The organism is Nonomuraea sp. NPDC049649 (assembly GCF_040675175.1).
GTDB lineage: Bacteria > Actinomycetota > Actinomycetes > Streptosporangiales > Streptosporangiaceae > Nonomuraea.
In genome coordinates this window covers 166401-222064 of sequence record NZ_JBFAOH010000008.1, presented here as the reverse complement: position 1 = coordinate 222064, position 55664 = coordinate 166401, and the positions used below count along the sequence as shown (strand labels likewise).

Genomic DNA, 55664 nt, shown 5'->3' with positions numbered 1-55664 from the left:
TGCCGGCCAGCAGCCGCTCCTTGGGCGGGTCGCCGGCGTGGCGGACCAGCGGCGGGTAGGTGACGCGCAGCCAGAGCCGGGTGATGACCAGCTCGGCGGCGGTCTCCTGGTCGGCGCCTGGCTCGCCGGTGAGCTGCTCCAGGACGTCCCGCGCGTCCTCGAAGCGGCCGTGCCAGAGCAGGGCCCGCGCCAGCACGACGGCGTCGCCGCCGCGCAGGCTGCCCCGGTTCATCGCCTCGGCGAGCTGGTCGAGGCGTTCGGCGGAGGCGGCCGGGTTGATCCGCCACTCGGCCCGTACCAGCGTTGTCATGATCCTGGCGCGGCGCGCCTCGTCGGTGCATTCGCGCCAGGCGAGCTTCAGGTACGACACCGCGGCGTCCACCTGGCCCCGGCGCAGCGCGATCATCGCGGCCTCCTCCAGCGTGGGCACCACCCAGCCGGCGTCCACCTTCGACGCCTGGAGCAGACGGTCGGCGACCACGCACGGCGTCACGCCCCTGGTGTAGGCCAGCTCGGCGGCGCGGCGGAACAGCTCCCTGCGCTCGGTGAGGTCCATGGCGGCCAGCACCGCCTGCCGGATGGCCTCGTGCCGGTACCGCCCGGCCTTGAGCAGGCCGGCCGCGCCCAGCGCGAGCAGTTCCCTGCCCACGTCGACGGCCGGCAGGTCGAGCAGCTCGGCCACCCCGTCGGCCTCGCCCAGCGTGGCCAGGCCGTGCGCCACCCGGCGGGTCAGCGGATGCCCGCGCCGCAGGCACGACGCCACCGCCTGGATGAACCGGTCGCCGGTCACGACCTCGCCCGGCGGGTCCTCGCCGACGCGCAGCTCCTGCCGGTAGTCCGCGGCCAGCTCGCCGGCCAATAGCGGGTTGCCGCCGCTGATCGCGTACCAGTCCTCGGCGAACCGCTCGGTCGCGCCGAGACCGACCTGCGCCGCCACCAGCGCCGCCACGCCGCGCCTCGACAGCGGCGACAGGAGCAGCCGCCTGCAGTGCGGCAGGCGCAGCAGGTCGGTCTCGAAGTGCGCGCCCGGGCCCTGCCGGTCGTTGTGCGCGAACACGGTGACGATCCGGGCGTTCCGCACCCGCCGCGCCAGGTAGGCCAGGCAGAGCAGGGAGGTGCGGTCGGCGTGGTGCACGTCGTCGACCACGATCACCAGCGGGTAGCTCTCGGACAGGTCCAGCAGCACGGTGATCAGGGCGTGCACGACCTGGGGGTCGATCAGCCGGCCCGCCTCGGCGTGCGCCGCCGTCACCGCCCGCTGGCCCTCCGCCAGCAGCGTCTCCGACCGCTCGCGCTCCTCCTGGACCAGGGGGGCGTCGTGGATGAGCTGGCGCAGCACGCCGAGCTGCAGGTCCTGCTCCATCGGCGACCCGGTGGCGGTGACGGCCAGCGCGCCCAGCTCGACGGCCTGCTCGGACAGGGCGCGCAGCAGCGCGCTCTTGCCCGTCCCCACCGGGCCGCTGACGAGGGCGACCCGGCCCCTTCCCAGGATGGCGTTGGCGACGAGCGATTGGAGGCAGGACATCTCCTCTTGGCGTTCGATGAGAGCCATGACCATCTCCTGGGTCTTCCGACGCTGCCGCCCACGCTAGGCGTGGGCGGCTTCGGGGATCTATCGCCCCGTTATCGCCCGGCGGTTTCTGGGGGGAGCGGGCCGCCGGCAGGGGTCCACGGGCAGGCCCCTGCGCCGGGCCCTGGTGACGGCCGCGCAGACCGCGGCGTAGGCGGCGCCGGTGAGGCCGCCGTCGAGCCCCGCACCCCATACCGAGGCGCCGTCCATGGTGACCTCGGCGTAGACCGCCAGCCGGCCGCCGCGTTCCCGGGCCGCGCTGTCGGGGTGGTGCACCACCCGGATCTGCACCTCGTCCCGGCCCAGCGCCACCCCGAGCGCGGCCACGGCCCGCGCCAGGTCGGGGGCGGTCCCGTACCCGCCGCCGACGTGCAGCGTCACGACCGCCGAGGACAGCACCGGCGGCGGCCCGGCCGCGTCCAGGTATTCGGCGTCGAACAGCTCCTTGATCTGCTCCGGCGGGATCTCTCCCCCGCCGGACTCCGCCAGCGCCTGCACCGCCCGGCCCAGCTCGATCTGCAGGTCTCTCGGCAGGTCGAGCCCGTAGCGGGTGCTCAGCAGGTAGGCGGGCCCGGCCTTGCCCGACTGGCTGGTGACGCGCACCACCGCCTCGTACGTCCGGCCCACGTCGTGCGGGTCCACCGGCAGGTACGGCACCGTCCACGGCAGCCCCGCGTGGCCGCCCGCCGCGTCAGCCTCGCGGGCCAGCGCGTCGAGCCCCTTCTTGATCGCGTCCTGGTGCCCGCCGGAGAACGCGGTGAAGACCAGGTCACCCCCGTACGGATGACGCGCCGGGACGGAGATGCCGGTGCACTCCTCGACCACGCGGCGCACCCGGTCCAGGTCGGTGAAGTCGACGCCCGGGTCGATCCCCTGGGTGGCCAGGTTCAGCCCGAGCGTGACCAGGCAGACGTTGCCCGCCCGCTCGCCCCCGCCGAACAGGCAGCCCTCGACGCGCTCGGCCCCGGCGAGCACGGCCAGCTCGGCGGCGGCCACCGCGGTGCCGCGGTCGTTGTGCGGGTGCACCGACAGGCACACGTGCTCGCGGCGTGACAGGTTGCGGTGCATCCACTCGATCTGGTCGGCGAAGACGTTGGGGGTCGAACGCTCGACCGTGGTGGGGAAGTTGAGGATGGCCGGCCGTCCGGGCCCCGGTTGCCAGACGTCCATGACGGCCTCGCACACCTCCAGGGCGAAGTCCGGCTCGGTGTCGCAGAAGTGCTCGGGTGAGTACTGGAAGCGCACGTCACAGCCGTCCAACGCCTTGTCCGCATATTTCATGACCAGGCGCGTGCCCTGGACGGCGAGGTCCTTGCACTCGTCCCGGCTCATCCCGAACACCAGCCGGCGCATGACCGGCGAGGTCGCGTTGTAGAGGTGGAGGGTGGCCCGGCGCGCGCCGCGCAGGCTCTCCGTGGTCCGCTCGATCAGCTCGTCGCGGGCCTGGACCAGCACCGTGACCCACACGTCGTCCGGGATCCGGTCCTCCTCGACGAGGAGCCGGACGAAGTCGTACTCGTCCTGGCTGGCGGCCGGGAACCCGATCTCGATCTCCTTGTAGCCCAGCTCGATCAGCAACTCGAACAGCGCCAGCTTGCGGTCGGGGCTCATCGGCACGGGCAGCGCCTGGTTGCCGTCGCGCAGGTCCGTGGAGAGCCAGCGCGGCGGCGCCGTGACGGCGGCCCCGGGCCATGTGCGGTCGTCGAGCGGCACCTGGGGAAAACCCGAATAGCGGCTGATCTTCATGGAGGACCCTCACTGTCTGCGCGGCACCCTTACCGGAGCGACCCCAGAAAGGTGGAGAACGAATGCGGCGAGAGCAGCACGTGCACGTTGCTCACGGCGGTCTCGTCGACGGTCCGGAACGCGACCACGATCTCGGGGTAGGCGGCTCTCAGGCCGAGCCCGCCGAAGTACGAATCGCTGCCGAGGACGATCCGGTGCGGCCCGCGCCCCAGGCGACGGTCGAGCCATTCGCGCACGGCGCCGTCGTTGTCGGTCAGCGCCTGGGCGTCGGTCACCCAGCGACCGTCCTCGACGTGCTCTAGCCGCACGACCAGGCCCACGGCTCCTCGGCCGTAGACGGCGTCCTGCGCCTGTATCGCGATACCCATCTCACCTCACCGCGCGGTCCTACCGGAGGGGTCTGGCCGCCCGGATGACCACGACCATCGCTCGCGCCACCCGGGCTCGAAGCCTAATCTCCTCTCTTTTCCTATTGTCTCGGCTTCGGCCCGCTATCGTCTCGCTATCGTCTGCCGATAGCGGCTATGAATTCGCTATCGGCGGCTATTCTCCGGGCCCATGTATTAACCTCTTCCGAGACGGCGTACCGCCGCCCACGTGCTCTGATGCCGGGTGGAAAGTCACGGAATATCGGGCGAATTGCGGGCCGTGTGAGCGTTTCCGGCAGCGGCAAGAAGCGCCGCGAAAAAGCCACTCGGAGGTAGATGAAGATGAGCACCGCCGCCAAGAGCCCGGCCCGCGTCCGCACCGCGATCGCCATCGCCATCAGCACCGCCGCCGGCGCCGCCCTCATCGCCGCGACGCCCGCCCCCGCTCATGCCGCGCCGGACGCCCAGCCGGCCCCCGCCGCCACCGCGCTCGACTGGCCGTGGGGCGTCCTGAACGACTGGCCGTGGGGCTGACTCCCTCCGATGAACCGCGCCGACCTGGTCGTTCACCGGACACGCGAGAATGGGCCGCCGCTGTAATCCGTCACATGTCACGGGACAGCGGTGGCCGCCGGAACTGCCGGGAGCGCACGTTACTATCCCGTATCAGTAACTCCCCTTGATCGTATCTATTAGTAGCTGGTCACCTCTCGTGGGTCGTTGTAGTATCCACAACGACCACAGCACGAATAACCGGGCAGCCGGCGCATATAGGGTGCCTAGAACAGCAACTGCGCCCGAGCTCACCGCATCAGAAGAATGATCCTTGACAAAGGGCGGAGCTTTCTTCAGGGGAGATATGCGTGGAGTTCCGGGTGTTGGGCACTCTCGAGGTCACCGCTAACGGCCGGCAACTCGATCTGGGCGGTTCACGCCAGCAGATCGTGCTGGCCGTGCTCGTCCTCAACGCCAACCACTCGGTCTCGCTGGACCGCCTCATGGAGGCGATCTACGACGACGCGCCGCCGCCCACCTCGCGGGCCCAGGTGCAGATCTGCATCTCCGCGCTGAGGCGCCTTTTCAGCGCGCACGGCGGCCACGAGATGATCGTCACCACCCGGCAGGGGTACGCCCTGCGCACGCCAGCCGACTCGATCGACGCCCGGCGTTTCGAAGCCCTCGTCAGCCAGGCGCGCAAGGCCCGCGACGGCCACTGCTACCAGGAGGCCATCCAGCACTACCGCGACGCGCTCGCGCTCTGGCGCGGCCCGGCCCTCGACGGCATCGAGAGCCGGGTCGTCCAGTCGCTCGCCGGCTGGGCCGCCGAGCAGCGGATCACCGCGAACGAGGACTGCATTCAGCTGGAGCTCGACCTCGGCCGCCACCACGAGCTGGTCGGCGAGCTGGCCAGGCTGGTCGAGGAGCATCCGCTGCGGGAAGGGCTCGTCGCCCAGCTCATGACCGCGCTGTACCGCTCCGGACGGCAGGCGGAGTCGCTCCAGGTCTACCGCAACGCCCGCACCACCATGATCGAGGAGCTGGGCATCGAGCCCAGCGACCGGCTCCAGCAGCTCGAATCGGCCATCCTGACCGCCGACGAGAGCCTGGACCCGCCGGTCCCCACCGAAGAGGCCCCGCTCGAACCGCGCGCCCGCGCCCCGTCGGTGCCGAGCATGCTCCCCGCCGACATCGCCGACTTCGTGGGCCGCCAGGCCGAGGTCGACGCCATCACCCGGCGGCTGACCGTGCCCCTCGACGGCCCGGCCCGCTTCGCGGTGCCCATCGTCGCCGTCGCCGGCCGGGCTGGCGTGGGCAAGACCACCACCGCGGTGCACGCCGCGCACAGCGTCGCCGCCCACTTCCCCGACGGGCGGCTCTTCGCCGACCTGCACGGCAGCGTCTCCCGGCCGGTCAGCCCGATGCGGGTGCTCGACCGCTTCCTGCGCGCCTTCGGCGTGTCCGGGACCGACCTGCCGGAGTCGCTGGCCGAGCGGGCCGAGATGTACCGGATGCTGCTGGCCGACCGCAGGATGCTGATCGTGCTCGACGACGTGGCGTCGGAGAGCCAGGTCCTGCCGCTGCTGCCGGGCAGCCCTTCGTCCGCCGTCATCGCCACCAGCCGGATCCGGCTCGCCGGGCTGGCCGGCGCCGCCCAGGTCGACATCAACCTGTTCGACTCCTGCGAGTCGGTCGAACTGCTCTCCCGCATCGCCGGCGCCGAACGGGTGCGGAGCGAGCCCGAGTCCGCGCAGGCCCTGGCCGAGCTCTGCTGCCACCTCCCCCTGGCGCTGCGCATCGCGGGCGCGCGCCTCGCCTCACGCCCGCACTGGGCGGTGGAGCAACTGGTCGACCGGCTCGCCGACGAGGCCCGCCGGCTCGACGAGCTCAAGCACGGCGACATGGGCATCAGAGCCAGCCTGTCGCTCACGTACGAAGGCATCGGCGAGCGGACCCGCTGCCTCTTCAGGCGGCTGGCGATCCTCCACTCCCACATCTTCTCCGCCTGGGCCAGCGCCGCCCTGATGGACGCGCCGCTGGCCGACGCCCAGGACCTGCTGGACGACCTGGTCGACGCCCAGCTCATCGAGGTCGTGGGCACCGGCCGGAGCGTGAACGTCCAGTACCGCTTCCACGACCTGGTGCGCGTGTACGCGCGCGAGCGGCTGGCCGCCGAGGAACCCCCCGAAGAGCGGACCGCCGCGCTCACCCGCGTGCTGAGCTCCCTGCAGTGCCTGACGCAGGCGGCGCGCGACCGCGAGTACGGCGCGCCCGCCCGGCGGAACCCGCTGCCCGAGATCGCGTCCCCGCTCCCGGCCGAGCTGGTCGAGCGGCTGGTCGCCGACCCGATCGCATGGTTCGAACGCGAGCGCCTCGTCGTGCTGGCCGGGATCCGCCAGGCCGCCCAGGCCGGGTTCGCGGAGCTGTGCTGGCGGACCGTCATGAACGCCGAGGCCTTCTTCGAACTCCGCGTCTACCTGGACGACTGGCGCGAGGCCCAGGAGATCGCGCTGGAGGCCGCGCGCAAGGCCGGCGACGAGCGCGGCCAGGCGGAGATGCTGTGCGTGCGCGGCGCGCTGGCGCAGACCGAGCAGCGCTTCGCCGACGCGCGGCGCGACTTCGAGGACGCGGCCGCCCTGTTCAGGAAGACCGACGATGTGCTCCAGGTGGCGCGCTCGATGCGCAACCTCGCCTACCTCGAACGCATGAACGGCCAGCTTGAGAAGGCGATGTCCCATCTGGAGCAGGCGCTGGCCATCTTCGTCGACATCGGCGACCAGATCTCCGCCGCGCACACCCTCGACAACCTCGCGGCCATCCGGTCGGAGTGCGGCGACATCGACAACGCCAAGATCATGCTGGCCGAGGCGCTGGTCCGCGGCAAGAGCGGCGGCAGCAGGCGGGTCATCTCCCAGGTGCTGCACCGGATGGGCCGGGTCCACCTGCAAGCGGGCGAGTTCGCGATGGCGTCCGGCGCCTTCGAGGAGTCGCTCACCATCGTCGAGCAGATCGGCGACACCATCGGCGAGTCGTTCGCCCTGCACGGCCTCGGCATCGCCCAGCTGCGGCGCGGCAAGCACGACGAGGCCGCCACCCTGCTGGAGCGGTCGCTCACCGCGGCCGACACCTCCCGCAACCGGCTCGCCGAGGCCCACGCCCTGGCCGGGCTCGGCGAGCTGTCCATCGCCCGCGGCCAGCCGGGCGACGCCATCGGCCGGCTGCGCCGCGCGGTCACGCTCTACCGGCAGATGCGCGTCCCCCTCTTCGAGGCGCACACGCTCATCATGATGAGCGAGGTGCTGCGGCAGCTCGGCGACGTGGACGGCTCGGACGCCGCGCTCGGCCGCGTGCAGGAACTCGTCGAGCTGGTCGACGGCCCGGCGCGGCGGTCGCTGCGCGACCATCTCGACGGGGTCGCCCACCGCACGATCTTCACCGCCCATCCCACCGGCGGCCTCGGCTGATCGTACGAGCCGCGCGTCCTGCACGGCTTTATGGGCATAACCGCTGCACGGCTGTACGGGCATTACCGGCCGGAAGCAGGCGCGCCCGCAACACCTCGGCGTCCGCGGCATCGCGCGCGGCCACCCGCGTGTGTTCACCGGCCGGAAGCAGGTACGCCCGCGACAGCCTCGGAGGATGACCGAGGACCGCGTGCACGATGCGGGATTCCTCGCCGGCTCCGAGCGACAGCCGTGTTTACGCAGGTGGGCGCGGATATCCTCATCAGGGCAGGTGAGGTCGGGCTACGAGCGTTCGGCGACAGCGGCGGCGAAGAGAGAATCACGACATGGCTGACAAGGACGGCGACGGCTGGACGGAGTGCGCGCGAGGACACCGCCACTGGGGGCTGCACGGCGCCTCCGGGCTGCTCGTCGTGCACCACGACGACCACGGGGTGCCGCACGTGCTGATGCAGAAGCGCTCGGTGTGGAGCCACCACGGCGGCACGTGGGGGCTGCCCGGCGGGGCGCGCGACAGCCATGAGGACGCCGTCACCAGCGCGCTGCGGGAGGCCCGCGAGGAGGCGGCGCTGGCCGGCGACCGGCTCCGGGTGCAGGGCGTCTACCGCGACGACCACGGCGGGTGGGCGTTCGACACGGTGATCGCCGAGTCGGCCGAGCGGCTGGCGGCGGTCTGCGCCAACGGCGAGAGCGACGAGGTGCGCTGGCTGCCGCTGGGCGAGGTGGCGGCCCGGCGGCTGCACCCCGGCTTCGCCGAGACGTGGGGCACGGTCAGCGGCGCGATCCGCCCCGAGACGCTGGTGCTCGACGTGGCCAACATCGTCGGCGCGCAGGCCGAGCGGGGCTGGTGGAACGACCGGCTGGGCGCCGCCACCCGCCTGCTGGAGTCGGTGGCGGGGCTGCGGCTGGCGCACCCGGTGCTCGCGCAGTGGTATCCGCGGATGGTGGCCGTGGTCGAGGGCGCCGCCCGAGGGGTCCGCGACATCGAGGGCATCCAGGTGGTCGCGGCCGCGGGCAGCGGCGACGACGCGATCGTCGACGTGGTGGGCCGGGCCAAGCCGTGGGAGCGCGTGCTCGTCGTCACCGCCGACCGCAAGCTGAAGGAACGCGTCGCCGAACTGGGGGCCGAGACGGCCGGGCCGAAATGGCTGCTGTCACAGCTGCGCGGGTAACGCCCACCTTTCACGGATCCGCGGGTAACACCCGTCTGTCACAGCTGCGCGAGTAACACTCCGCCTGTCAGAGCTGCGCGGGTAACACGCCGTCGAAGACGGCCTTGAGCCCCGTCACGTCGAGCACCCGTTCCAGGACGCCGTGCACGCCGGTGAGCCGGAGCGTGCCGCCGCGCGCGGCGACCGTGCGCTGATGCTCCACCAGCACCCACAGCCCGCTGGAGTCGCAGAACTCCAGCCCCGTCGCGTCGATCACCACCTCGACCCGGCCCTCCGCGGCCAGCGCGTCGAGGCGCGCCTTCAGCCCGGAGGCCGTCATCTTGTCCAGGTCACCCCGCAGGCGCACAGCGGCGGCGCCCTCAGTCTCCGCTACCTCGATCTTGAGATCCGCCACCTCCTGAACGTACACCGGCGTCACGGCAGCCGCTATCGTGGTGTCGGCACTGGAGGGTTCGCATAGTGGACGAGTGCAGCCGCCTTGAAAGCGGCCAGGTCAGCGATGGCCTCGTGGGTTCGAATCCCACACCCTCCGCTCACCGGCGAAGCCGTCCCCGACGCTCGCCGCCAGCTGCAGGTAGGCGTCCCTGGTCGCCTCCTGCAGCCGGTCCAGGTCGATCTCGGCGCCTTCCTCCAGGTGCGGGTCGTACGGCACACGGATCACGGCCCGGCACCGCGCGGCGAAGTGGCCTTCCAGCTTGTTGATGTCGACCGCCGACTTCGACCTGGGCCGGACGCTGCAGAGCACCACCGTGGCCTCCCGTACGAGGCTTTCGTAGTCGTGCGCCTCCAGCCAGTCGAGCGTCGCCGAGGCGGCCCGGGCGCCGTCGACCGACGGTGAGCTGACCAGCACGATCTGGTCGGCCAGGCCCAGCACCCCGCCCATCGCGGAGTGGAGCAGGCCGGTGCCGCAGTCGGTGATGCAGATCGAGTAGAAGTTCTCCAGCACCTGGGAGACGGCTTCGTAGTCGGCGCCGCCGAACGCCTCCGACACCGACGGGTCGCGATCGGAGGCCAGCACCTCCAGCCTGGACGGCGCCTGTGACGTGAAAGCCCTGATGTCCACGTACCTCTTGACCTGGTCACGCTCGTTGAGCAGGTCGCGGACGGTGGCCGAGGTCTCCAGGCGCAGCTTGTCGGAGAGCGTTCCACGGTCGGGGTTGGCGTCCACGGCGATCACCCGGTCGCCGCGGATCTGCGCCAGCGTGGCGCCCAGGCCGACCGTGGTGGTGGTCTTGCCCACTCCGCCCTTCAGGCTCAGCACGGCGACCCGGTGGTGGCCGGTGGCGACCGGCGTGCGCGCCCGCTCCATCAGCGCGCGGCGCCGCTTGACCTCCGGCGGCTCGCCCGGCTTGATCCATCCGCCGGACGCCTTGTAGACCAGGCGCCGCCACCCCTTCGACGGGGCGTTGCGCCTGCCCCGCAGCAGCGTGTCGGGGTCCAGGCTCTCGGCGCTCGGCCGACCGCTCGACGGGGGTCGCGGCGCGACGGTGAAGGCGGGACGCGGCCTCGGCGCCTCCGGCGGACGCGGCTCACTGACGGGCTCCTGGGCAGCGCGCGGTTCGCCGGAAGTACGGGGTTCCTCGGACGTGCGGGGCTGGCCGAACACCCGCGGCTCGTCGGACGTACGCGCCTCGCCGAACACACGCGATTCATCGAACGGACGCGCTTCACCGAACACCTGTGGCTCGTCGGACGTGCGCGGCTCTCCGAACGTGCGCGACTCGTCGAACCGGAGGTGTTCGTCGAACGTACGAGCTTCGGCGAAGTCCCGCTGCGACGGCTCCACAAACGGCGGGCTCGGCTGATCGAAGGTACGCTGCGGCGGCTCAGGGAAGGCCGGACGCGACTCGTCCAGCCCAAGCTCCCCCAAGGACGAGCGCAACCCGCCCTCGGAGAAGGGCGAACGCGGCTCCTCAGCGACACGGTCCGGGGAGGCGGGCTCGGAGCCCGGCGTCTCTGATTGGTCGGAGGCACGCTCTGAAGAAAGCGATCGTTCCTCGAAGGCCGGGCGCGTTTCGTCCGCGCCAGCCGCCCCCGAGGTCGAGCGTGGTCCGTCCGAGCCTCCCTCCCCCGCAGTCGGGCGTGGTCCGTCCGGATCACCACCGGAGAGACGTGAATCGTCCGCATCTTCCGGGCGCGGGCTGTCAGGGGTGCTTTCCCCCTGGGTTCCGGCGCGGTCGTCGCTGGTCCAGGCGGGCGGGGTGGGCCAGGCCAGGTTCTCGACGGTCTGGTCGTCCGGCGGCTCGGGGTCGCGGAAGGACGACAGGGAGTAGCTGTCGGTGTCGTCCGGGCGGGGCAGCGGGCGGAGCGGGGCCAGGAACGTGTCGTCGATGGCCGGTTTGGTGTCGGCGCTGTCGTCGGCGGGCGGCTCGGGGGCGCGCCGCTCGGCCGGCTCCGGTCCGGCTTCGGTCCCGTACACCGAGTCGATCGCCGCGCGGAACAGCGGCGGGGTGGGCGGGTCGTGCTGCGGCACCTCGGCCCACGGGTCCTGGGGGTAGGGCGAGACGACCGCGGTCTCGTCGGAAGGCACGCCCGGGCCGGTCTTGGCGCTCACCCTGACGGGCGCCTCCTCGGACTCCTTGATGGCGTCCAGCCAGGCGAGCTGTTCCTCGAGAGATTCCTCTCGATCCTGTCTTGCCACCGTCGTTCCCCCTCGGGTGGGTATAAAGGGGTAGCAAATACCTTGCAGATTAACGCCAAGCGCTTCGGGGAACGCCGGCAACCCGGAAGTTGTCTGCCCCGTTACCGTGGTTCGTATGCGAGCCATCGAGATCACCCGCGGCGGCGGGCCAGAGGTCCTGGAGTGGCGGGAGGTCCCCGACCCGAAGCCCGGGCGCGGCGACGTGCTCATCGACGTGACCGCCTCGGCGGTCAACAGGGCGGACGTCCTGCAGCGCAAGGGCTTCTACGATCCGCCGCCCGGCGCCCCGCCGTACCCGGGGCTGGAGGTCTCTGGCGTGGTGGCGGAGGTCGGCGCCGACGTCGAGCAGTTCGCGGTGGGCGACGAGGTCTGCGCGCTGCTGGCCGGGGGCGGTTACGCCGAGCGGGTGGCGGTGCCGTGGCAGCAGGTGATGCCGGTGCCGGAGGGCGTGCCGCTGGTGGAGGCCGCCGGGCTGCCGGAGGTGGCGTGCACGGTCTGGTCGAACGTGTTCATGCTCGGCCGGCTGCGCAAGGGCGAGACGCTGCTGGTGCACGGCGGAGCGAGCGGGATCGGCACGTTCGCGGTGCAGCTCGCCAAGGCGTTCGGGGCGAACGTGGTGGTCACGGTCGGTTCGACCGAGAAGGGCGAGCGGGTCAAGGAGCTGGGCGCCGACGCGTACGTGAACTACCGCGAGGAGGACTTCGCCGAGCAGGTCAAGGCGGACGTGATCCTCGACATCATCGGCGCGAAGTACCTGGCGGGGAATCTGCGGGCGCTGCGGACCGGCGGCCGGCTGGTGGTCATCGGGCTGCAGGGCGGCGTCCGGGGCGAGATCGACCTGGGCGCGCTGATGGCCAAGCGGGCCTCGGTGCACGGCACCACGCTGCGGGCGCGGCCGGTGGACGAGAAGGGCGCGATCGTCCGGAGTGTGGTGGAGAACGTCTGGCCGCTGATCGGCGCGGGCGCGGTGCGGCCGGTGATCTACGCGGAAGTTCCGATGTCCGATGCGGCCGAGGCTCACCGTATGTTGGATTCTGGCAACCACGTCGGGAAGATCCTCCTAGTACGGTGAGACATATGAATGCTGAGGACAACAACTCGCCTCACATCGTGGTGGTGGGGCCGGACTTCCAGGGCCAGCAGGATCAGGGCGACCAGAACGACGACGAGCGTTCGGTGGCCAACCTGGTCGAGCAGCCGGCCAAGGTGATGCGGATCGGCAGCATGATCCGGCAGCTCCTCGAGGAGGTGCGCGCGGCGCCGCTCGACGAGGCCAGCCGCAAGCGGCTGAAGGACATCCACCAGTCCTCGATCAAGGAGCTGGAAGACGGCCTGGCGCCCGAGCTGGTCGAGGAGCTGGAGCGGCTGTCGCTGCCCTTCACCGAAGACACCGGTGTGCCGCCCAGCGACGCCGAGCTGCGGGTGGCCCACGCCCAGCTGGTGGGCTGGCTGGAGGGGCTGTTCCACGGCATCCAGACGACGCTGTTCGCCCAGCAGATGGCGGCCCGCGCCCAGCTGGAGCAGATGCGCAGGGCGCTTCCTGGCGCCCGCCAGCACGAGGAGCAGCACCGCCCGCCGGGCGGCTCCGGCCCCTACTTGTAGAGCTTCTCCAGCACCACCGCGACGCCGTCGTCGTCGTTGGCCGCGGTCACGTGATCTGCCGCGGCCAGCACGCCGGGGTGCGCGTTGGCGACCGCGTAGGAGGTGCCTGCCCAGGTCAGCATGGGCAGGTCGTTCGGCATGTCGCCGAACGCCACCACGTCGGACGGCCCGATGCCGTGCCGCTCGGCCAGCGTGGCCAGGGCCGTGGCCTTGGTGACGCCGTGCGCGCTCATCTCGATGAGGGCGCGCCCGCTGGAGTGGGTGGCGGTCACCAGGTGGCCGACCAGCTCGTGCACGGCGCTGTGGAGTTCGTCGGCGCCCATCTCGGGGTGCTGGGCCAGCAGCTTGACGCAGGCCCGCGCGGTGAGCGAGTCGCCGTACACCTGGACCCGGCCGTGGGCCCGGGTGTCCCAGGAGCCCACGGGGAAGTCGGACTCGTGGGCGAATCCCCCCTCGTACTCCACCGAAAAGGACAGATCGGGCACGTTCGCTCGAAGCTGAGCGACCACTTCTTCCAGAACGTCCGGGTCGATGAGGTGAGACTTCACTACCCGTTCGGTGTGCATGTCGTAGATCAGTGCGCCATTGGCGCAGACGGCGATGCCGTGGTGCTTGACCGCGTCCGCCACCGGACGCATCCACCGAGGCGGGCGGCCGGTCACGAAGACCAGCATGGCGCCGGCCTCCTCGACTCGGGCGAACGCGGCGGCGGTGCGGGGAGACACGGTTCCGTCCGTACGCAGGGCAGTGCCGTCCAGGTCGGTGGCCACCAGACGGGGCGAGCGAAGGTTGTGCATAACACGTTCCAGTTTGCCCGCTGATGCGCCGGACCAGAAATCTTCGTTCGACGGGAACACCAACGCGCCAGAATGGTGTTAGATGTGGAGGCGTTGTATTAGCTATCCCGTAGTGAAAACCAGCATGACTTTGTCTGAGCCACCCCGGGTGCTTGCTGTACGACACACCGGGATCCACGAGGTGTGGGTCCCATAGATTCACATCCTGAGGGAGAGCTTTTATGGCTCAGGGAACCGTCAAGTGGTTCAACGCCGAGAAGGGCTTCGGCTTCATCGCCCCGGACGGCGGCGCGCCGGACGTGTTCGTGCACTTCTCCGAGATCGTCGGCAACGGCTACCGCAGCCTTGAAGACGGCCAGCGGGTCGAGTTCGAGATCACGCAGGGCCAGAAGGGGCCGCAGGCCTCCCAGGTCCGCTCCATCTGACCTGTAGCAGCGAGACAGGCCGGGGTTCGCTTCCAGCGGACCCCGGCCTTTCGCGTTTAAGGCTTGACCCGCCGTTGTCACGAGTGTGACTCGATTCACATGCCCGGCGAACCTCGGAACTTTTCTTCACATCAAGCGATATATGAGGTACGCCTGGTTATGCCACCCCGTAACAGTGGCCTCCGTGATCGTCCTGTTACTCAACGATCACGTACTCAAGCAGGCCTGGCCCGGGTTCGTCACCGGCAAGCTCAGTGACGTCGCCGGACTCGTCGTCGCGCCCCCTCTGGTGGCCCTGCTCCTGCTGCGCCGCGCCGATCTCGCGGCCACCATCCTGACCGGCGGGCTCTTCGCGGTCATCAAAACGACGGAGACGGGCGCTGAGGTCGCCTCCCTGGCCTGGTCCACCCTCGCGGGCCCATCGCGCGTCCTGGCCGATCCTGGGGGCCTCCTGGCCCTTCCGGCGCTCGCCCTGGCCTGGTGGGTGCGGCAGCGCAGCCGCGAACAGGCGCCCACACGCCGGCGCGTGCTCACCGCCGTGCCCCGCGAACAGGCGCCCACGCGCTGGCGTGTGCTCACCGCCGTGCCCCTTGCCGTCCTCGCCGTCACCGCCACTGCGGCCGAGACCGACCCTCCCCTGCCGCTCGGCTCGCGGGCCGTGCTCGTGGACGACGCCATCGTCGTGGACGGCCTGTACGCGTCAGAAGACGGCGGACGAACCTGGCGCGACGCGCTGCCGCAGGAACTCGACCAGCGGGCCGGGCAGCGCGCCGCCTGCCTGCGCGAACACTGCTACCGCCTGGCCGAGGACCGGGTGCGGGTGCTGCACTCGGCCGACGGCGGCCGCACCTGGTCGGTCGACTGGGAGATCACTCCCCGCGACGTGGAAAAGCTCGAAGACCTGCGGCGCGACGGATCGGACCTGCCCATCGCCGCCACCTCGCTCGTCGTCCAGGAACGGCCAGGCGGGCACGTCGTGGTCGTCACGAACCGGCACGACGGCATCGCGGTGCGGGACACCGACGGCACCTGGCGGCGGCTCGGCCTCACCCGGGGCGCCCCGCCGGCGGAACCGGCCACGATCCCGCTCGACCAGCCCGCCGACGACAGCGGCGAGATGCGGGTGGCGGGCCTGCTCGCCGCCTGGACGACCGTGGCCGCCCTCGCCGCCCAGGCAGGCAGACCCCGCACCAGATCGCGACCGGCCTCACCGGCGCCCGGCAGGCGGCCGCGTGGCTCCTGGCCCTGGCTCGTGGGGATGGCCGGACTCGCCGCACTGCTGCTGGCGCCGATCCCGTACGAGCGATTCCTCGACGACTGGCTGCTCCTGATGGCGTTCTCACTGTTGACCAAGCCCGCCGGGATCGTCCTCGCCCTGTGCGTGGTCATCCTGGCCACCGGGGTCGTGCGGGACGGCCGGATCACCTCACGCGATGTCGGATACGCCCTCGGCCTGGGCGTCGCAGCAGGGCTGTGCGTGGCGACGCCCTTCCGCGCGTGGAGCGCCGGCTGGCTGGACTACGGCGTGGCGCTGACGCTGGCCGCGACCGCCGCGCCGGTCACCGTGGCCGCCGGCCTGGCGGCGATCCGCTACTTGACCGGCTCCAGCACGTCGAGCCCCACGTAGGGCCGGAGCGCCTCGGGAACCACCACCGAGCCGTCGGCCTGCTGGTGGTTCTCCAGGATGGCCACGATCCACCGCGTGGTGGCCAGCGTGCCGTTGAGCGTCGCCGCGTATCGGGGCTTGCCGTCCTTGTCGCGGAAGCGCACGCCCAGCCGGCGCGACTGGAACTCGGTGCAGTTGGAGGTCGAGGTCAGCTCGCGGTAGCGGCCCTGGGTCGGGATCCAGCCCTCGCAGTCGAACTTGCGGGCCGCCGACATGCCGAGGTCGCCCGCCGCCGTGTCGATGATGCGGTACGGGACCTCGATCTTCGCCAGCATCTCCCGCTCGTACTGCAGCAGACGCTGATGCTCGGCCACCGCGTCCTCAGGCCGGACGTAGGAGAACATCTCCACCTTGTCGAACTGGTGGACCCGGATGATGCCCCGGGTGTCCTTTCCGTAGGAGCCCGCCTCGCGGCGGAAGCACGACGACCAGCCCGCGTAGCGCAGCGGCAGCTGGTCGGCCGGCAGGATCTCCTGCGCGTGGTAGCCGGCCAGCGACACCTCGGAGGTGCCGACCAGGTAGAGGTCGTCCTCCGGCAGGCGGTAGATCTCCGCGTCGTGCGCCACCGTGAAACCGGTGCCCTGCATGGTCTCCGGCTTCACCAGGACCGGGGTGATCATCGGCACGAACCCGGCCTCGATCGCGTGCTGCATGCCCATGTTGAGCAGGCCGAGCTGCAGGCGGGCGCCCACGCCCTTGAGGAAGAAGAACCGCGCGCCGGACACCTTGGCGCCGCGCTCCATGTCGATCGCGTCGAGCCGCTCGCCCAGCTCCAGGTGGTCCTTCGGCTCGAAGTCGAACGTGCGCGGCTCGCCGTGGGTCTCGAGCACGACGTAGTCGTCCTCGCCGCCGGCGGGCGCGCCCGGCTCGACGAGGTTGGGCACGGTCTGGAGCAGCGAGTCGAACTCGGCGCCCAGCTTCTCCGCCTCCGCCTCGGCCGACTTCACCTGCGCCGCGAGATCCTTGGCCCGCTGGAGCAGCGCGGCCTTCTCCTCGCCCTGCGCCCTGGAGACCTGCTTGCCGAGACTCTTCTGCTCGGCACGCGTGGACTCGAACGAGGTCAGCGCGGCGCGACGGCGCCCATCGAGGTCGAGCAGCGTGTCGACGATCGAGTCGTCCTCGCCGCGGGCACGCTGCGACGCCCGCAGCCGGTCGGGGTCCTCACGAAGGATACGCAGGTCAATCACAGGGAAAGGCTACCGGCGCGCGGTGAGCGCCCGCTCCCCAATTCAGACCTGCCCGGCGCGGATCTTGCTGAGCCACTCTCTCGCCTGCGCGAACTCGGCGTCGTTCGTGCCGCGCTTGATCTTCGGGGCCACCCCGTCGGCGCGCGGATAGCTGCCCAGGAAACGCACCTCGCCGCAGATCCGGTGGAGGCCCGCGATCGCCTCGCCCACCCGCGCGTCGGCCACGTGACCCTCGAAGTCGAAGTGGAAGAAGTAACGCCCTATGCCCTGACCGGTGGGCCGCGACTCGATGCGGCTCAGGTTGACGCCGCGCACCGAGAACTCGGTCAGCATCTCCAGCAGCGCGCCCGGATGGTCGTCGGCCAGGAACACGACCAGGGTCGTGCGGTCTCTCCCGGTCGGCTCGGGCAGCGGACCCGGCCTGCTCACCCGTACGAACCTCGTCACCGTGTCGGACCGGTCGCCGATGTCGCCCAGCAGCTCCACCAGGCCGTAGTGCTCGCCCGCGATGCGGGCGGCGATCGCCGCGTCGTACGGCGAGCCCGGCAGCGACACCTCCTGGGCCGCCGCCGCCGTCGACGGCGCGGACACCACGACCGCGTCGGCCAGCTCGCGGTTGATGAACCCGCGGCACTGCGTGATCGCGGCCGGGTGCGAGTAGATGCGCTTGATGTGCCCGATCTCCGTGTCGGGCCGGGCCAGCAGCGAGAACCGCACGGGCAGCAGCAGCTCGGCGGTGATCAGCAGCGGCTCGCCCCAGGCGAACTCGTCCAGCGTCGTCGTGATGCCGCCCTCAAGCGAGTTCTCCAGCGGGACGACCGCGCCGTCGGCCTCACCCGCGCGGACGGCGTTGAGCGCGGCCGACACAGTGCTGCAGGGCAGCCGCTCGGCACCGGGCTCCAGGAGCCGCAGGGCCTCCTCGGTGAAGGTGCCCTCGGGGCCGAGATACGCGATTCTGGACATGCTTACAGGTTATCCGCAGGTTGACGTGCTAGGTGGGGCGTTTGCGACGGCACGGCGCGGCGCGCCGGCAGCCAGTGCGCCAGCAGCCAGACCAGGGCGAGCGCGCCGAGCCCGAAGCCGTTCTGCACGGTCTTGCCCACCACCGGGCTGATCACCGGGATCTCCGCCGCCTTGATCGTCACACCCCACCAGGGCACCGGCACCACGTAGTACAGCCACACCCCGGCGGCCACCCGCAGCCGCACCGGGTCGCGCCCGTCCCCCGCGATCGCCCCCAGCACCACGACCACCCAGGCCAGGTGGTGGATCCAGGCCACCGGCGACAGCAGCACCGCCATCAGGCCCACCAGCGCCACCGCCGTGAGCCGGTCGCCGTCCCGGTACGCGTCGCGCGCGCCGCGGAACCCGTACCAGCCCACCACCGCCACGGCCGCCAGCCAGATCGCGCTCGTCAGCGCGTCGGGCAGGTAGAGGCGGATGAGCATGCCGCGCATCGACTGGTTGGTGGTCGCGGCGTTCGCGCCCAGCCGCTCGGAGTCCAGCAGCGCCCCGAACCAGAAGTCCACCGCGTCCTGCGGCACCACCGCGAACGGCAGCACCGTCAGCAGCCCCGCCACCAGCGAGGCCATGAACAGCGTCCGCCACTGCCGCGTCACCAGCAGATAGATCAGGAACACGCCCGGCGTCAGCTTCACCGCCGTCGCCAGCCCGATCAGGAACCCGCGCGGCCACCACGGCCGCCGCGCCACGCAGTCGGCCAGGCAGAGCGCCACCAGCAGGATGTCCACCTGCCCGAACCGCACCTGGTCGCGGATCGGCATCAGGAACGTGCAGGCCACCATCAGGAACGCGAACACCCACGGCGCGTGCCGCCCCAGCGCCTCCCGGAACGCGAACCCGACCGCCACCCCCAGGGCCGCGAAGATCCCCGCCGTCCACACCCACTGGGCCGTCACCCACGACATCGCCGCCAGCCCCGTCGCGAACAGCGCCGCCACCGGCGGGTACGTGAACGGCAGCAGCTGCGGCGCCGGCGTGAAGAACCCGTACACCGGACGGCCCTCAAGCACCATCTGACCGCCGGTACGGTAGACGTCGAGATCGACGAGGCGCTGATCGTCCGGGTTGGTCAGCCAGTGCTCGACCAGCGGCCACACCCCGACGGCCACGATGACCGCCGCCAGGGCCCACGCCCACCATTGCCGCCGCATCGGCGCCTCGACACCCGTCACGCTGTGGCAGGCTACCGTGACGTTTGTCCAGAGGGCGCGCCAACTCAGGGGGTTCACCACGATGCCGCACCGGCGCATCCATGCGACGGCACGTCCCTCCCCCTCCACACCGCCTGCCCCCGCGGACGCACCGCCCCGGCACCTCCCCGCCCACCCGCTCCGAGAGCGACCGCCCGTGCACCGACCCCCTCACACCACAGCCGGGGACAGGCCAGTTCCCGCCCCGCACAGCCAGTCAGGGGGACGACCGGCCGCGCACCCACACCTCGACTCTGGAGACGGACCGGACCCGCACATCCCGTTGACCGAGCACCTCACCCTCCAGGAACGACGCGCCGCGTTCCCCCGCCTCGCGCGGGTGTGGCGGCTGGTCGTCGTGGGGTTGGTCGCGGTGCTGGGGGCCGCGCTGGTGCCCGTTCCGGCTTTCGCCGCCGTAGAGGGACGGGTGGCGGTCGTCGGGGTGCCCGGGCTGGAGTGGAGCGACATCGACGAGTCGCGTACGCCCAACCTGTGGAAACTCGCCGGGCAGGGCGCAACGGCCTCGCTATCCACCCGTGCCGTGCCTCCCCCGGGCCGCGGCATCACCTGCCCCGTGGCCGGTTGGCTGACCGTGTCGGCGGGCCAGCGCGCGGGCACGCCCGGCCCCGGCTGCCCTGAGACCCCCAGCCCCCTCAGGGACGGCCGTGGCGCGACCGTCCCCGGCTGGGCGGACCTCGTGGCTCACCAGGCCGGCACCGGCTACGACGCCCGGCTCGGCACGCTGGCCCAGACCGTCGTGGACGGCGGGGGCGAGGTCGCGGCCGTCGGCCCCGGCGCCGCCCTGGCCGCCGCCGACAGCGCCGGCCGCGTCGCCGCGTACGGAGACACCCCGGCGGAGCTGGGCGGCCTCTCCTCGTACACGCTGATCGTGATGGACGTGCCGGACCTGGCCACCGCCTGGGCGGCCCAGCCTGTGGACGGGTACGGCGTCCCCACCGCCATGCCGCCGGAGGCCCGCCAGCAGGCCGCGGCCGACGCCGACCGCCGGATCGGCGCGTTCCTGGCCGCCCTCCCGCCCGGCACCACCGTGCTGGTGGCCGGGATCTCCGACGTATCCCCCGGCGCCCACCTGCACGTCGCCATCGCCACCGGCGACCGGTACCCGGCGGGCCACCTCACGGCCGGCTCGACCCGCCAGGAAGCCCTCGTGGCGATTCAGGACGTCGCGGCCACCGCCCTCCACCTGACCGGCCTCGAACCTCCCAGGCAGGTCGTGGGCCGTCCCTGGCAGCCGGGCGGCCCGGGCGCCCTCACCGCTGGGGATCGGGTGGCCGACCTGGCGGACGCCGACCTGGCCAGCCAGGTCCTCATGCAGGTCCGCGGCCCCTTCTTCAGCGTCTTCGTCGCGGTCCAGCTCCTCTTCTACGCCTTCGCCGCCCTGGCCCTGCGCCGCCGCAGATCAGCCACCCCCACGGGCACGACCGGAGCGCAAGCCCCCGCAACCGACCCGGACCGCAGAACGCCATCAGCGGGAGCGGACGCGTCGCTACCGGCCAACACCGCGAGGCCGAGCACCACCGACGGCACCTCAGAGCACACCACCGGCGGCGGTCTCTCGGGGGCGCACTTCCCCAGGGACCTGGCTGAGTCGCGGTTGATGGTCACCGTGCAGGTCGTGTCCGTGATGAGCGGCGCCATCGCCGTCGCCACCTTCCTGGCGCAGCTGGTGCCGTGGTGGAGTCTGCCCGCGCCGATGGCCGCGCTCATCGTCACGATCGTCGGCATGGCCGGCCTGATCACCGGCCTCGCCTTCGCGGGGCCGTGGCGCGCGCACGTGCTGGGCCCGCTGACCGTGGTCGCCCTGGTGACCTCGGTCGCGATGCTGGTGGACGTCATGACCGGCTCCCACCTCCAGGTGAACGCCGTCTCCGGCTACGAGCCCGTGACCGGCGGCCGGTTCTACGGTTTCAGCAACATCGCCTTCGCCATCTACGCCACGGGCACGATCCTCGGCCTGGCGGGTGTCGCCCAGTGGCTGCGGGAGAAGGGCGCGCCGCGGCCGGCGTGGCTGGGGGTGTGTGTGCTGTACGGCGGGCTGGCGGTGTTCGCGGACGGGTCGCCCGCGTGGGGGGCGGACTTCGGCGGCGTGCCGGCGTTCGTCGCGGGGCTGTCGGTGTTCCTCATCCTGCTGGCCGGGGGCCGTGTGTCGTTCGGGAAGCTGGTGGTCATCGGCCTGGCCGGGACCCTGCTCATCGGCGGCATGTCGGTCGCCGACTGGCTGCGCCCGGCCGGGGAGCGCACGCATCTCGGCACGTTCGTGCAGCAGGTCATCGACGGTCAGGCGTGGACGGTCATCGGCCGTAAGTTCGGCGCGATGGTCGGGGTGACGGTGGGGAACTGGTCGCTGACGCTGCTCTCGCTGGTGGCGCTGGCGTTCCTGTTCCTCGTGCTGGCCCGGCCGTCGCGCTGGGGGGCGTCGGCGCTCTGGCAGGCGTACGCGCTCGCGCCCGCGCTCCGGGCCGGTCTCTTCGGGGCGCTGACCTGCGCGTTCATCGGGTTCCTGATGAACGACTCGGGCATCGCCATCCCGGCGATGGCGCTCACGGTGGCGGTGCCCCTGACGCTGGCGTCGTGCGTACGCGCCCTGCAGCTCGCCAGGCCCACCACAGCAGCGCCGCCGTCAGCGCCAGGAGCAGCCACGGGACGACCTGGGCCCGCACGACGGTCCTGAGCAGCCATTCCAGCTCGGCGGGCTGGGCGACGACCCGCGCGGGCAGGTAGGCCAGCGACAGCACCAGCAGGTGCACGACCAGGAACCGGTCCACGGCGGAGGCGGCGGTCAGCGCGAGCACCCCGAAGGCCAGCCCGTGGTACCAGGGCAGCACGTACGGCGAGGCGAACAGGTAGGCGACCACCAGCACCCCGGCCACGACCACGGCCGCCTGCCCCCCTTCGCCCGACACTGCGAACAGCCCCCGCGAAGCACGTCCAGGAGCGGCGAGAACCGACCGCGGGACCAGGCGGAAGAGCGACCAGGCCAGCAGGCAGAACAGCAGCAGGAAACCGGCCTGGATCTCGCCCCGGTAGGCGCTGCCGGTGCCGACGGTCGACTGGAGCCAGCCCTGGCCGAGCTTCCAGAACGAGGCGTGCGAGATCGACCTGCTGGTGCGGGTCACCGGGCCCAGCGCGTCGAAGCCCACCACGGCGTAACCGGCGGCCGCCACGGCCAGCGCGACCCCGGCCATCAGCACCAGCCGGCGGGGGTCTCGGCGCAGCTCCCAGGCGGGGCCGAGGGCGACCAGCCCGGCGTTGAGCTTGATGGCGACCCCCAGCCCGAGCAGGGCGCCCCCGATCACGGGCCGGGACCGGGCCAGGAGGGCGGCGACCATGCAGGCGATGGCCAGGGTGTCGACGTGCATGCCGGCGACGAGCTGGTAGAGCAGCAGGGGGTTGACCGTCCACAGCAGGGCGGCCCGCGGGCGGGCGACCGGGTCGTCGCGGACGAAGCGGTCGATCAGCAGGCCGGTGGCGATGAAGGCGGCGGCGTTGACCAGGGCCAGCAGGAAGATCGTGAGCCGGACGGAGTCGCCGGCCAGCCAGCTCGCGGCGAAGTGCACGGCGGTGGCCACCGGCCCGTAGACGGAGGGCTCCTCACGCCACGGGTCCTCCACGGCGTCGGCGACGGGATCGCCGGGGAGGTCGCCGGCGCCGTGGGTGTAGGGGTCGATGCCGAGCGCCGCCAGCCGCCCGTATCCGGCGTAGTTGAGATGATCGCCGGACCCCGACGGCGGCAGGAAGGCGAGCAGCCCGGCGGCCAGGCAGCCGAGCAGCACCAGCGAGCGCGACAGACCGGCGGGGAAGGACGCGGGCGGCACCGCCAGCGCGGCCAGGAGACCGAGCCCGCCGAGCACCAGCGCGGCCGCGCCCAGGGAGACCACCAGGTAGGGGTGGGGGTCGGCGCCCAGCGACCAGGGCGGCTGCCAGCCGGGCCCGGGCAGGGCCGGGACCATGGCGGACGTGCCGAGCACACCGATGAGGGCCGTCAGCAGGATCGAGGCGGCGATGCAGGCCAGGGCAGGCCGCATGAGCCGGTGAGAGGCGCCGGCCCGCGTCTCCGAAGTCACCCGTGAATTCCAGCACACCCGCCGCGGAACTCCATCCGCCCGTCCCCAGCCTGTGGATAAGTCAGCGCCGGGGGCGCAGCTTGGCGAGGTTCTCGGCCACCACGGGCTCGCGGGTGGCCAGGGCCAGGGCGACGTCGCGGAGCTGCCTGGCCCGGTGGAGCTGGGAGCGCCAGTCGGACCCGGTCGCCCGGTGGGCCATGTCGACCTCGACCTCGACGACGCGGAACCCCTTGCGGAGCAGGTCGATGGTCAGGGCCGTCTCCACGCCGAAGCCGTGCGCCAGCGGCCGGGCGGCCTCGAACGCCTCCCTGGTGAGGCAGCGCTGGCCGTTCAGCGGCTGGGTCGCCTCGAAACCGGTCGCGCGGCGGATGCCGTCGCGGGACAGCCGGACGACGATGCCGTGCCCGGCGAGCTTGACCCGGTTGGCGAAGACGGCGATGGTCATGTCGGCCTCGCCGGCGCGGACGGGCTCGGCTAACGCGGCCGCGGCCTCGGCGGTCCCGGCGAGGTCGGCGTCGAGGAAGAGCAGATGACGAGGGGCGCCGTCGCCGTCGAGGAGGCGCACCGCCTCGGCGCCCGTCTCCATCGCGGCCGCCTTGCCGCGGTTGCGGCTGTGGCGGACGACCTTCGCCCCCGCCGCCCTGGCGACCCGGCCCGTCTGGTCGGTCGAGCCGTCGTCGACCACCACGACGAGGTCCACGCCGGGCAGGTCCAGGGCCGAGCCGACCGTGAGGCCGATGCGCTCGGCCTCGTTCTTGGCCGGGATGACGACCGCGGTGTCTCCTGCCGTCATGACTTCTCGGCGCTCAGGAACTCCTGCGGCACCTCGTCGTGCACGGTGAAGACCGAGTCGAGCCCGGTGACCTGCAGGATCTTCTGCACGGCGGGACGGGGCGCGGCCACCTCCAGGGTGCCGCCCCGCTCCTTCATCCGCTTGAGCGCGGACAGCAGGACGTTCATCCCCGTGGAGTCGCAGAAATCCACGGCGGACATGTCGATGACCACGCGGCCGGGCCCCTCCTGGAGCAGCCGGGTGAACTCCGACTGCAGGTGGGGTGCCGTATAGAGGTCGATTTCACCGGCGATCACGACGAGTGCGTGGCCGGCATGTGATCGAGTCGAGACCTTGAGCTCCACAAAGGCAGGCTAGCGGCGCCGAGGCGCCGGGTCACGTTGTCACGCCGATACGTGAACGAAGGCATGAATCACGAGGTCGGTTCCGGCTGCGCACGAGAGTGGCCGTTTGGGCTCCACGAAGACGGAGAGTAGGCGAAACTTGACGGTACGCCACCACGGCGGCAGGAGACACAGGAGGAGGCTGGGCGAGCTCACGGGCCCGACGACCTATGAACACAGACCAACCTGAAGATCCCCAGCGCCGCAAGCTCCGCGAACAGCTGGAGACGATTCTCATCCGCAGCGGTAAGGCGACCTCCTGGCACGACGAGGCGGTCCGCCTGCGCGGGCTGGTCAACCATGAGGGGTACGTCCCCGTACGCACGAAACTGGCCGGTGAGGACCTCGACTTCCTCGCCGGCGCCCGCGACGAGCTGCTCAGGTTCGCCGAGCTGGGGCTGCGCCTGCTCGACCTGCACCAGCCGCGCGACGCGGGCGGCATCACCAGCGACGCGGCGCATCCGATCCTGCGGTGCCGGAGCTGCATGTGGAGATGGCCCTGCCCGACATTTCGTGCGATGTCGGAGTCGTTCGGCGCCAGCCCCGAATCCCTCCTCCCGGAGCCCGCCTGACCCGCGTCACCCCGCGTCCTCCAGCGGTTGATACCGATAGCCGACCCCCCACACCGTGACGATCCTGCGCGGCTGGGCCGGGTCGGCTTCGACCTTCTCGCGCAGGCGCCTGACGTGCACCGTCACCGTGGACGAGTCGCCGAACGACCAGCCCCACACCTGGTGGAGCAGCGCCGCCCGGCCGAACGCCTGCCCGGGGTTGCGCATCAGGTAGGCCAGCAGGTCGAACTCGCGGCCGGTCAGCATCACCTCCACGCCGCCCAGCCGCACCTCGCGGGCGTCCACGTCCACCACCAGGTCGGCGTCGCGCAGCACGCCGGTGCCGCCCACGACGGCGCCACCCCGGGCGCGGTCCAGCACCGACCGCACGCGCAGCGCCAGCTCACGCGGGCTGAACGGCTTGACCACGTAGTCGTCGGCGCCCGTCTCCAGCCCGGCCACCCGGTCGATCTCCTCGCCGAGCGAGGTCAGCATGATCACCGGCACCGGCGGGCGCTCCCCGCACACCCGCAGCGCGTCGAGCCCGGCCGGGGTCACGTCGAGCACCATCAGGTCGGGCGGCCTGGTCAGCGCCCGGCGCAGCTCCTCCGCGCCGTCGCCCACGCACTCGACGTCGTGACCGTCGCGTTCCAGGTAGCGCGCGACCACTTCGGACACGGCCGGGTCGCCGTCGACCACCAGGATGCGGGTTTTCACCTCTTTACGGTACGGCGTCAGCCTCGCACGGGGCAGTGTCACGACGTACGGTGGCTTCATGGGTCGAGTCATCATGCTCGTGGCGGGCGCGCTTCTGGCGCTTTTCGTGCTGTTCACCTTCATCATCCCGGCGCTGTTCGGGCTGCTGAAGGTCGCGCTGATCATCGGAGTGATCGCTCTGCTGGTCTTCATCGCCGTCACCGTGGTCGGTAAGTCGTCGTCGCAGTGACGGTCTTCCTGTTCGATCCCTGGCTCATCGCCGTCACGACGGTGGCGGTCCTGCTGCTCGTCGCGTGGGCGGCCAGGCTGCTGCCGGTGGCCGGCGGTGAGCCGTCCGGGTTCCCCCTGGTGTACGCGCGACGCACCGCCTTCCAGCGTCAGCGCGATCCCGGCGCGGCCGGGAGACCGAGGCCGCGAGCTCCCGCACCGCACCCCGCTTCCGGTTAGCGGGGTTCGACCCGAGCCCCGAAGGTCTCCGCGGGAGAAGGGCTCATGATCGATTCATTGGTCTCGTTCGTCATCGGCATGTCCGGGGGCCACGCCGCCCTCGGCATCGTGCTGTTCACCCTGGCCGTGCGGCTTCTGCTGCTGCCGCTGGGCATCCGGCAGGCCCGCAGCGCCCGGGTCAGGGAACGGCTCGCGCCCCGGATGCGCGAGCTGCGCAAGCGGTTCGGCCGCGATCCGGAGCGGCTGGCCAGGGAGACGTCCGCGCTGTACGCCAAGGAGGGCAGCTCGCCGTTCGCGGGGATCCTGCCGGGGCTGGCGCAGCTGCCGTTCGTGTGGCTGATGTTCCGGGTGGCCACGCACCCGACCGCGCTGGCGGGCCATGACCTGTTCGGGGCGCCGCTCGGGCAGCAGGTCGCGGCCGTGGCGGCGCATTACGGTCTGGTCAGCGTCCCATTTTCGGTCTTCGCTCTGGTGCTGGTGCTGATGGCCGTCGTGGCGTGGCTGTCGTCCCGTACGGTCAGAGCGTCGCTCACAGAAGATCAGCCGGAGTTCATGCGGAAGGCGGCACCGCTGCTGCCGTTCGGCTCACTGCTGGCCGCGGCGGTGCTCCCCCTGGCCGCCGGGCTCTACCTGCTGGTCTCCACCGCGTGGACCGCGGGAGAGCGCGCCGCGCTCGCTACCCGGCCTCTTTGAGCGCGGGCACCTGCCCGTTCAGCTTCTCTTTGGGCGCGGGCAGGATCGCCCACACCGTCGTCGTGTCGCCGTCGTGCCGCACGCCCCAGCTCTCCGCCACGTACTCGACAATGCCCAGGCCACGCCCGCCGAGCGAGGACAGGGCCGGCCGGCCCGCCCTGGGCTCGGTGGCCGCACCCCCGTCGCTGACCGACACCTCGATGTGATCACCGCTGCGCAGCCAGGACACCCTCACCATCCCCGATGGCAGCGGGTGCGCGTGCCGCAGCGCGTTGCTGAGCAGCTCGCTCACCACCAGCACGGCGTCGTCGATCGCGTGGTGAAAAACCCCGCAGTCGTGGAGATCGGAGCTGAGACGCTGGCGGGCGACGGCGACGCTGGACGGCGCGTACGGCAGCAGCACCACGCTTGACACACCCACCTCCCCGTCTCCCAGTGCCCCCCGCGGAAGCACCCCCGGTACGACCGAAATGCCCCGTTACTCAATCCCAGAAACCGCATCTCGATCACAGCTTGTACACATCGGACGATAGATCAGGGCATCCGTGACCACCTCGTTACCGCACCGGTGTGTCGGATCCGATAGTAGAAGCACACCTGAGCTGGAGCTTCATCCGGGTCCCTCCTGTGGGACGGGGATGCGCGCTCACGTCGCCGCCCTGCGCCCTGGCCAGGCTCCGCACGATGTAGAGCCCGAGCCCGACGCCGCCGAACCTCCGGCGGTCGCCGGCGTCGACTTGGACGAACCGTTCGAAGATCCGCTCCCGGTCGGCCGGCGCGATCCCCACGCCCTCGTCGTCGACCACCACGACCACCCGGCCGTCCTCGCACCAGGCGCCGACGCGGATCAGGCCGCCCTGCGGCGAGTACTTGAAGGCGTTCTCCAGAAGCTGATCGAGCACGATGTCGGTGGCCAGCGGATCGCCCATCACCTTCGGCAGGCCGGGCGCGATCTCCACCTCTAGCCGGTGCTTGTCGGACAGCACCGGCAGCCCGAGCGTGGCCGCGTCGAGCCGCTCGGCCAGGTCGAACGGCTCATCCCTCACCACCTGCTCCTCCGCCCCGGCGCGGGCGCCCAGGAGCAGGTGGTCCATGAGGCTGCCGAGCGACTTGGCCCGCTCGGCGATCGTGTGCACGGCCGAGCGCCGCTCGGCGTCGGTCAGCTTGTCCCAGCGGGCGTCGAGCGTGCCGGCGAAACCCCGCACGACCGTGATCGGAGTGCGCAGCTCGTGGCTGGTGGTCGCCAGGAACAGGTCCTTGGCCTCCTCCAGCTCCTTGGCGGCGGTCACGTCGCGGAAGTCGACGACCAGCTCGCCCGTCTCCTCGATGCGCGCGCACACCACGTCCAGCCACCGCCCGCTGGGCAGCTGGTAGGTGACCTTCTCGCCGGGCGCGGGCAGCGGGAACGGCGGCGGCGCGCCGGCCGCCTCCTCGGCGGGGACGGCGGTGAGCCGGGCCGCGGCCGGGTTCCACCGCAGTACCCTCCCCTCGCCGTCGAGCACCGCTATGCCGTCGGCGCTGGCGTCGAAGACGGCCCGCTCGTGCGCCCGCTGCCGCACCGCCTCCTGGTAGGCGACCGCGTTGCCGACCGCGATCCCGGCGTGCCCGGCCAGCAGCTCCAGCAGCTCCAGCTCGACGTGGCCGGGCTTGCGCCGGGCGAAGAGCGCGTACAGAGCGCCGTACGGACGACCGCCGACGGCGGCGAGGCCGAGCGCGATCGTGTGCAGGCCGGGCAGCCGCGCCCACATCAGCCCGTCCAGCCCGGCGGACTCCAGCAGCACGGTCTTGCCGGTGCGCAACAGGGTGCCGACCAGGCTGGAGTGCAGGTCGGTGGTCGCGTCCTTCAGCGACGGCGGCAGCCGGTAGGTGCTGACCAGGCGCAGCCGGTCGCCCTCGATGAGCACGAACCCGCCCGCGTCCGCCCCGGTCAGCTCGGTGAGGCTGGCCGAGATCCGGTCGAGCACGGCGGGCAGCTCCAGCTCGGCGTTGATGTCGCCGACCACGTCGGTGAGCCTGCGCACCAGCCTGGCCCGGCGCGCCATCCGGTTCTTGGCGGCGTGCTCGGCCTGCACCAGGTGGTACACGCAGACGTATCCGGCCGTCGCCGCGCCCACGCGCAGCGCGCTGATGTCGGCCCGCACCTCCAGCACGGTGCCGTCGGCCCGCGCCCGCTTGGTGCGCAGCGACACCTGCTCGCCGGTGCGGACCCGCTCCAGGGCCGCGTGGTGCTCGGCCGCCAGCTCCTCCGGCACGATCGGCGCCCGGCGCCCGAGCACGTCGGCGGCGGGCCAGCCGAACAGCGCCTCGGCGGCGGCGTTCCACACCAGCACCGTCTGGTCCCGGTCGATCGCGACCACGGCGTTGGGCGAGCTGTCGAGCACCGCGCGGGCCATCTCGTCGTCACTGGCAGCCCTTGCGTCCCCCACGAGTCCATAGTGCCCCCGGCGTGGCGCTCGCGTCGGGCGATCCGTCCGATACGCTGCGGTCACGGCTTTTCGTGACGGGGTGGAGGTGAGGGAGTGTCGGGCGATCTCGAAGCCCTGTTGCGGGTGACGTCCGACACCTATCGCGGCGACGGCCAGCTCGACGTCGCGTTCGGCACGTACGACGGCGCGGTCGGCCAGTTGGTGCTCGCGGTCACCGCGCGCGGCATCGTCGCCTGCAGCTACGAAGAGGAGCACGTGGTCTTCGAGCGGGTGTCCGAGCGGGTGGGCAGGCGCATCGGCGCCGACGCGCGGCGGCTCGACCCGGTCCGGCGCGAGCTCGACGCCTACTTCTCCGGCCGGCTCCGCGCCTTCTCCACCCGGGTCGACCTGACCCTGGCCACGCCGTTCGCCCGTACGGTGCTGCAGAAGACGATGGCGGTCCCGTACGGCACGACCACCACGGTGGGGCAGATCGGCGAGCTCATCGGCAGGCCGCGCGCGCTGCGCGCGGTCGGCAACGCGCTCAGCGCCAACCCCGTCCGCGTGGTCGTGCCGTGTCACCGGGTGGTCCGCGACGACGGCGAGCCCGGCGACTACGCGGGCGGCGCCGACGCCGCGCGCCGCCTGCTCACGATCGAGCGGCGCGGCGCCTGACCAGCCCGATCAGCAGCGTCATCAGGGCCGCGACGATGGCCGCGCCGAGCGCGCCGTTCATCCACGGCTCCCTGGTGAAGCCGATGACGTCGCGCACCCCGGCCCAGAAGCCGTCCCACGCGGCGACGGTCGGGGTCGAGGTGGTCAGCCAGTACGCGGCGAACCCGAACGCCCACGGCACCAGCATCGACCAGCGGGCGGGGGCGTCCTCAGAGGTGTTCCACCCGTCCGCGCGGCTGAACAGGAAGTAGTCGACGGCGAGCACCGCGAACATCGGCACGAACACCGCGCCGATCACGCCCAGGAACGCACCGTACGACGTTACGTCCACCACCAGGGCGATGGCGACGGTGAGCACGCCGATCACGACGCTGATCACCCGGCGGTCGGCGCGCGGCATGAGGTTCTGCAGCGAGACGGTCGTCGAGTAGACGTTGGCGAACGACTGGTCGGCCTCGCGCAGCACCAGGACCGCGAAGAACATCGCGCCCAGCGGGGCCATCACGAACGGCGTGAACACCGCCGTGCTGTCGGCCGCCACCGCCTGCGCGCCGGCGATCGCGACCGCGTACACGCCCAGCCCCAGGCAGGCGACCTGGGCGAGCGTGTACCCGCCGACCACGCCGGTGAAGGCGGCCCGGCTGGACCTGGAGTGGCGGGCGAAGTCGGCGGCCAGCGGCACCCACGACACCGACAGCGCGATCACGTAGTCGACGGCCGGGGCGAACGCCTCCCACGATCCCCCGGTCTGCGGCTGGGCGTCGCCCAGGAACCGCACGCTGAACCAGATCATCGCGATGATCACCAGGACGGTGATGTAACGCCGGATCAGCCGGATCGCGCCGAGCGGCCAGATGCTCAGCACGGTGGTGATCACCCCGGCGACGAGCACCCAGACCGCGTACGGGACCGTGTCGCCGAAGATGGCCAGGGCTCCCTGGGCGATCACCCAGAGCTCGAACGCGCCCCAGCCGACCATCTGGATGATGTTGAGCACGGTGGGGAAGTAGGACAGCCGCGCCCCGAACAGCCCGCGCAGCAGCACCATCGCCGGCTTGCCGGTCTGCGTGCCGGGGATCGCGGCCAGGCCCACCATGGTGGTGCCGATCAGGCTGCCGACGACGGTGGCGACCAGGGCCGCCGTCACGGTCAGCGGTGCTCCCCCGAGCGGGTCGATCAGGAACAGCGCCCCGGAGAAACCGAGGAGGCTGACGGCGAGGTTGGCCCAGAGCGCGCCCTGGTCGAGCACCCCGAGCGTCTTGGGCGCCTCGCCCTCAAGGGTCAACGGAACTTCGTCGCCGTGGACGGCATGCGACATCGCGCACTCCCTACGCCGGCATTACCCGGACAGGTTCGTGCGGTCGGCAGCGGCGTCAGCTGCCCTCTCAGCCCGGTTGCCCCGAGCTCCCGCGGTGGACGATCGGCCGGAGATCACCTCCGGCGCGCGCCCCCATGATGCATGATTCGTCTGATTTGGGCCAGTCGGGGGTCGATCTCGGGCGTCAGGCCACCATCGGGGGCAGGCCCGTCTCGCTGACCATCGGGCGCTTGGCGTACTCCCAGGCCTGCATGCCGCCGCCCACGTTGACCGCCTCGTGGCCGAGGTGGTTGAGCCAGGCCGCCACCTGCAGCGAACGGCCGCCGACGCGGCACACGACGTAGATCGGGCGGTCCGTGGCGATCTCGCCGACGCGCGCCTGGATCTCCGTCATCGGGATGTGGACCGCCCCGGGCGCGTGGCCCGCCACCCACTCGTCCTGCTCGCGCACGTCGAGCAGGTAGGCGTCCTCGGGCACGTCGCGGACCTCGACCTCGGGAACCCTCATGCGCCCATTCTCCCCTGTCACCGGACCACGGGAGCCCAGCCACGCACCACCACCGGGTTACGGCGCCGCGCGGAGAGCCTGGACACGCGGCGGTCGGTGAGGGGTGTGCCGCCGGTCCGGCAGGGTCACCGCTACTTGAGCAGCCGGGACATCCTGCGGTCGGCGAGCGGCTTGCCGCCGGTCTGGCAGGTGGGGCAGTACTGCAGCGAGGAGTCGGCGAAGGACACCTCGCGGATCGTGTCGCCGCAGACCTCGCACGGCTGGCCGGTGCGGTTGTGGACGCGCAGCCCGGACTTCTTCTCCGCCTTGAGCTCCCCCGCCGCCAGGCCGCGGGCCCGTTCGACGGCCTCGCGCAGCGTGGTCACGATGGCCTCGTGCAGGTCGGCGATCTGCGCGTCGGTCAGCGTCGCGGCGATCTTGAAGGGGGACATCTTCGCGGCGTGCAGCACCTCGTCGGAGTAGGCGTTGCCGATGCCGGCGATGACCTTCTGGTCGCGCAGCAGGCCCTTGATCTGGGTGCGGTTGCCGCCGATGATCCGCTTGAGCGCGGCGACGTCGAAGGAGGGGTCGAGGGGGTCGGGGCCGAGCGCCGCGACACCCGGCACTTCGTCCGGATTTTTCACCACATAGACGGCCAGCCGCTTCTGCGTCCCCGCCTCCGTCAGCTCGAACCCCGGCGCCCGCCCGTCATCGCCCGCCGCCAGCCTCACCCGTACAGCCAGCGGCCCCTTGCCCGGGCGGACCGGCCTGGCGCCCGACAGATCGTCGCGCCAGCGGAGCCAGCCCGCCCTGGCCAGGTGGATGACGAGGTGGAGGCCGTCGCAGTCGAGGTCGAGGAACTTGCCGTGTCTCGCCACGCCGGTGACGGTCAGCCCGCCCAGCGCCGTCACCGGCGGGTCGAACGTCTTCAGCGCCTGGAAGGCGACCACGTCCACGCCGGCGATCGTGCGCCCCACCGCCCGCTCGTTCAGGAACGCGGCGAGCGACTCCACCTCGGGAAGTTCCGGCATGCTCCCAGACTACGCGGCGTCACGGCACGTCCCAGAACGCCAGCTCGTGCGCCATCGCCTCCCTGAACATCGCCTCGGCCCGGTCCGGGTCGGGGTCGATCTCGTCCAGCATCTCCCCGATCCGCACGGCCAGCGCCGCGAACGCCGGGTCCGCGTACGTGTCGACCCAGGCCCGGTAGCGCGGCTCCGACGGCGGGTTCTCCGCCAGGATCCGCCCCAGCGTCGAGTACCCCCACGTGCACGGGTACAGCGCCGCCATCCCGTCCTCGTACGAGTCCGCCGCGTCCAGCAGGAACCGCGTGTACGCCTCGCAGGCCGGTCCCTTCACGGCCCCTTCCAGATCGGCGCCGAACTCCGCCGAAAGCGAACGGTGTAACTTCAGCTCGTCGTGATAGGTCGAGTGGGCCAGGTCCACCAGGTAACCCACGTGCGAGTCCGGGGCCTTCGAGGCCAGCTTCGAGAAGACCCGCACGTAATCCAGCAGGTAGAGGTAGTCCTGCTCCAGCCAGGACCGGAACACCGGCTCGGGCAGATCGCCCCGGCCGATGCCCACGACCGTGGGGTGGGCGAGCTGATCCTCCAGCAAGGTACGCCCGACAGCGTGCAGCTTTTCCGAGATGGTCATGTACGCACGTTACTGTCGGGGGATGAGTGTGACGATCGCGGAGGAGATCCTCCTTCTCGCTTTCGGCGAGGACGACGGCAGGCAGTTGCTCTCCGCCATCCAGCTCGACCCCGCGGTGGCCGGGGCCGTCCTGGCCGAGCTGGCGCTCCACGAGCGCATCGCGCTGCGGGACAAGAAAGTACGGGTGCTGAACCCGGCCCCGGTGGGCGACGAGGAGCTCGACGCCGCGCTGGCCCGCATCGCGGCCAGCCCCAAGGCGCACCGCCCCGCCTGGTGGGTGCAGCAGCTCCAGTCGGACAAGCTCCGCGTCCGCCTGCTGACGCGGCTCGTCGGCGCGGGCGTGCTCGCCGAGGAGCGCGGCCGGGTGTTCGGCATCTTCCGCACCACCCGCTGGCCCGAGCTCGACGGCCGCGTGGAGTCGCGCGTACGGGAGCGGATCGCCGGCGCGCTGGCCGGGACCGAGCCCGACCCGCGCACCGCCGTGCTCATCGCGGTCATGCACGCCGCCAAGCTCGACCGCAAGGCGTTCCCCGGCGCCGACAAGCAGCGGATCAAGCAGATCGCGTCCGGCGCGTGGGAGGCCGAGGCCGTGGCGCAGACGATCGCCGCCATCAACGCGGGCGTCTCGATCGCCGTCACCACGGCCGCCATAACCGCCGCGACCTAAATCACCGTCACCGCCGTGACCTAGTTGCCGGCGTCGATGATCTCCTTCGGGACCGGCTTGTCCGCGGCCAGCGCGTCGAACAGCTCCAGGGCCTTGGCCCGGTCCCACTTGACGGCCTGGCCGCCGGCGACGATCTCGGTGCCGCCGAAGGGCACCACCGTGGTCACCGGGCTGTCGCCCATCGCCAGGCCCAGCGAGAGCATGTCGAACACGCCGGTGTCCTCGTCGACCGCGACCGCCTCGGTGGCGCTCATCGCCAGCGGGATCGAGGTGAACGGGTTGATCAGGGTGCCGGGGCTGGCCGCCTTCTTCACCACCGCGCTGAGGAACTGGCGCTGCCGCTTGGTGCGCTCGTAGTCGGGCAGCGCGCCGCCCTTGCGGGTGCGGACGTAGCCGAGCGCCTGGGCGCCGTTGAGCGTCTGGGTGCCCTTCTTGAGCTTCAGGCCCGCCTTGGGGTCGTTCACCGCCGCGCGGACGTTGATCTCGACGCCGCCGACGGCGTCCACGATGTCGACGAACCCGGCGAAGCCGATCTCCATGTAGTTGTCGACGCGGAGCCCGGTGACGGTCTCGACGGTCTGGACCAGGAGCCTGGGCCCGCCGATCGCGTAGGCGGCGTTGAGCTTGTTGCGGCCGTGGCCGGGGATGGAGACCGCGGAGTCGCGGGGCAGGCTGACCAGCGTCGGCTTGTCTCCGCCCTCTGGCAGGTGGAGCAGCATCATCGAGTCGGTGCGCCGGCCCTCGCTGTTGCCGGTGGCCAGCTTTCTGCGCTGGCGCTTCGTCAGGCCCTCACGACTGTCGGAGCCGACCAGGAGCCAGTTGGTGCCCGGCGTGTCGTCCGGGCGGCCCTTGTAGTCGTCCAGGACCCCGCCCGGCAGCCCGCCGAGCCGCCCGTCGATCCAGAAGAGCAGCCCCGCCGCGGACAGCACCAGCACCACCAGCAGCGCGGCGATGATCTTGAAGATGGTGCCGCCGCGGATCCGCCGGCGCGGCCCCCGCGGCTCCCGCGGCCCTCTCGGCCCCGGCGGCTCCGAAGCCCGTCCTGAGCCCCCGCTCAGCGGCCTGACCGGGCTGCTGCCCGAGCGGCGCCTGCCGTACACCCGCGAACTCGACCGAGGCGCGTCGTCGGCGCCCTGCGGGAACTGGTGCGCCGGCGCCCCCGCCGCGCGCAGCCGGTCGTTCCGGGGCGGCAGCGGGCGGCGCTCACCTGGCGAGCGCATGGCCCGCGTCCGGTCGTCCTCAGACACTTGGCTCCTTCTTCCCATCGCTTTGCATAAACGCTACGCCCGACACCCGCACAGTGCAGTGCCTCAGCGGATGCCGCGCCAGGGAAAACTACGCAGAACCCGGGAGAGATGACCACCGGAAACACAGAGGCCGCCCACATCGTTAGTTTTAGCAACCAGACCTAGAGAAGGGATGATCGTGTCCACTGCGGACCCATGGAGTAGCCGCCCGTGCCGATGCACGGGTTCCCCTGAGAGCTCGCAGCGGTGAGCGCTTATCTGGGCCTCCTGGCCCTCTTCCTGCTCACCGCCGCGACGGGCTACTTCGTCGCCCAGGAGTTCGCCTTCGTCGCCGCCGACCGGGCCGTCCTGCGCGAGCAGGCCGCAGCCGGTGACCAGGCCGCGGAGAAGGCGCTGCGGGTGACCTCTCGCCTCTCGTTCATGCTGTCGGGCGCCCAGCTCGGCATCACCGTCACCGCCCTGCTGGTCGGTTTCCTTGCCGAGCCCGCCATAGCCGCGATCGTCCGGCCCTGGCTGACGGAGGCCGGGCTCCCCGACACCCTCATCACCGGCCTGTCCGTCGCCATCGGCGTGGGCGTGGCCACCGCGGTGCAGATGGTGCTCGGCGAGCTGGCCCCGAAGAACCTCGGCATCGCCAGGCCGGAGCCCGTGGCCAAGGCCCTGGCGACCTCCACCCTCGCTTACCTGGCCGTGGTCGGCCCGGTGATCCGCCTGTTCGACTCGGCCGCCACCGGGCTGCTCAGGAAGCTCGGCATCGACCCCGTCGAGGAGGTCGCCCACGGCGCCACCCCCGAGGAGCTCTCCCGCATCATCGAGGAGTCCAGGCAGGCCGGCGAGCTGCCGCCCCGGCTCTCCGAACTGCTGGAACGCGCCCTGGAGTTCGGCGACCACACGGCCGAGGAGATCATGGTCCCGCGGCCCCGCGTGGTCGCGCTCCGCACCGCCCAGCCGATCTCCGAGCTGGTGGAGACCATGCGCGGCTGCGGCCACACCCGCTACCCGGTGCTCGGCGACGACGGCGACGTGGCCGGCGTGGCCGGGGTGCGCGAGCTGCTCGCGTTCGGCACGGAGCAGGGCACGGTCGGCGACATCACCCGCCCGGCGCTGCTCATGCCCGACTCGCTGCCGCTGCCCGCGGTGCTCGACCGGATGCGCGTCGCGGGCGACGACATCGCCTGCGTCATCGACGAGTACGGCGACCTGGCCGGCGTCATCACCGTCGAGGACCTGGCGGAGGAGCTGGTCGGCGAGCTCGTCGACGAGAACGACCCCGACCCGCTGGGCGCCGTGCGCCGGCCGGGCGGCGTCTGGGAGGTGCCGGGCAGGCTGCGCCTCGACGAGGTCGAGCGGGCCACCGGCATCGCGCTGCCGGAGAGCGACGACTACGACACGCTCGCCGGCCTGATCCTGGCGGAGCTGGGCCGGATGCCCGAGCCCGGCGACACCGTGACGGTCCCGACCGTGGTCGAGCCCGACCTGTTCGCCGACGAGGACGACGGCGAGCACCTGGCCGAGCTGACCGTGATCTCGCTCGACCGGCGCGTGCCCGAATGGGTGCGCCTGACCCCCGCCCAGCAGCCCGCGGAGGCGACCCGATGACGATGATCCTGGTCAGCGTGGCCCTGCTGGTGTTCAACGCGCTGTTCGTGGCCGCCGAGTTCGCCTTCGTGTCCTCGCGGCGGCACCGCCTGGAGGAGATCGCGGCGGGCGGCAACCGGCTCGTCAGGATCGCGGCCAGGTCGGCCGCGGGCGGCAGCCGCCAGCTCTCGCTGATGCTGGCGGGCGCCCAGCTCGGCATCACGCTCTGCACGCTGGGTCTCGGGTACGTGACCGAACCGGCCATCGAGCACTACCTCGAACCGGTGTTCGCGGCCCTCGGCGTGTCCGAGGCGCTGCGCATGCCGATCGCGCTGACGATCGCGCTGGCGCTGGTGACGTTCCTGCACATGGTGGTGGGCGAGATGGCGCCCAAGTCGTGGGCGCTGACCCATCCCGAGCAGGCGGCGCTGCTGCTCACGCTGCCGTTCCGGGCCTTCACGTGGTCGATGCGGCCGCTGCTGTCGGCGCTCAACGGCCTGTCCAACCTGGGCCTGCGGCTCTTCGGCGTGCAGCCGCGCAACGAGCTGGCCACCACCCGGACGCCGGGCCAGCTCGCCCTGCTGGTCGGCGAGTCCGGCCGGATGGGCCTGCTCGACCGGGAGGAGCACGACCTGCTCACCCGGGCGCTGCGGTTCGAGGCCGAGGGCATCGAGCGGCTCATGGTGCCCATCGGCCGGGTCGTCACCGTACCTCCCCAGGCCGGCACGGCCGAGATCCGCCGTGTGGCGGCCCGCAGCGGCCACCTCAGGCTGCTCGTCAGCGACGGCGGCGAGGTGGCGGGCGTCCTGCACGCCCGCGACGCCCTGCTGGAGCCGGACCGTACGGCGGGCGAGCTCGCCAGGCCGGTGCCGAGGCTGCCCAGCCTCAAGCAGGTCCCCGAGGCCGTGGCGGCCCTCCAGGAGGCGCGGGCGCACCTGGCGCTGGTCGTCGGGGCCGACGGCACGGTCATCGGCATGGTGAGCCTGACGGACCTGCTGGGCCAGCTCCTGGACACCCGCACCCGGGCCGCCTGACCCCGTGCAGCAGGCCGGCGAGCGACTGACTCGCCGGCCTGCTCAGGTCATCCCCCGATCACCCTCTGGCCTCGCCACAGTCACCCTCTGGCGTCACCAGTCCCCCCGCGGCGCCGCCGAGGTCACCCTCTGGCGAGTACGGTCGCGAGCGGCAGCCGTCCGGCCAGGGTGGCGGGCACCGCCGAGGCCAGCACGGCCAGCAGCACGGCGACCCCGGCCGCGCCCAGCGCCCCCTCGACCGCGACCCGGGGCAGCTCGCTGGCGAGCACCGCGGCCGCCGCCAGCCCGGCCCCCGCCCCGGCCAGCCCGCCGAGCAGGCCGATCACCGCGCCTTCCGACAGCACCAGCCGGGCGACGGTCCGGCCCGACCACCCGGTGGCGCGCAGGGTGGCCAGTTCCGCGTCGCGCTCACGTACACCCAGGTAGAGCACGTCCGCCACGGCCAGCGCGCCGAGCGCGAACATGACGGCGATCGCCGCGTAGTCCGCCGGCCTGGCCTGCACCACGATGGCGTCCCCCAGCAGGGAGCCGACGACCCGGCCGCGGAAACCGTACGTGACCGCGAGCAGCACCGTCAGCGCGAAGACGCACACCGTCAGCGTGGCGGCCCCGAGCAGCGTGCGGCCCGGCATCCTGGCCAGCCCCGCGAGCGCCAGCCCGGTGACCCCGCGCGGCGAGCGGGCGCGGCGGGCGGCCCGCACCCCGGCCCGGACGGCGGCGATCGGCGGCACGGCCGAGGCCCGCCAGGCCGGGACCGCCCCCGCGGCCAGCGCCAGCAGCACCGCGGCGGGCACCGCGAGCAGCGCACGCGGCACCGAGACCTGCAGCCCGAACCAGGACGACAGCGGCACCGCGAGCGCAGCCGACAGCAGCCCGGCGACCAGCCCGACCACGCCCACCTCCCCCAGCACCGCGCCGAACAGCTTCCGCCGCGACCAGCCCAGGCAGGACAGCACGAGCGCCGAGCGGCGCCTGGCCGGACTCGCCGAGCAGGCCACGGGGCTGACGACCGTGGAGAGCGAGCAGGAACAGACCGGGTGAGATTCTGAACATCGGCTTCGCTACGAGCGGAACACGAGCCCGGCCCGGGAAGCGGTTTGAAAGCGAGCTGCAACCGGCCGGGCGTACTTTCTGCCGCGACAGGCCGACAGGTCGATGAAATGAGGAAGCCCCGGCTCTTGCGGACCGGGGCTCTCTTTCGCCAATGTTGGTCTGCCGATTTCATCAGCTTGACCGAGTGGGCGAGGAGGGATTTGAACCCTCACGTCCTTGCGGACACACGGACCTGAACCGTGCGCGTCTGCCGTTCCGCCACCCGCCCTTGTGGGTGCGCAGAAACATTAGCACGGAACAGCCACTGGTACTGAACCCGGATACGATCGCATAAGACACGTGAGCGGAGGAGCTGGGCGCCAGTGCCTGAGGAGCGCCGGGGGTCGCCGCCTCGTGGTTCGAGCGGAGACCGGGCGCCATGCGCGCTTGGGGGCCGCGATCATATGCACGGAGGAAGGGAGGTACCCGGTGGGAGTCCTTCAGCGCTTCGAGCGACGGCTCGAAGGCTTGGTTGAGGGGGCCTTTGCGCGGGCGTTCAAATCTGACCTTCAGCCGGTCGAGGTCGCCAGCGCAGTTCAGCGGGAGATGGACGAGCGGGCGGCGATCGTCGCCCAGGGCCGCACCCTCGTCCCGAACGACTTCGTGGTCGAGCTGTCCACGACCGACGCCGAGCGTCTCGAGGTCTACGCCGACAGCATCAGCCATGAGCTGGCCAACCTCGCCAGGGAGTACGCCAAGGAGCAGGGCTACTCCTTCGTGGGACCGGTCCGGGTCCGATTCGAGACGGCGGGCGACCTGGCGGTCGGCCTCTTCCGCATCAGGTCCGGCGTCATCCGCGGCGCGACGGTCGAGCAGGACGAGATCCGCCAGCCGGCGAGCGACCTGCCCCCGTCCCGCCCCAACGCGTTCAACGGGCGGCCCAGGCTGCTCGTCAGCACACAGGACGATCCGCAGGGCGACCGCTCCTACGAGCTCACCACGCCGGTGACCTTGCTCGGGCGCGGCACCGACTGTGATCTTCGCCTCGTCGACCCCGGCGTGTCCCGCCACCACGCGGAGCTGCGCGTCGAGGGTCAGCAAGTCGTCCTGGTCGACCTCGGGTCGACCAACGGCACCTTCGTCAACGGCCAGCCGGTACGCAGGATCGAGCTCCAGAACGGCACGCGAGTGACGCTGGGGCGCACGACTCTGGTGTTCCGGCGCGATTAGAGGTAGACAAACGGTCCATGTCCGAGCTCACGCTGCTGCTGATCCGGCTCGCGTTCCTGGCGGTGCTCTGGTTCTTCGTCATCGCCGCAGTCGGCGTGATCCGGACTGACCTGTTCGGGTCAGGTGCGGCTCCCGCCGGCCCGGGCAAGGGCGTCAAGCCCGCCAGGCCCACGGCCAAGCCCAAGAGCAGGAAGGGGGAGCCGCGCCAGCTCATCGTGACAGGTGGCCCGCTCCAGGGCACCACCATTAATCTCACGGAGACGCCCATCACCATTGGCCGGGCGAACGATGCCACGCTGGTAGTCACCGACGACTACGCATCCAGCCGGCACGCCCGGCTCTTTCCCCAGGACGGTCAGTGGATCGTGGAAGATCTCGGCTCTACCAACGGCACGTATCTCGACCGCTCGAAAGTCACCCGCCCGACCCCGGTGCCGCTCGGTGTTCCGATCCGGGTCGGCAAGACAGTCATTGAATTGCGCAAATGACCATCGCACTCCGCTACGCCGCCCGCTCGGACGTCGGCCTCCTCCGCGAAGGGAACGAGGACTCGGCGTACGCTAGCGGCCGCCTGCTCGCCGTCGCCGACGGCATGGGCGGGCACGCACACGGCGAGGTGGCGAGCTCCGTCGCCATCGCCGCGATGGCCTCTCTCGAAGAGGCCCAGCAGGGGGGTGACCTGCTCAACGCCATCGAGGCAGCGGTACGCGACGCCAATCGCAAGCTGCACGAGATGGTGGGACGGGATCCCAGCCTCAAAGGCATGGGCACCACGCTCACCGCCATGCTCTGGAACGGCACCCAGGTCGCGCTGGTGCACGTCGGCGACTCGCGCGCCTACCTGCTCAGACGCGGGGAGCTCTACCAGATCACCCATGACCACACGCTGGTGCAGCAGCTGGTCGACGACGGGCGGATCACTCCCGAGGAGGCCGCGACCCACCCGCAGCGCTCGATCCTGCTGCGGGCGCTCGACGGCAGCGGCGAGGTCGACCCCGACCTGACGCTCCGCGAGGCCCAGGTGGGCGACCGCTACCTGCTCTGCTCCGACGGGCTGTCGGGCGTGGTGAGCGCGGAGACGCTGCACGCCACGCTGACCCACCTCGACGACCCCGAAGAGGTCGTGCGCCAGCTCATCGACCTGGCCAACCGGGGCGGCGGGCCCGACAACATCACCTGCGTGATCGCCGACGTGCTGGAGGTCGCCGACGGCCAGCAGCCGCCCCCGGCGGAGGCCGCCATCGTCGGGGCCGCGGGGATGACGCGGCTGGCCGACGGCGAGGAGCCGGAGCCGGGGCGAGCGAGCGCGGTGACCGCTCCCCAGCCGGTCCTCAGCGACGACGACTTCGACGAGCCGGGCGCGAAGGCGTCCCGCAAGCCGGGCAGACGTCGCCGGGTGTGGCCCGTGCTGGTCACCGTGCTGTCCGTGGCCGTGGCCGCCTCGGGCATCGGCGGCTATCTCACCTGGAGATGGACGCAGGACCAGTTCTTCGTCGGGGCCTGGGCCGACGAAGTGGTCGTCTTCCAGGGCATCCAGCAGGAGGTGGGCCCCGTCCAGTTCTTCAAGGTGGCCCGCCACACCGGCAAGGCCGTGTCCCAGCTCTCGCCACCCGACCAGGCTTTGGTCAAGGACGGCATCGAAGTCGGCGATGTCGACGAGGGCCTCACTAAGATCAACACGCTGAAGTTCGCGGAGCCGACGCCGACCGCGAGCTCGTCGCCGTCTCCCACCCCCACAAGGACGAAACCTCAATAGATGAGTGAAGTGGCCGTAGCCCCCGTGCCGATGCCCGCCAAGCGGCGCATGGCCCAGCTCGCCATGCTCGCGTTCGCGGTCGCCATCACCCTCGGCGCCTACGCCAACGTCGGGCTGGCGATGGACGGGGAGATCCCCTCGGGCATGCTGACCTACGGCTTGAGCCTGGGCGGTCTGATGCTGGCCGCCTACCTCGTGCTCGCCAAGTTCGCCCCGTGGGCCGACCCGCTGATCCTGCCGCTGGTGACGCTGGTCAACGGTCTCGGCCTGGTGATGATCTTCCGGCTGTCCGAGACAAAATCCAAGCTGCCGTCCGCCACGCTGGCCTCGCCCAACACCCAGCTGCTGTGGTCGTTCATCGGCGTCGTGCTGTTCAGCCTCACCCTGATCTTCCTGCGTGACCATCGCGCACTGCAGCGGCTCACTTACACCGCCGGCGCGGCGGGGCTCTTCCTGCTGGTCTCGCCGCTGATCCCGTTCCTCGGCCAGGAGATCAACGGCGCGCGGATCTGGATCGGCCTCGGCGGGTTCCAGCTGCAGCCGGCCGAGTTCGCCAAGCTCGCGCTGGTCGTCTTCTTCGCGGGCTATCTGGTGGCCAAGCGCGACGTGCTCGCCCTGGCCGGCCGGCGGCTGCTCTTCATCGACCTGCCGCGCGCCCGCGACCTCGGCCCGGTGCTCATCACCTGGGGCATCAGCCTGGGCATCCTGGTCCTGCAGAAGGACCTCGGCTCGTCGCTGCTGCTGTTCGGCACGTTCATCGCGATGCTCTACATCGCCACCCAGCGCATCTCCTGGGTGATCATCGGCATCCTGCTCTTCCTGGGCGGCGCGATCCTGGCCGGCATGGTCTTCACCCACGTCCAGCAGCGCTTCGAGGTCTACCTCGACCCCGCGAGCAAGGAGCTCTACACTGCGGTCGGCGGCAGCGAGCAGCTCATGCAGGGCCTGTTCGCGATGGGGTCCGGCGGCATCCTGGGCACCGGGCTCGGCCAGGGCCACCCCGAGCTCATCCCGCTGGCCTTCTCCGACTTCATCTTCCCCGCCACCGGCGAGGAGCTGGGCCTGACGGGCGTGATGGCGATCCTCATGATCTACGCGCTGATCGTCCAGCGCGGGCTGCGGACCTCGCTCGCCGCCCGCGACCCGTTCACCAAGCTGTTCTCCGCCGGCCTGTCGTTCCTGCTGGCCTGGCAGGTCTTCATCATCGTCGGCGGTGTCACCAACCTCATCCCCCTGACCGGCCTGGTCACCCCGTTCATGTCACAGGGTGGTTCGGCGCTGCTGGCCAACTGGATCCTCATCGCGCTGCTCGTCCGCATGTCCGACGCCGCGCGCCGGCCGCCGCCGCAGGCGATCCAGAACGAAGGAATGACGCAGGTGTTCCAGCGATGAACCGTACGATCAAGCGCACGGCCGTCGCCTGCCTGGCGATGTTCGGGCTCCTGATGATCAACGTGAACATCCTCCAGGGCGTCCGCGCGCAGAGCCTGAGCGACGACGCCCGCAACACCCGCAACTTCTACGACCGGTACGCGGTGCAGCGCGGCCGGATCACGGCGGGCGGCGAGGTCATCCTGGCCCAGTCGAAGGAGACCAAGGGCGACTTCCGGTTCGTCCGCGAGTACCCGGAGGGCCGCCTCTACGCGCACGTGACCGGGTTCTTCTCGCCGGAGAGCGAGTCCGCCATCGAGCGCAGCGAGAACTCCCTGCTCGACGGGTCCAGCGCCGACCTGCTGCTGCAGCGCGGCATCGACCTGTTCACCGGCGAGCCGACCCGGGGCGCGAACGTCGACCTGACGATCGACCCCGCCGCGCAGAAGGCGGCCTTCGACGCGCTGCGCCAGAGCGGCAAGCGCGGCGCCGTGGTGGCGCTCGACCCGAAGACCGGCGGCATCCTCGCCATGGTCTCGCTGCCCACCTACGACCCGGCCGAGCTGTCGGGCACCGACAAGTCCGAGGTGTTCGCCCGCTACGACGAGCTGGCCCAGGACAAGAGCCAGCCGCTGCTCAACCGTACGATCGAGAACACCTACCCGCCGGGCTCGACCTACAAGGTGGTCACCGCCGCCGCCTTCCTGGAGGACGACCGCAGCCGGAGCGCCGACACCACCGTCGAGGCCCCGCAGGTGCTCGACCTGCCCAACACCACCGCCGACCTGCCCAACTACGGCGGCGCGGCGTGCGGCTCCGGCCAGGTCACGCTCCGCTTCGCGCTGGAGAGGTCCTGCAACACGCCGTTCGGCAAGATCGGCATCGACCTCGGCTACGAGGCGATGCGCGAGCAGTTGCAGAAGTTCGGCGCCGGAGAGCCGCTGGCCGTCCCGATGTCGGTCGCCAAGAGCGACTTCGGCCCGAAGGAGGACGCGGCGGCGGTCGCGCAGGCCGCCATCGGCCAGCGCAGCAACCAGATGACACCCCTCCAGATGGCCATGATCGCGGCCGGCATCGCCAACGAAGGCGTGGTCATGAAGCCCCACCTGGTCAAGAAGATCACCGACCCGAACGGCGACACGATCGACGAGACCAAGCCCGAGGAGTTCGCCGAGGCCGTCAGCGAGGAGACCGCCCGCGAGCTCACCGACATGATGGTCAGCGTCGTGACCAACGGAACCGCGAACCGCGCGCAGATTCCCGGCGTCCAAGTAGCTGGCAAGACCGGCACCGCCGAGACCGCTCGGGGCCAGCAACCGCACGCCTGGTTCATCTCGTTCGCCCCCGCGGACGACCCGAAGATCGCGATCGCGGTGATGGTCGAGTCCGGCGCCGTGCGCGGCGGCGGGGAGGCGACGGGCGGCGGGACGGCCGCACCGATCGCCAAGGCGGTGATGGAGGCGGTGCTGAGGTAATGAGGGCCGAGGTCATAGACGGCAACGAGCTGGATCATGCGGCTCGGTAACCGCTATCTCCTGATCTCCCGCATCGCCGCCGGCGGCATGGGGGAGGTCTGGCGTGCCCGCGACGAGCTGCTCGGCCGTGAGGTCGCGGTCAAGGTGCTCCACCGCCACATCCAGGCCGACCCCGCCTTCCGCGGCCGGTTCCGCAACGAGGCGCGCATCACCGCGGGCCTGGCCGACCCCGGCATCGCCCAGATCTTCGACTACGGCGAGCAGGCCGACCTGGCCTACCTGGTGATGGAGCTGGTGCACGGCGAGCCGCTGTCGGCCATCCTGGTCCGCAACGGCCCGCTCGGCGCCGAGGTCGCCCTCGACGTGCTCCAGCAGACGGCCCGGGCGCTGCACGCGGCCCACTCCTCCGGCGTGATCCACCGCGACATCAAGCCGGGCAACCTGCTGGTGACGCCCACGGGCACGATCAAGGTGACCGACTTCGGCATCGCCAGGGCCCTGGAGGCGGCCCCGGTGACGCAGACCGGCACCGTGCTCGGCACCGCCCAGTACGTCAGCCCGGAGCAGGCCCAGGGCCTGCCTCTCACGCCCTCGACCGACCTCTACTCGCTGGGCGTGGTGGCCTACGAGTGCCTGTCCGGCCGGGCCCCGTTCCACGGCGACAGCGCGGTGGCGATCGCGCTCCAGCACCTCAACGAGCCGCCGCCGGCGCTGGGCGCGGACGTGCCCGCCCCGGTCCGGGAGCTGGTCGCGGCGCTGCTGGCCAAGGACCCCGCGCACCGTCCCGCCTCCGCGCTGGAGGTGGCGGACCGCGCCTACGCGCTGCGCGGGTCGCTGGCGACGGGCGGCGCCGACCTCGGCTCGCTCACCGACCCCTCGGGCTACGCGGTCCGGGCGCGGCAGGAGGGCCAGGACACGCCCAAGACCCTCGGCGACGAGCAGGCGCTCACCGAACTGCAGGGGCCGCCGCGGCGCCGGTACGGGCGGGCGATGGCGACGATGGCGGCGGCCGGGACGGTCGCCGCAGTGGGATTCGGCGCCTGGGCGTTCGTCCCCGCCGCCCCCACCGCACCGGCCCCGCCGCCCGTCGCTCCGGAGACGACGGCGCCTCCGCAGCGCGCTTCCGACACGCCGCGTCAGAAGCCGCCCAGAAAGAGACCTGAAACCCTTCGGCCTCCGGTGGTTACGGTCAAGTCGACGCGGCCGGTACCCTCGCCGTCGGCTACGGTAAGCAAGTCGGCGACACCGACGAGGCAACCGACGCCCAGCCCTACCCCGACAAGAACCCGTACCCCGACCCCCACGCCGACCCCGACTCCCACGACGACGCCGACGACCCCGACACCGACCGCCTCGCCGGATCCGGGTGACTCGGACCCGCCGAAGGAGGAGACGTGAAGCGCCAACGGGTCGATGATGGACACCGGCGGCCGCCCCCTGAGCAGGCCGGCACCAAGATGAACGGTAAGGGACAGTGCAGGAAATGACTCAGCCTCGGCTTCTCGGAGGTCGCTACGAGCTCGACGGTGTCGTCGGGCGCGGCGGCATGGCCGAGGTGTATCGCGCCCGGGACATCCGGCTGGACCGGATCGTCGCGATCAAGACCCTACGGTCGGATCTCGCCCGCGATCACACCTTCCAGGCCCGTTTCCGCCGTGAGGCACAGTCTGCGGCGTCGCTGAACCACCCGGCCGTGGTCGCGGTCTACGACACCGGTGAGGACGTCTCCGAGGGCGCCCCCGTGCCGTACATCGTGATGGAGTACGTCGACGGCCGGACCCTGCGCGACCTGCTGCGCGCCGACCGGCGGCTGATCCCGGAACGCGCGGCCGAGCTGGTCGACGGCATCCTGCGCGCGCTCGACTACAGCCACCGCGGCGGCATCGTGCACCGCGACATCAAGCCGGCCAACGTCATGATCACCACCGCCGGCGACGTCAAGGTGATGGACTTCGGCATCGCCCGCGCGATGGCCGACTCGGCCGCGACCATGACGCAGACCGCGCAGGTCATCGGCACCGCCCAGTACCTGTCGCCGGAGCAGGCGCGCGGCGAACGGGTCGACGCCCGCAGCGACATCTACTCGACCGGCTGCGTCCTGTACGAACTGCTCACCGGCCAGCCGCCGTTCACCGGCGACTCCCCCGTCGCGATCGCCTACCAGCACGTCCGCGAGGAGCCGATCCCGCCGTCGCAGATCGACCCGGAGATCCCCCATTGGGCCGACGCGATCGTGCTCAAGTCCATGGCCAAGGACCCGGCGCACCGCTACCAGAGCGCGGCCGAGATGCGGGCCGACATCCAGCGGGCCATGTCCGGCATGCCGGTCGACGCCCAGACGATGGCGATGACCGGCAACTACGGCCAGGGCACCCGGATGATGACGGCCACGCACGCCGCCGCCGACCCGGCCACCCAGCACGCGAACGCCGTCCCGCCCTACGAGTACGACGACGGCGGGGGCCGCGGCGGACGCCGGCGGGCGAGCGGCGGCGGTGGTGGCAACGCGCTCAAGACCGCCCTGTGGATCATCATCCCGCTGCTGATCATCGGCGGCTTCGTCACCGTGGGCTACGTCCTGTTCAGCGGCGGCGGCAACCCGCCGCCGCCGACCACGGTGAAGGTGCCGGGGCTGGAGGCGAAGACACGTGAGTACGCCGAGAGCCAGCTCGAACAGCTCGGGCTGACACCGAAGATCGAAGAGGAGTTCAGCGCCGAGTTCGACAAGGACACGGTCATCAAGACCGACCCCTCCGAGGGCACCGAGGTCGAGAAGGGCGAAACCGTCCAGGTCTTCGTCTCCAAGGGCCCCGAGAAGGTGAAGGTCCCGGCCGACCTCATCGGCATGACCACCGAGGAAGCCAACGCCAGGCTCTCGGAGCTGGGGCTGAACGGCTCCGTCAAGACCCGCGCGTCCAGCCAGCCCGAAGGCAAGGTCTTCCGCACCGACCCCAAGGCGGGCACCTCGGTCAAGAAGGGCGACACGGTCACCCTCTTCATCCCGAAGGAAGCCGTGGCCGTTCCGAGCGTCCAGGGCATGACCGAGGAGGAGGCGCGCCGGGCGCTTGAGGAGGCGGGCTTCAAGGTCAAGGTCGTCACCCAGCCGAGCGACCAGGCCCAGGGCACGGTCATCCAGCAGAACCCGGCCCCGGACGCCAAGCTCCAGCCCAACATGACCGTCACCCTCGTCGTGTCGGAAGGCCCGGCGGCGCCGCCCCCGACCAACGACCAGCCCACGGACGACTTCCCGACGGACGACGGTCCCACGGATGACGATGGCTCGCCCGACGACGACTTCGCGCCCGAGGACGAGCCGCCCGGCGACTTCGACCTCGGCTGAGCGGACGTGAAGAGGGCCGCCATCCCTGAGTGGGGTGGCGGCCTTCTCCGTTCGGAGACCCTCTATGGACGTCAGAACCTCCTCGGTCTTCGACCATCGGAGCGCGAAAGGGGGGTTGGGACCGATGGCTGAGGGGGGAGGCAGCTCACGAGGCGCGCCGGTGTCGGCGCTGAGGACGGAGGCTGCCCGCGAGACGCGCCGATGCCTGCGATGAGGGCCGATTCCCGGCACCGAGAAAGGAGCGGGGTCGAGCGACGAGGGAAGGTGCCGGGCTGGGCGACGAGGCGCGTGGGGCGCAGTGAGTGCAGGGTTGAGCGGTTGGGCCGGCGGTTCGGGGGTTGGGGAAAGGGAACGCCCCCGCCGCTCGGGGGCAACGGCGGGGACGCTCATCTGGATGTCGCTCTGAAGCTGTGTTTTGTTACAGCGTTTTTCCGAGCCAGTTTCCGAGGAGCCGGTAGCCGTGTTCGGAGAGCACCGATTCGGGGTGGAACTGGATGCCTTCGATGGGGGCGGTGCGGTGGCGCAGGCCCATGATGACGCCGTCGGGGGTGCGGGCGGTGACTTCCAGTGTCTCGGGGACGGTTTCGGGGAGCACGGCCAGCGAGTGGTAGCGGGTCATGCGTACGGGTGAGGGCAGCGTGGCGAAGACGCCTCTGCCGTCGTGGGTGATGGCGCTGGTGGAGCCGTGCACGAGTTCGGGGGCGCGGGCGACGGTGGCGCCGTAGGCGTGCGCGATGGCCTGGTGGCCGAGGCAGACGCCGAGCAGCGGCTGGCCGCGCCGGGCGGCGTGGTGGACGAGGGGGACGCTGACGCCGGCGGCCTCGGGGGTGCCGGGGCCGGGGCTGATGAGGACGGCGTCGTAGCGGTCGGCGTCGTCCACCCGCACCTCGTCGCGCGGGCGCACGTCGCAGGCCGCGCCCAGCACCTTCAGGTACTGGACGATGGTGTGGACGAAGCTGTCGTGGTTGTCCACGACCAGCACGCGGGTCATCGGTCCACCGTCACCTCGTCGAGTGTCACGGCCGGTTCCAGGAGCGGGAACACGACGTACCAGAGTACGACCACCGCGACGGCGGCGAGCAGGGCGGCCCAGAGCAGCCGCCGCCGCGGGCCGCCGGGCAGCCGCCGCCAGAGCCAGCCGTACATCGTCACGCCCTCCTGGGTTCGGTGTCCTTGAGCACGCCGTACACGATGAGCCGTTGCGCGGCCGAGTACTCGGGGTGGCAGGTCGTCAGCGTGATGTACGCCCGGATGGGCCGCAGGCCGGGCCTGCCGGGAACGGGGGCGAGCACGTCCACCTCGTCGGGTTCGACGATGTCCTGGGAGGTGACCCGGTAGGTGTAGCGGGCCTCGGGGGCCTCGATCACGAGCTCGTCGCCGCGTTTCAGCTCGTCGATGCGGTTGAACGGGGCGTCGTAGGTGGTGCGGTGGCCGGAGACGACGAAGTTGCCGACCTGGCCGGGCATGGCGGTGCCGGGGTAGTGGCCGGGGCCCTTCTTCAGGTGCTCGTCTCGTACGCCTTCGATGACGGCGTAGCGGTAATCGGCGCCCAGCTTGGGGATGCGCAGCAGCGCGACGGCGCCGCCCAGCTCGACGCGGGGCGGCCGGGCGGCGTTCTCGGCGGCCAGCTCGCGCTGGAGCAGCAGTTGCTGGCTCGCCGTGTACGCGCCGGTGCCCCAGAGCAGGTAGGCGCAGAAGAGCGCCAGGATCAGCCCGGCGGTGACGCTGAGTTCCCCGGTGGTCCGCAGCACGACCCGCACCTGGTCAGGGTAGGCGGAGGCGACTCCTGCCGGCGGGAATCGCCATCTCGCGGGCGTGGCGACTATCCTGGGGCTCGCTACCACTACCCTTGACGCACAGCCTGAGGACGATCCGGAAGCCCAGGCCACCAGCAGGAGTTGTCCAGTGCCGAAGTCCAGGACGCGCAAGAAGGCGGTCTACACCCCGCCGCAGAAGGCCCAGCAGGTCAAGATCAGCCCTCGTTGGCTGGCCCCGACGATGGTCGTCTCGTGGATCGTCGGCGTTCTGTGGATCGCCACCTACTATGTGGCGCCGCGGGCTCCCTTCATCGGTGATCTGCACAACTGGAACCTGCTTATCGGGTTCGTGTTCATCATCTTCGGAGTGATTCTTTCCACTCGCTGGCGCTAGGTTTCCACAGCTTTTCCACAGCTGGGGAAGTCAGCCCAGATCGGCAAAGGTGATCATGGGCACCCTGACGACCACGAGCACGGCGAGCAGCACCACGAACCCGGCGACCGCCATCAGCTGCCACCTGGTGCGGTTCTCCTTGGGCGCGTAGGCCAGCGCCGCCGACAGGGCTGCCCCGGTGACCAGGCCGCCGATGTGACCGGTCCAGCTGATGCCGGGCACGATGAACGTGATGGCCAGGTTGATCACGATGAGCACGGTGATGCCGCGCACGTCGAGGTTGAGCCTGCGCCCCACCACGAACACGGCGCCGAACAGGCCGAAGATGGCTCCCGACGCGCCGATGGTGAAGACTCTCGGGTGGTCCATCCACAGCCCGAGCACCGATCCGCCGAACGCGCTCACGAAGTAGAGCGCCGCGAAGCGGACGTGTCCGAAGGCCCGCTCCAGGTACGGCCCGATCACGTACAGGGCCCAGCAGTTGAACAGGATGTGGAACAGCGAGACGTGCACGAACGCGGCGGTGATCAGCCGGTAGTACTCGTCGCCCAGCGCCACCATGATGCTGTTCATGCCGAAGAGGCGGGCGATGTCCGGCACGAGATACTGCGCGAGGAAGACGAGCACGTTCGCGCCGAGGAGAGTCCAGGTCACGTAGGGGGCGCGGACCAGCGCGCCGCCGAACGTCGACTTCGCCTGCCGGATGCCGCGGTTGCCCTCGGCCACACACTCGGGACACTGGAACCCCACGGCGGCGTCGCGCATGCAGTCGGGGCAGATGGGCCGGTCGCACCGCTGGCAGCGGACCCACGTCTCCCGGTCGGGGTGCCGGTAGCACGTGGGAACCGTCTCCGCGGGCTGCTCTGGCTGCGAGGGCGGGAGGGGCGGCTGGCTGGTCATGCCCGCAGCCTAAAGCCTGCGGACCACTGCCGCGTCCCCTGGTAGGGCGGGCATGCCCGGCCCGCCTGGCTTCCGGGGCCGGGCCGGGGGCCGGAAGGCCGGACCGGTGTCAGGCCGGCACGCGGTCGATGGTGACCGACTCCAGGACGACTTCCTCGACCGGCTTGTCGTTCCGCCCGGTCTTGGTCTTGGAGATGGCGTCGACGACGTCCTGGCCCTCGGTGACCTCGCCGAAGATCGTGTGACGTCCGTTGAGGTGCGGCGTGGGCACGGTCGTGATGAAGAACTGGGACCCGTTGGTGCCCCGGCCCATCCGCTTGCCGGCGTTGGCCATGGCCAGCAGGTAGGGGCGGTCGAAGTAGAGCTCGGGGTGGATCTCGTCGTCGAACTCGTAGCCGGGGCCGCCGAAGCCCTCGCCGAGCGGGTCGCCGCCCTGGATCATGAAGTTCGGGATGACGCGGTGGAAGATCGTGCCGTTGTAGAGAGGGCGGGCGCCCTTCTCGCCGGTGCCGGGGTGGGTCCACTCGCGGGTGCCCTCGGCCAGCTCCACGAAGTTGCGGACGGTCTTGGGAGCCCTGTTGGGGAAGAGCTCGATCTTGATCGTGCCGCGGTTGGTCTGCAGATTCGCGATCAGCTTCTCAGCCATGAGACAGCTGCCTTCCTCTATATGTCAGATGGAAATCGGTGGCTATGGCCTTGAGGCCTCCGTCGCCATCCTCCCATGTCGGCCATGATTGAGCCGCTTTGTATCGGGCAGGTCACGCGCGGGACCCCAACGACAGGGGAGGTAGTGGTGTCCCTGACACTGAGAAGACGACGCCGCGTGGCCATTGATATGCCTACCACGTGGACGGGCCGGATGAAGGCCCAGGCCGTGAAGTCGGCCATGAAGACAGGACGACGCATCTCGCCGATGGCCGACCAGGCCAAGCTGATCGCGAACAGACGCGTCGACGACGCCCGCATGTGGGCGGCCCCGGTGCTGGAGAACGCGGCCCACCGGGTCGAGGACCAGTTCGCCCCGGCGGTCAGCTCGATGCTGAACGAGGCCGCCATCCGGGTGAACCCGGCCCGGCAGGCGAAGTCCAGGCGCTGGCCGACGCTGGTCCTGGTGACCGGCCTCGCCATCGGCATGGCGGGCGTCATGTTCTACCGGCGCAACGCCCAGCAGTGGACGGAGCATATGAAGGACTCCGCGTCCGACGCGTCCCGCTGGGCGCACGAGCGGCCCGACAGGGCCGCGCAGTCCTCGCAGTCGGCCACGACGCCGATGTCCGAGAGGACGGCCGACGAGGCATCCCGCCAGATGCCGTGATCGCTTGGTCGAAGGCGCGCCTCCGATTTTCGGGGGCGCGCCTTCTGCGTATTCGGACATTCATCCGTACGTGAGATTCGTCACGTTATCTGTGGGCTAGAGGCCGGCGGAGATCGCGGCGAGCGCGTCGACCACCTGGCGTGAGTCGGGCGTGCTCTCCGGATCGATCAGCCACTGGATCATCAGCCCGTCGGAGATCGCGATCACCACCGAGACCAGCACCTCGGGCGCGACCGGCAGCTCGATACCCGCCTCGGCGGCGGCCCGCCGCAGCATGCGGACCCCCGCCTCGCGCGCCTTGCCGTAGGCGGCGGCCAGGCGCTCACGCAGCGCCTCCTCGCGCAGGGCGGCGGGGTAGCCCTCGACGCAGCCCACCAGGATGGGCCGCATCTCGCCGAACACGTCGATCAGCGCCGCCATCGCGCGCTCCAGCAGCTCGCGGGGCGTGCCGAGAGGCACGATGCTCCCACCCGGTCCACGACTTGCCGCGAGGCTCCTGCTCGACCCCGCCGGCGGTTTCGACAGGCTGCACCGCAGGTACGGCCCGATCTTCACGGTGCGCTACCCCGGCTTCCCGCCCGAGGTGTACGTCACCACCGCCGAACTGGCCGAACAGGTCTTCCGCACCGACCAGGGCGGGGGCCTGGCCGGCGCCGCACGCCGCGACTTCCTGGAGCCCATGGTGGGCGCGCACTCGGTGCTCACGCTGGACGGCGACGCCTGGTCACGCCACCGGAAGGCGCTCACGCCGCCGCTGCGGGCCCGGCAGGTGGCGGGCTACCACGACGAGATCACGGACATCGCCGCGGAGAAGATCGCCACCTGGCCGCTCGGCGTGCCGTTCGCGCTCCGCGACCGCATGCAGGAGATCACCCTGGAGGTGATCGTCCGGCTGGTCTTCGGCATCCGCGACGCCGAGCGCCTGGGCAGGCTGCGCACGCTGCTCCCCCGCCTGATCAAGCTCGGCGGCGCGACGTCGGTCGCGATGCTCCCCGCCCGCCTGCGCGAACGGGCCGCCGGCGTGCCGTTCCTGCCGTACAGGCGCTTCCTGAAGCTGCGCGCGGCCGTCGACGCGATCCTGTACGAGGAGATCGCCCGGCGGCGGCGAGCCGGCACGGAAGGCACGGACGTGCTGAGCAGGCTCCTGCGGTCGGGCCTCGGCGACCAGGAGATCCGCGACGAACTGGTGACCCTGCTGATCGCCGGTCACGAAACCACGGCGACCAGCCTGGCGTGGGCGTTCGAACGCCTGCTAAGGCTGCCGCACGTCCTGGAGCGGCTGCCGGACGACGAGCCCTACCTCGACGCGGTGGTCAAGGAGGTGATGCGGGTCAGGCCCGCGGTCTTCGAGGCCCCCCGGCTGCTCGACGCCCCGCTGCGGCTGGGTGAATACGAGATCCCGGCGGGATCGTACGCGGGACCGTTCATCCCGCTCGTGCACCACGACCCGGCGGCTTTCCCCGAACCGGAGGAGTTCCGCCCGGAGCGCTTCCTCGACGGGCAGCAGAACAGGGCCTGGGTGCCGTTCGGCGGCGGCCGGCGCTTCTGCGTCGGCGCTCAGCTGGCCCTGCTGGAGATGCGAGTCGTCATCCGTGAGGTGCTGCGCCGCCTGGATCTCGCGGCGCCGGATCCGGCGCCCGAGACCAGGCGGCTCACCAACGTCACTCTCACGCCCGGACGACTGACCCGCGTTACTGCGCGCGCTCGGACTCTTGGTCGGACGACGTAGAGGAATGCTTGTCACGTCGCCGGTCCGCGCCCAGCTCCTCGCGGAGCCGGTCGTAGTCGATGTGATGGCTGGTGTACTTCAGCTGGCGAGCGACCTTCGTCTGCTTCGCCTTGGCTCTTCCTCGGCCCATGGCTCAACTCCCTAGTCCCCGCTGCCCATGCTATCCGACAACGTTACGACTTGAAGAATTATGCAACTGCGCTGGATTAGTCTGTCACTATGCACGTGGAGGTCAACCAGGCCAAGGCGGATTTGTTCCGGACTCTAGGCCACCCCGCTCGCATCAGAGTGTTGGAGCTACTCCAAGCGGGGCCACTACCCGTCAGGGATCTCCTGGCCCAGATCGACATCGAGGCGTCGAGTCTCTCCCAGCAGCTGGCGGTCCTGCGTAGAGCGGGGATCGTCACGGCCATCCGTGAGGGCAGCACGGTGGTCTACACGCTGGCGACTCCCGAGCTCGCCGACCTGCTGCGCATCGCGCGCCGCATCCTGACCGACATGCTGTCCGATCAGGGCCAGCTGCTCGCCGAGCTGAAGGCGGAGGTCACCTGACCGGCGCCATGGGCCGGAGCCGCCAGCGGGTAGGCTTCGGCCCATGGTCTCCGAGCTGTTCGATCCCAAGGCGTGGCAGGTCGTCGATGGATTCGACTTCACCGACATCACCTACCACCGGGCCGTCGACCAGGGCACGGTGCGCATCGCCTTCAACCGTCCGGAGGTGCGCAACGCCTTCCGCCCGCAGACCGTCGACGAGCTCTACCGGGCGCTCGACCATGCCCGGCAGACCACCGACGTCGGCTGCGTGCTGCTGACCGGCAACGGCCCCTCGCCCAAGGACGGCGGGTGGGCCTTCTGCTCGGGCGGCGACCAGCGGATCCGGGGCAAGGACGGCTACCAGTACGCCGACGGCTCGGCCTCGACCGGGCGGCTGCACATCCTCGAGGTGCAGCGGCTGATCCGGTTCATGCCCAAAGTGGTCATCTGCGTGGTGCCCGGCTGGGCGGCGGGCGGCGGCCACAGCCTGCACGTCGTGGCCGATCTCACACTCGCCAGCGCCGAGCACGCCCGCTTCAAGCAGACGGACGCCGACGTGGCGAGCTTCGACGGCGGCTTCGGCTCGGCCTACCTCGCCCGTCAGGTGGGGCAGAAGTTCGCCCGGGAGATCTTCTTCCTCGGCGAGACCTACAGCGCGGCCGACGCCCACCGGATGGGCATGGTCAACGCCGTGGTGCCGCACGAGGAGCTGGAGGCCACGGCCCTGGAGTGGGCCCGCAAGATCA

54 protein-coding genes, 2 tRNA genes, 2 pseudogenes and 1 riboswitch (2 of these 59 cut by a window edge) are annotated in these 55664 nt (G+C 71.4%); of the genes and pseudogenes, 29 read left to right on the top strand and 29 right to left on the bottom strand.

The window, feature by feature from the left end; translation table 11 throughout:
- The 3 genes in view from AB0J42_RS14135 to AB0J42_RS14125 are tightly spaced (at most 60 nt apart) and all read right to left on the bottom strand, a layout consistent with a single transcriptional unit that may run on beyond the window.
- Positions 1–1552, bottom strand: partial view of an AAA family ATPase gene (locus tag AB0J42_RS14135; protein WP_364293224.1) — the 5' portion only. Its footprint begins 1217 nt before the window's first position; 1552 of the gene's 2769 nt are visible here — the first part of the coding sequence; it begins with the start codon at positions 1550–1552; its stop codon lies beyond the left edge, outside the window.
- A 60-nt stretch (positions 1553–1612) separates the two neighbouring features.
- Positions 1613–3316 (bottom strand): 2-isopropylmalate synthase, encoded by a 1704-nt coding sequence (locus AB0J42_RS14130; protein WP_364293221.1) that lies wholly within the window; start codon positions 3314–3316, stop codon positions 1613–1615.
- A gap of 29 nt (positions 3317–3345) precedes the next feature.
- On the bottom strand, positions 3346–3684 hold the full coding sequence (locus tag AB0J42_RS14125) for a hydroxyisourate hydrolase (RefSeq protein ID WP_364293218.1): 339 nt from the start codon (positions 3682–3684) through the stop codon (positions 3346–3348).
- A 336-nt stretch (positions 3685–4020) separates the two neighbouring features.
- On the opposite strand from AB0J42_RS14125, the gene AB0J42_RS14120 reads away from it, so the two are divergent.
- The 3 genes from AB0J42_RS14120 to AB0J42_RS14110 all read left to right on the top strand — a co-directional run bounded on the left by AB0J42_RS14120 (position 4021) and on the right by AB0J42_RS14110 (position 8818).
- Positions 4021–4218 carry a hypothetical protein gene (locus AB0J42_RS14120; protein ID WP_364293215.1) on the top strand — a complete coding sequence of 66 codons (198 nt, stop codon included), beginning with the start codon at positions 4021–4023 and terminating at the stop codon, positions 4216–4218.
- A 341-nt stretch (positions 4219–4559) separates the two neighbouring features.
- A complete protein-coding gene (locus AB0J42_RS14115) occupies positions 4560–7646 on the top strand; it encodes a BTAD domain-containing putative transcriptional regulator (protein ID WP_364293212.1) in 3087 nt (1028 codons plus the stop codon).
- 326 nt (positions 7647–7972) lie between these two features.
- The gene (locus tag AB0J42_RS14110; protein WP_364293209.1) at positions 7973–8818 is read left to right on the top strand and encodes an NUDIX domain-containing protein; all 846 of its coding nucleotides are present in this window, start codon (positions 7973–7975) and stop codon (positions 8816–8818) included.
- A gap of 67 nt (positions 8819–8885) precedes the next feature.
- On the opposite strand, the gene AB0J42_RS14105 is transcribed toward AB0J42_RS14110, so the two are convergent.
- Positions 8886–9212, bottom strand: a complete 327-nt coding sequence (locus AB0J42_RS14105) for an STAS domain-containing protein (RefSeq protein WP_364293206.1) — start codon at positions 9210–9212, stop codon at positions 8886–8888.
- Positions 9213–9263: 51 nt separating this feature from the next.
- Between AB0J42_RS14105 and AB0J42_RS14100 the strand changes: the two genes are divergently transcribed.
- Positions 9264–9350: transfer RNA gene (locus AB0J42_RS14100), tRNA-Ser, on the top strand.
- Here the strand turns inward: AB0J42_RS14100 and AB0J42_RS14095 are convergent.
- Complete coding sequence (locus AB0J42_RS14095; RefSeq protein WP_364293203.1) at positions 9312–11459, bottom strand: AAA family ATPase; 2148 nt, start codon at positions 11457–11459, stop codon at positions 9312–9314. The two genes, AB0J42_RS14100 and AB0J42_RS14095, sit on opposite strands and share 39 nt — an antisense overlap.
- 115 nt (positions 11460–11574) lie before the next feature.
- Between AB0J42_RS14095 and AB0J42_RS14090 the strand changes: the two genes are divergently transcribed.
- Positions 11575–12531: an NAD(P)H-quinone oxidoreductase gene (locus tag AB0J42_RS14090; protein ID WP_364293200.1), complete on the top strand. Its 957-nt coding sequence runs from the start codon at positions 11575–11577 to the stop codon at positions 12529–12531.
- 5 nt (positions 12532–12536) lie between these two features.
- Positions 12537–13061: a bacterial proteasome activator family protein gene (locus AB0J42_RS14085; protein ID WP_364293197.1), complete on the top strand. Its 525-nt coding sequence runs from the start codon at positions 12537–12539 to the stop codon at positions 13059–13061.
- Here AB0J42_RS14085 and AB0J42_RS14080 read toward each other — a convergent pair.
- Positions 13052–13858, bottom strand: a complete 807-nt coding sequence (locus AB0J42_RS14080; RefSeq protein ID WP_364293194.1) for an HAD family hydrolase — start codon at positions 13856–13858, stop codon at positions 13052–13054. The genes AB0J42_RS14085 and AB0J42_RS14080 overlap by 10 nt on opposite strands.
- 221 nt (positions 13859–14079) lie before the next feature.
- Here AB0J42_RS14080 and AB0J42_RS14075 point away from each other — a divergent pair, with 221 nt between their 5' ends.
- Together AB0J42_RS14075 and AB0J42_RS14070 are read left to right on the top strand one after the other, a co-directional pair.
- Complete coding sequence (locus AB0J42_RS14075) at positions 14080–14283, top strand: cold-shock protein (RefSeq protein WP_101787411.1); 204 nt, start codon at positions 14080–14082, stop codon at positions 14281–14283.
- 184 nt (positions 14284–14467) lie between these two features.
- Positions 14468–15910 carry a hypothetical protein gene (locus tag AB0J42_RS14070; RefSeq protein ID WP_364293191.1) on the top strand — a complete coding sequence of 481 codons (1443 nt, stop codon included), beginning with the start codon at positions 14468–14470 and terminating at the stop codon, positions 15908–15910.
- Here AB0J42_RS14070 and serS read toward each other — a convergent pair.
- From serS to AB0J42_RS14055, 3 genes are read right to left on the bottom strand one after another with little or no spacing between them, the layout of a single operon-like run.
- Complete coding sequence (gene serS / locus AB0J42_RS14065) at positions 15874–17136, bottom strand: serine--tRNA ligase (protein WP_364293188.1); 1263 nt, start codon at positions 17134–17136, stop codon at positions 15874–15876. The two genes, AB0J42_RS14070 and serS, sit on opposite strands and share 37 nt — an antisense overlap.
- Positions 17137–17178: 42 nt before the next feature.
- On the bottom strand, positions 17179–18099 hold the full coding sequence (pheA, locus tag AB0J42_RS14060) for a prephenate dehydratase (protein WP_364293186.1): 921 nt from the start codon (positions 18097–18099) through the stop codon (positions 17179–17181).
- Between the two features lie 2 nt (positions 18100–18101).
- The gene (locus AB0J42_RS14055) at positions 18102–19331 is read right to left on the bottom strand and encodes a glycosyltransferase 87 family protein (protein WP_364293183.1); all 1230 of its coding nucleotides are present in this window, start codon (positions 19329–19331) and stop codon (positions 18102–18104) included.
- Between the two features lie 301 nt (positions 19332–19632).
- Here AB0J42_RS14055 and AB0J42_RS14050 point away from each other — a divergent pair, with 301 nt between their 5' ends.
- Entirely contained in the window at positions 19633–22041 is a 2409-nt protein-coding gene (locus tag AB0J42_RS14050) for a hypothetical protein (RefSeq protein WP_364293180.1), read from the top strand.
- 295 nt (positions 22042–22336) lie between these two features.
- Here the strand turns inward: AB0J42_RS14050 and mptB are convergent.
- The 3 genes and pseudogenes from mptB to AB0J42_RS14035 all read right to left on the bottom strand — a co-directional run.
- Positions 22337–23320, bottom strand: a pseudogene (mptB, locus tag AB0J42_RS14045) (polyprenol phosphomannose-dependent alpha 1,6 mannosyltransferase MptB); the annotation flags it as partial.
- 175 nt (positions 23321–23495) lie between these two features.
- On the bottom strand, positions 23496–24227 hold the full coding sequence (locus AB0J42_RS14040) for a glycosyltransferase (protein ID WP_364293177.1): 732 nt from the start codon (positions 24225–24227) through the stop codon (positions 23496–23498).
- Positions 24224–24571, bottom strand: a complete 348-nt coding sequence (locus AB0J42_RS14035; RefSeq protein WP_364293174.1) for an STAS domain-containing protein — start codon at positions 24569–24571, stop codon at positions 24224–24226. The genes AB0J42_RS14040 and AB0J42_RS14035 overlap by 4 nt, the downstream gene beginning before the upstream one ends.
- 209 nt (positions 24572–24780) lie before the next feature.
- Here AB0J42_RS14035 and AB0J42_RS14030 point away from each other — a divergent pair, with 209 nt between their 5' ends.
- Positions 24781–25182 carry a hypothetical protein gene (locus tag AB0J42_RS14030; RefSeq protein ID WP_364293171.1) on the top strand — a complete coding sequence of 134 codons (402 nt, stop codon included), beginning with the start codon at positions 24781–24783 and terminating at the stop codon, positions 25180–25182.
- Between the two features lie 6 nt (positions 25183–25188).
- On the opposite strand, the gene AB0J42_RS14025 is transcribed toward AB0J42_RS14030, so the two are convergent.
- The gene (locus tag AB0J42_RS14025) at positions 25189–25878 is read right to left on the bottom strand and encodes a response regulator transcription factor (protein ID WP_364293168.1); all 690 of its coding nucleotides are present in this window, start codon (positions 25876–25878) and stop codon (positions 25189–25191) included.
- 58 nt (positions 25879–25936) lie between these two features.
- Here AB0J42_RS14025 and AB0J42_RS14020 point away from each other — a divergent pair, with 58 nt between their 5' ends.
- Genes AB0J42_RS14020 through yidC form a run of 3 tightly spaced genes read left to right on the top strand, consistent with a single transcriptional unit; the run spans position 25937 to position 27018 of the window.
- A complete protein-coding gene (locus AB0J42_RS14020) occupies positions 25937–26107 on the top strand; it encodes a hypothetical protein (RefSeq protein WP_364293166.1) in 171 nt (56 codons plus the stop codon).
- Positions 26104–26325, top strand: coding sequence for a DUF6412 domain-containing protein (locus AB0J42_RS14015; protein ID WP_364293163.1), 222 nt, complete (start codon positions 26104–26106; stop codon positions 26323–26325). Before AB0J42_RS14020 ends, AB0J42_RS14015 begins: the two co-directional genes overlap by 4 nt.
- A gap of 45 nt (positions 26326–26370) precedes the next feature.
- The gene (yidC, locus tag AB0J42_RS14010) at positions 26371–27018 is read left to right on the top strand and encodes a membrane protein insertase YidC (protein WP_364293160.1); all 648 of its coding nucleotides are present in this window, start codon (positions 26371–26373) and stop codon (positions 27016–27018) included.
- Here the strand turns inward: yidC and AB0J42_RS14005 are convergent.
- Positions 27002–27433, bottom strand: a complete 432-nt coding sequence (locus tag AB0J42_RS14005; RefSeq protein WP_364293157.1) for an ATP-binding protein — start codon at positions 27431–27433, stop codon at positions 27002–27004. The two genes, yidC and AB0J42_RS14005, sit on opposite strands and share 17 nt — an antisense overlap.
- A 142-nt stretch (positions 27434–27575) precedes the next feature.
- Positions 27576–29411: an ATP-binding protein gene (locus AB0J42_RS14000; RefSeq protein ID WP_364293353.1), complete on the bottom strand. Its 1836-nt coding sequence runs from the start codon at positions 29409–29411 to the stop codon at positions 27576–27578.
- Positions 29412–29537: 126 nt separating this feature from the next.
- Here AB0J42_RS14000 and AB0J42_RS13995 point away from each other — a divergent pair, with 126 nt between their 5' ends.
- On the top strand, positions 29538–30098 hold the full coding sequence (locus AB0J42_RS13995) for a methylated-DNA--[protein]-cysteine S-methyltransferase (protein WP_364293154.1): 561 nt from the start codon (positions 29538–29540) through the stop codon (positions 30096–30098).
- On the opposite strand, the gene AB0J42_RS13990 is transcribed toward AB0J42_RS13995, so the two are convergent.
- From AB0J42_RS13990 to AB0J42_RS13975, 4 genes are all read right to left on the bottom strand, one after another.
- On the bottom strand, positions 30073–31416 hold the full coding sequence (locus AB0J42_RS13990; RefSeq protein WP_364293151.1) for a cytosine permease: 1344 nt from the start codon (positions 31414–31416) through the stop codon (positions 30073–30075). The genes AB0J42_RS13995 and AB0J42_RS13990 overlap by 26 nt on opposite strands.
- Positions 31407–31519, bottom strand: a riboswitch (TPP riboswitch). (Overlaps the previous gene by 10 nt.)
- 81 nt (positions 31520–31600) lie before the next feature.
- Positions 31601–31924 carry a rhodanese-like domain-containing protein gene (locus tag AB0J42_RS13985; protein WP_364293148.1) on the bottom strand — a complete coding sequence of 108 codons (324 nt, stop codon included), beginning with the start codon at positions 31922–31924 and terminating at the stop codon, positions 31601–31603.
- 131 nt (positions 31925–32055) lie between these two features.
- Entirely contained in the window at positions 32056–32934 is an 879-nt protein-coding gene (locus AB0J42_RS13980) for a DNA-formamidopyrimidine glycosylase family protein (RefSeq protein ID WP_364293146.1), read from the bottom strand.
- Positions 32935–32953: 19 nt separating this feature from the next.
- On the bottom strand, positions 32954–33559 hold the full coding sequence (locus AB0J42_RS13975) for a transcriptional regulator (RefSeq protein WP_364293143.1): 606 nt from the start codon (positions 33557–33559) through the stop codon (positions 32954–32956).
- 22 nt (positions 33560–33581) lie between these two features.
- On the opposite strand from AB0J42_RS13975, the gene AB0J42_RS13970 reads away from it, so the two are divergent.
- On the top strand, positions 33582–34226 hold the full coding sequence (locus AB0J42_RS13970; protein ID WP_364293140.1) for a GPP34 family phosphoprotein: 645 nt from the start codon (positions 33582–33584) through the stop codon (positions 34224–34226).
- Between the two features lie 20 nt (positions 34227–34246).
- Here AB0J42_RS13970 and AB0J42_RS13965 read toward each other — a convergent pair whose 3' ends face one another.
- Positions 34247–35473, bottom strand: a complete 1227-nt coding sequence (locus AB0J42_RS13965) for an LCP family protein (protein WP_364293137.1) — start codon at positions 35471–35473, stop codon at positions 34247–34249.
- Between the two features lie 246 nt (positions 35474–35719).
- Here AB0J42_RS13965 and AB0J42_RS13960 point away from each other — a divergent pair, with 246 nt between their 5' ends.
- Together AB0J42_RS13960 and AB0J42_RS13955 are read left to right on the top strand one after the other, a co-directional pair.
- Complete coding sequence (locus tag AB0J42_RS13960) at positions 35720–37072, top strand: hemolysin family protein (protein WP_364293134.1); 1353 nt, start codon at positions 35720–35722, stop codon at positions 37070–37072.
- Complete coding sequence (locus AB0J42_RS13955; protein WP_364293130.1) at positions 37069–38085, top strand: hemolysin family protein; 1017 nt, start codon at positions 37069–37071, stop codon at positions 38083–38085. Before AB0J42_RS13960 ends, AB0J42_RS13955 begins: the two co-directional genes overlap by 4 nt.
- Before the next feature lie 122 nt (positions 38086–38207).
- On the opposite strand, the gene AB0J42_RS13950 is transcribed toward AB0J42_RS13955, so the two are convergent.
- Both AB0J42_RS13950 and AB0J42_RS13945 read right to left on the bottom strand, forming a co-directional pair.
- Positions 38208–39083, bottom strand: a complete 876-nt coding sequence (locus tag AB0J42_RS13950) for an FtsX-like permease family protein (RefSeq protein ID WP_364293127.1) — start codon at positions 39081–39083, stop codon at positions 38208–38210.
- A gap of 240 nt (positions 39084–39323) precedes the next feature.
- Positions 39324–39406: transfer RNA gene (locus AB0J42_RS13945), tRNA-Leu, on the bottom strand.
- Positions 39407–39606: 200 nt separating this feature from the next.
- Here AB0J42_RS13945 and AB0J42_RS13940 point away from each other — a divergent pair.
- The 7 genes from AB0J42_RS13940 to pknB all read left to right on the top strand — a co-directional run bounded on the left by AB0J42_RS13940 (position 39607) and on the right by pknB (position 48289).
- Entirely contained in the window at positions 39607–40347 is a 741-nt protein-coding gene (locus AB0J42_RS13940; RefSeq protein WP_364293124.1) for a DUF3662 and FHA domain-containing protein, read from the top strand.
- 17 nt (positions 40348–40364) lie between these two features.
- Positions 40365–40835, top strand: coding sequence for an FHA domain-containing protein (locus AB0J42_RS13935; RefSeq protein ID WP_364293121.1), 471 nt, complete (start codon positions 40365–40367; stop codon positions 40833–40835).
- Positions 40832–42103 (top strand): Stp1/IreP family PP2C-type Ser/Thr phosphatase, encoded by a 1272-nt coding sequence (locus AB0J42_RS13930; protein WP_364293118.1) that lies wholly within the window; start codon positions 40832–40834, stop codon positions 42101–42103. Before AB0J42_RS13935 ends, AB0J42_RS13930 begins: the two co-directional genes overlap by 4 nt.
- Positions 42104–43495: an FtsW/RodA/SpoVE family cell cycle protein gene (locus tag AB0J42_RS13925; protein WP_364293115.1), complete on the top strand. Its 1392-nt coding sequence runs from the start codon at positions 42104–42106 to the stop codon at positions 43493–43495.
- Positions 43492–44949, top strand: a complete 1458-nt coding sequence (locus tag AB0J42_RS13920) for a penicillin-binding protein 2 (RefSeq protein ID WP_364293112.1) — start codon at positions 43492–43494, stop codon at positions 44947–44949. The genes AB0J42_RS13925 and AB0J42_RS13920 overlap by 4 nt, the downstream gene beginning before the upstream one ends.
- Before the next feature lie 36 nt (positions 44950–44985).
- Positions 44986–46347, top strand: a complete 1362-nt coding sequence (locus AB0J42_RS13915; protein WP_364293109.1) for a protein kinase — start codon at positions 44986–44988, stop codon at positions 46345–46347.
- An 85-nt stretch (positions 46348–46432) separates the two neighbouring features.
- Positions 46433–48289: a Stk1 family PASTA domain-containing Ser/Thr kinase gene (pknB, locus tag AB0J42_RS13910; RefSeq protein ID WP_364293106.1), complete on the top strand. Its 1857-nt coding sequence runs from the start codon at positions 46433–46435 to the stop codon at positions 48287–48289.
- 418 nt (positions 48290–48707) lie between these two features.
- On the opposite strand, the gene AB0J42_RS13905 is transcribed toward pknB, so the two are convergent.
- From AB0J42_RS13905 to AB0J42_RS13895, 3 genes are read right to left on the bottom strand one after another with little or no spacing between them, the layout of a single operon-like run.
- Positions 48708–49280, bottom strand: a complete 573-nt coding sequence (locus AB0J42_RS13905; RefSeq protein ID WP_364293103.1) for a gamma-glutamyl-gamma-aminobutyrate hydrolase family protein — start codon at positions 49278–49280, stop codon at positions 48708–48710.
- Positions 49277–49435 (bottom strand): hypothetical protein, encoded by a 159-nt coding sequence (locus AB0J42_RS13900; RefSeq protein ID WP_364293100.1) that lies wholly within the window; start codon positions 49433–49435, stop codon positions 49277–49279. Before AB0J42_RS13900 ends, AB0J42_RS13905 begins: the two co-directional genes overlap by 4 nt.
- A 2-nt stretch (positions 49436–49437) precedes the next feature.
- Positions 49438–50049: a class E sortase gene (locus AB0J42_RS13895; RefSeq protein ID WP_364293097.1), complete on the bottom strand. Its 612-nt coding sequence runs from the start codon at positions 50047–50049 to the stop codon at positions 49438–49440.
- A gap of 145 nt (positions 50050–50194) precedes the next feature.
- Between AB0J42_RS13895 and AB0J42_RS13890 the strand changes: the two genes are divergently transcribed.
- On the top strand, positions 50195–50440 hold the full coding sequence (locus tag AB0J42_RS13890) for a cell division protein CrgA (RefSeq protein ID WP_364293094.1): 246 nt from the start codon (positions 50195–50197) through the stop codon (positions 50438–50440).
- 30 nt (positions 50441–50470) lie between these two features.
- Here the strand turns inward: AB0J42_RS13890 and AB0J42_RS13885 are convergent, their stop codons facing one another.
- Entirely contained in the window at positions 50471–51340 is an 870-nt protein-coding gene (locus AB0J42_RS13885; protein WP_364293091.1) for a rhomboid family intramembrane serine protease, read from the bottom strand.
- Positions 51341–51449: 109 nt separating this feature from the next.
- Positions 51450–51986, bottom strand: a complete 537-nt coding sequence (locus AB0J42_RS13880) for a peptidylprolyl isomerase (RefSeq protein WP_364293088.1) — start codon at positions 51984–51986, stop codon at positions 51450–51452.
- 240 nt (positions 51987–52226) lie between these two features.
- Between AB0J42_RS13880 and AB0J42_RS13875 the strand changes: the two genes are divergently transcribed.
- Positions 52227–52655 carry a hypothetical protein gene (locus AB0J42_RS13875; protein WP_364293085.1) on the top strand — a complete coding sequence of 143 codons (429 nt, stop codon included), beginning with the start codon at positions 52227–52229 and terminating at the stop codon, positions 52653–52655.
- A 96-nt stretch (positions 52656–52751) separates the two neighbouring features.
- Here the strand turns inward: AB0J42_RS13875 and AB0J42_RS13870 are convergent, their stop codons facing one another.
- Positions 52752–53114: a TetR family transcriptional regulator C-terminal domain-containing protein gene (locus AB0J42_RS13870; RefSeq protein WP_364293082.1), complete on the bottom strand. Its 363-nt coding sequence runs from the start codon at positions 53112–53114 to the stop codon at positions 52752–52754.
- Position 53115: 1 nt separating this feature from the next.
- Between AB0J42_RS13870 and AB0J42_RS13865 the strand changes: the two genes are divergently transcribed.
- The gene (locus AB0J42_RS13865; RefSeq protein WP_364293079.1) at positions 53116–54384 is read left to right on the top strand and encodes a cytochrome P450; all 1269 of its coding nucleotides are present in this window, start codon (positions 53116–53118) and stop codon (positions 54382–54384) included.
- Between the two features lie 28 nt (positions 54385–54412).
- Here AB0J42_RS13865 and AB0J42_RS13860 read toward each other — a convergent pair.
- Positions 54413–54514: pseudogene (locus tag AB0J42_RS13860) on the bottom strand (DUF3073 domain-containing protein); the annotation flags it as partial.
- An 89-nt stretch (positions 54515–54603) separates the two neighbouring features.
- Here AB0J42_RS13860 and AB0J42_RS13855 point away from each other — a divergent pair.
- Both AB0J42_RS13855 and AB0J42_RS13850 read left to right on the top strand, forming a co-directional pair.
- Positions 54604–54936, top strand: a complete 333-nt coding sequence (locus AB0J42_RS13855; RefSeq protein ID WP_364293076.1) for a metalloregulator ArsR/SmtB family transcription factor — start codon at positions 54604–54606, stop codon at positions 54934–54936.
- 43 nt (positions 54937–54979) lie between these two features.
- Positions 54980–55664, top strand: the 5' portion of a protein-coding gene (locus AB0J42_RS13850) for a 1,4-dihydroxy-2-naphthoyl-CoA synthase (RefSeq protein WP_364293073.1). It continues 194 nt past the right edge of the window; only the first 685 of its 879 coding nucleotides appear in the window; it begins with the start codon at positions 54980–54982; its stop codon lies off the right edge, out of view.

Coding starts and splice junctions, on each gene's coding strand:
- AB0J42_RS14130 (WP_364293221.1), bottom strand. CDS start 3,316: ATGAAGATCAGCCGCTATTCGGGTTTTCCCCAGGTGCCGCTCGACGAC.
- AB0J42_RS14125 (WP_364293218.1), bottom strand. CDS start 3,684: ATGGGTATCGCGATACAGGCGCAGGACGCCGTCTACGGCCGAGGAGCC.
- AB0J42_RS14120 (WP_364293215.1), top strand. CDS start 4,021: ATGAAGATGAGCACCGCCGCCAAGAGCCCGGCCCGCGTCCGCACCGCG.
- AB0J42_RS14110 (WP_364293209.1), top strand. CDS start 7,973: ATGGCTGACAAGGACGGCGACGGCTGGACGGAGTGCGCGCGAGGACAC.
- AB0J42_RS14090 (WP_364293200.1), top strand. CDS start 11,575: ATGCGAGCCATCGAGATCACCCGCGGCGGCGGGCCAGAGGTCCTGGAG.
- AB0J42_RS14085 (WP_364293197.1), top strand. CDS start 12,537: ATGAATGCTGAGGACAACAACTCGCCTCACATCGTGGTGGTGGGGCCG.
- AB0J42_RS14080 (WP_364293194.1), bottom strand. CDS start 13,858: ATGCACAACCTTCGCTCGCCCCGTCTGGTGGCCACCGACCTGGACGGC.
- AB0J42_RS14075 (WP_101787411.1), top strand. CDS start 14,080: ATGGCTCAGGGAACCGTCAAGTGGTTCAACGCCGAGAAGGGCTTCGGC.
- pheA (WP_364293186.1), bottom strand. CDS start 18,099: ATGTCCAGAATCGCGTATCTCGGCCCCGAGGGCACCTTCACCGAGGAG.
- AB0J42_RS14040 (WP_364293177.1), bottom strand. CDS start 24,227: ATGACGGCAGGAGACACCGCGGTCGTCATCCCGGCCAAGAACGAGGCC.
- AB0J42_RS14030 (WP_364293171.1), top strand. CDS start 24,781: ATGAACACAGACCAACCTGAAGATCCCCAGCGCCGCAAGCTCCGCGAA.
- AB0J42_RS14020 (WP_364293166.1), top strand. CDS start 25,937: ATGGGTCGAGTCATCATGCTCGTGGCGGGCGCGCTTCTGGCGCTTTTC.
- yidC (WP_364293160.1), top strand. CDS start 26,371: ATGATCGATTCATTGGTCTCGTTCGTCATCGGCATGTCCGGGGGCCAC.
- AB0J42_RS14000 (WP_364293353.1), bottom strand. CDS start 29,411: ATGGCCCGCGCGGTGCTCGACAGCTCGCCCAACGCCGTGGTCGCGATC.
- AB0J42_RS13990 (WP_364293151.1), bottom strand. CDS start 31,416: ATGTCGCATGCCGTCCACGGCGACGAAGTTCCGTTGACCCTTGAGGGC.
- AB0J42_RS13985 (WP_364293148.1), bottom strand. CDS start 31,924: ATGAGGGTTCCCGAGGTCGAGGTCCGCGACGTGCCCGAGGACGCCTAC.
- AB0J42_RS13980 (WP_364293146.1), bottom strand. CDS start 32,934: ATGCCGGAACTTCCCGAGGTGGAGTCGCTCGCCGCGTTCCTGAACGAG.
- AB0J42_RS13975 (WP_364293143.1), bottom strand. CDS start 33,559: ATGACCATCTCGGAAAAGCTGCACGCTGTCGGGCGTACCTTGCTGGAG.
- AB0J42_RS13970 (WP_364293140.1), top strand. CDS start 33,582: ATGAGTGTGACGATCGCGGAGGAGATCCTCCTTCTCGCTTTCGGCGAG.
- AB0J42_RS13955 (WP_364293130.1), top strand. CDS start 37,069: ATGACGATGATCCTGGTCAGCGTGGCCCTGCTGGTGTTCAACGCGCTG.
- AB0J42_RS13935 (WP_364293121.1), top strand. CDS start 40,365: ATGTCCGAGCTCACGCTGCTGCTGATCCGGCTCGCGTTCCTGGCGGTG.
- AB0J42_RS13930 (WP_364293118.1), top strand. CDS start 40,832: ATGACCATCGCACTCCGCTACGCCGCCCGCTCGGACGTCGGCCTCCTC.
- AB0J42_RS13925 (WP_364293115.1), top strand. CDS start 42,104: ATGAGTGAAGTGGCCGTAGCCCCCGTGCCGATGCCCGCCAAGCGGCGC.
- AB0J42_RS13920 (WP_364293112.1), top strand. CDS start 43,492: ATGAACCGTACGATCAAGCGCACGGCCGTCGCCTGCCTGGCGATGTTC.
- AB0J42_RS13915 (WP_364293109.1), top strand. CDS start 44,986: ATGCGGCTCGGTAACCGCTATCTCCTGATCTCCCGCATCGCCGCCGGC.
- pknB (WP_364293106.1), top strand. CDS start 46,433: ATGACTCAGCCTCGGCTTCTCGGAGGTCGCTACGAGCTCGACGGTGTC.
- AB0J42_RS13905 (WP_364293103.1), bottom strand. CDS start 49,280: ATGACCCGCGTGCTGGTCGTGGACAACCACGACAGCTTCGTCCACACC.
- AB0J42_RS13900 (WP_364293100.1), bottom strand. CDS start 49,435: ATGTACGGCTGGCTCTGGCGGCGGCTGCCCGGCGGCCCGCGGCGGCGG.
- AB0J42_RS13885 (WP_364293091.1), bottom strand. CDS start 51,340: ATGACCAGCCAGCCGCCCCTCCCGCCCTCGCAGCCAGAGCAGCCCGCG.
- AB0J42_RS13880 (WP_364293088.1), bottom strand. CDS start 51,986: ATGGCTGAGAAGCTGATCGCGAATCTGCAGACCAACCGCGGCACGATC.
- AB0J42_RS13875 (WP_364293085.1), top strand. CDS start 52,227: ATGAAGACAGGACGACGCATCTCGCCGATGGCCGACCAGGCCAAGCTG.
- AB0J42_RS13865 (WP_364293079.1), top strand. CDS start 53,116: ATGCTCCCACCCGGTCCACGACTTGCCGCGAGGCTCCTGCTCGACCCC.
- AB0J42_RS13855 (WP_364293076.1), top strand. CDS start 54,604: ATGCACGTGGAGGTCAACCAGGCCAAGGCGGATTTGTTCCGGACTCTA.